This window comes from Streptomyces sp. NPDC045701 (assembly GCF_056432045.1).
On record NZ_JBWKJV010000008.1, the window covers coordinates 1 to 56,364 of the forward strand.

The window sequence follows — 56,364 nt, forward strand, 5'->3', positions numbered from 1 at the left end:
CAGTACCGGTGGTTCTCGGTGGAGGTGACGGTGCCCACCCGGCGGGAGTCCCCCTCGCCGGCGGCGACGGTCAGGCGGACGAACGCCTTGTCCGTATACGAGGAGGTGAACGGCACCGAGAGGACCGGCCGGGGCAGCGTCAGCTCGGCCTCGCCACCCGGGTCGGTGGCCAGGACGAGGTCACCGGCGCGCACGTCCTCGATCGCCTTGTGCGAGCCGTCCGACATCAGCACCGGCGTGCCGGCCGGGAAGCTGTTGCACTCGAAGACGACGTCGCCCTTGCGCGCGCCCCGGATGTCGTCCGGGACGAGCTTGCCGCCGAGCTTGAGCCAGCGCAGCACGGCCAGGGAGCCGAGACCCCGGTCGAAGCCGCTGAGGTGCTCGCCGGTCACCAGGTCCTTGCCGGTGACGGCCTCGACGATGCCCTTGCCGTCCCCGATGCCCGGCAGCAGGCCGAGCAGGACCGACATGCGGCGCTGCTGCTCCTCGCTGTCCAGGCCGGAGGAGCCGTCGCTCCAGGTCTTGCCGAGGTCGGAGAAGTCGAACTCGAAGGCGGGCACCTCGCGGAGCTTCTCGGCGGCCTTCTTGATGCCGGGGACGACCTTGTTCATGTCGTCGAGGGCCTTGTTGGCTTCGCCGACACCCTGGTTGAGCTGGTCCATGCCCTTGTTGGCCTTGGCGATGGACCTGTTCATGTCGTCGAGCGAGCGGTTGATGTCGTCGACGGCGTCGTTCATCGTGTTCAGCCCGCGGTTCATCTGCGCGAAGCCCGCGTTGATGTCGTCGAGCGCCTTGTTGATGCCGGCGAGGCTGCCCTTGACGCCGTCGACCGCCGCCTGGAACTTCGGGTCACCGACGATCTTCGCCAGCATCAGGACCAGCTGGATCAGCATCAGCGTCAGCTGGATCATGACCAGGATGGTCTCGATCGTCTCCAGGACGTCCTTGATCAGCTTGTCGATGTCGGACTGGGCGCCGGCGGCGACCGCCCGGATCTGGCCCTCGACCTTCTTGCGGTACTCGGGGTCCGCGATGGTGGTCGGGTCCTGCTTGAGGGCCTCCTTCAGTTGCTCGAGTCCGGCGATCTCCTTCTTCACCGTGCCGAAGTGCTCGACGGTGTCCTTGTGGAGGTAGTGGATGCCGTACGCGAACAGGCCGATGCCCGCGCCGACTTTCACGGCCTTGCCGGCGAAGTCGCGGTAGCAGGCGGGCTTCTCCAGGAGGGGCAGCTTGCCGCAGCCGGAGAGGGCGGCGGTTTCCCTGACCACGGAGGCGAGCCGGTCGGCGTCGAGTTCGGCCTCCGCGCGGGCGAGCTTCTTCTCCGTGGCGACGAGCTGGATGCTCTGTGCGGCGAGCGCGCTGTCCTTCCCCATGCCCAGCGTCACGAAGAGGCTGAGCAGGAGGAGGAAGGAGACGCCCCGCAGTCTCGAATAGTGGTACATGTACGTCCCGTGCCGGAGGGCGCGGCGCTCCACCGGATGGTCGGTCCGGCGCGCCCGGCGCCCTGTGTTCCCCCAGGGGGACGCGACGCGTCGTGGACGCGGTGACCCCCCGATTACCGATGAGTAGCATAAGGCCTCGGCGGACCGCTCGATCATCCGGGGACGATGCCCGGGAGCGGCCGGACGGCCGCACCGCCCCGACCACCGGTGACGGCACCCCACGGCTGTGGACGGACGGCAACGGCGGCGGCCACGCGCGGCGTTGTCCGCTGCCACGGCGGCGACCGGGCGCGGTGCTTTCCGGCCGCTACGGCGGCGGCAAGGCGTGGCGCCGTAACGGCCGCTGCGGAGGCGCCGCCCGGCCGCGCTGCTCGCCCCGCCCGTGCCGTGCCGTCGTACGGCCGCTCAGTGGCGGTCCCGGCCCCTGCGCCGCTCCAGGAGCGCCTGGATCTCGGCTCCTTCGGCGGCTCGCGCCTCCGCGCGGTGCCGCTGGAGCCGCGTGCTCGCGTCCCGCTCGACGAGTTGGCCGTCCAGGTTCTCCGTACGGGGCCCGCGGTCCCGCCGGACGAGTACGGCGGCCAGCACGGCCACCACGGCTCCCGCACCGATCAACAGCCCCACGGACACCGCCCCCTCCGTAGATCGTGGCGTCACGCTACCCGGCGGACGCCGCACGGACCAGGCCGCGCGTGGTCGTCACCGCGCCGGCCGGAGCGCCTGCGACCGCAGCGGCTTCGACCGGTTCACGGAGCACCTGGGCGCATATGCGGTGGATAGTCCTACTGGATCAGGCCATCCGTCGTACCGGATGATCACGGATGAGACACCGGAACGGGAGTACGAAGCACGCCGAGCCGGCGCGTTGCCGCGCCACCCGCGACAGATGGAGACCCCCACCCGTGATAGTTCCGCCGCTCTTCTCCCCCATACCGCCCGCCATCCATCCGCGCCATCCCGACGTCGAGGCGCGCACGACGGCGTGGGCCGAGGCACACCGGATCGGGTCCGACGAGCTGCGCCGGCGGCTCGTCCAGCACGCGATCGGCTCGTTCGCCGCGCGCGTCATGCCGACCGGACGCGAGGAAGTGGTGCAGCTGATGGCCGACTTCGTCCTGTGGTTGTTCGGTGTCGACGACGGCTGCTGCGAGGAGGCGGAACTCGGCCGGCGCCCGGGAGACCTCGCGGAAACGCTTCACCGCCTGCTGCGGGTCGCGCAGAACCCGGAGGCGCCCGTGCTGCTCGACGACCCGCTGGCCGACGGCCTGCGCGACCTGCGGGCCCGGGTCGACGAGTACGGCACGGCTGGCCAGGCCGCGCGGTGGGTGTCCCACCTGCGGGAGTACTTCTTCTCGGTGGTGTGGGAGGCGTCCCACCGCGGCGCCGGGACCGTGCCCGGCCTCTCGGACTACACCCTGATGCGGCTGTACGACGGCGCGACCACGGTGGTCTTCCCCCTGCTGGAGATGGCGCACGGGTACGAACTGCAGCCGTACGAGCGCGACCACCGGGCGGTGCGCGCCGCCGAGGAGATGGCCTCGTTCGTCATCACCTGGGACAACGACATCCTGTCCGACCACAAGGAGCGGGGCGCGGGCGGCTACTTCCTCAACGTGCTGCGGGTCCTGGAGGAGGGCGGCCTCACCCAGAGGGAGGCGATGCGTACGGCCATCGCCCAGCGCGACCGTGTCCTGCTCGCCTTCGTCCGGCTCGCCGATCACCTCTCCGCGGCGGGCAGTCCCCAGATACGGCAGTACATGGCGGGGCTGCGCGACTTCGTCCGCGGTTCGCAGGACTGGGGCATCAGCTCCGTCCGCTACACGACGCCGGACGACCCGGCGGGGCTGCCCGTCGCGTTCACGGACACCCCCACCGACGACAGCCGGGAGCCACTGCCCATCGACGCGGTCTGCTGGTGGTGGGACGTGGTGCCCCAGGGCCCGGCCCCGGCGGAGCGCCCGGTGGCGCCCCGGCCGGGCGGGGGACGGCTGGTCGGCACCGCCTGACCCGCGCGCCCCGCGCGGGCCCGGCTCCGCGCGCGCCGCGCCGTAACGCGGTCACCGGCGGGCGACCACGGTCATGGGGATGCGGTCGGCGTGCGCGACCGCCGACGCGACCTCTCGGGGCGTGTGCCCCGCCACGGGGACGAGCCGCCACTGGCGGAGAATGGTCGCGACGGCGATGGTCGCCTCGGTCCAGACGAACAGGTCGCCGATGCACTTGCGGTTCCCGGCCCCGAAGGGGATGTACGCACGGCGGCCCGGGCCCTCGGCCTGCCGTTCGGGCAGCCATCTGTCGGGGTCGAAGCGGTCGGCGTTCTCGTACAGCCCGGGATCGCGGTGCAGCGCGTACAGGCTGAACGCCACTTCGGTGCCGGCCGGCATGTCCACCCCGCCCAGGGTGACGGGCTCGGTGGTCCGCCGCATCAACAGCGTGACGCCGTGCAGCCGGACGACCTCGTCGATCACCCTGCGGATGCCCCTCAGTTCGGGGACGTGCAGCGCGGTGACCGGTCCGTCACCGACGACCCGGTGGATCTCGGCGACCAGGTCCTCCTCCACGTCGGGGCGGGCGGCCAGCTCGTGGAAGGCCCACGCGAGGGTGGCCGCCGTGGTCTCGGCGCCCGCGAACAGGATGGTGGCCAGCTCGTCCCGCACTTGGACGTCCGACATACGGGTGCCGCTCTCCTCGTCCCGGGCGGCCAGGAGCAGTGACAGCAGGTCGTCGTGGTCCGTGGCCCCGGCCGCCCGCGAGGTGGCCACCACCTCGTCGATCACCGCGCGCAGCCCGGCCGCCGCCCGGTCGAACCGGCGGTTGGCGGGGATGGGCAGCCGGTCGAGCAGCTTCGGGGAGGCGGCGCGTACGAGGAGGTTGGTCAGCAGCACCGGCAGGTTCTTGCGCACGGCGTCGACGGCCGGGAGGCCGATGTCGGTGGAGAACAGCGTGCGCGCCAGGGTCTCGACCGCGTACCCGGCCATGGCCGGTTCCAGGTCGATGACGTCTCCCGGCGCCCAGGAGTCCGCGAGGGTTCGGGCGTTGTCGCTCATGATCTCGGAGTAGCCGGCGATGCGCTCCCGGGAGAACATGGGCTGGATCATCCGGCGGTGCTTCCTGTGCAGCTCGCCGTCCGAGTTGGCGAGCCCGTTCCCGGCCAGGGGCCGCAGCCGGTCGAAGAAGCGGCCCTTCTCGAACTTCCCGGCCTGCCGGACCGTCACCTCGTGCACCAGATCGGGCGTGGTCACCACGTACATGGGCATCGTGCCCAGGTCCACGCGTATCAGGTCGCCGTACTGCCGCAGGGAGGACAGGAAGCCCAGGGGGTCGCGCCACAGCGCGAGGGCGTGACCGAGGAGCGGTACCGCTCCGGGAACGCGGGGAACGGACGCGATAGGCCGCAGCTCAGCGACGTGCGACATGCGGAATCCTCTCAGGCGGGGGTCCGGCCGCCGGACGGAGCTCCCGGCCGGCAGCCGGAGCGAGGGCGGAGCCGCGCGGGTGCGCGGCGCCATGTCCCCAAGCAAGATCATCGGTACCCAAGTCTCCACGCGCTCTACCCCACTTGGGACGGGGGCCGCCTGCTTGGCAGGTGCACGGTGACAGTAAGCTGCGGATCATTGACCTTTCGTCATCCCGGTGCGGGCGCCGTCCGAGCCGCCCGCCGCTGCCCGGAGGCCACGTGACCACCCCTCCCCATGCCCCGACCGGCTCCACCGCGGCGGCCCCCGTCGGCTGCCCGGCGCACGCCCGGGCCGCCGGCGGCCTTCGCCCGCTGTACGGCCCGGAGGCGGAGGCGCAGCCCTACGCCCTGTACGAGCAGCTCCGCGAGGAGCACGGGGCAGTGGCGCCCGTGCTGCTGTACGGGGGCGTTCCGGCCTGGCTGGTCCTGGGTCACCGGGAGAACCTGGAGGTGATGCGTTCGCCGCGCTTCTCCTCCGACTCCCGGCACTGGCACGCCATCCGCGAAGGCTCCCTGTCCGCGGACTCGCCCCTCCTGCCCATCACCGCCTGGCAGCCGCTGGTCGCCCTGACCGACGGCACGGAGCACGCCCGTCTCCGGCAGGCCGTGACGGAAAGCCTGGCCCGGGTCAACCGGCACCGGCTGCGCAGGTACATCACGCGCTACACGACCCGCCTCCTCGACGACTTCGCCGGTGCCGGACGGGCCGATCTCGTGGCCGATTTCGCGAGGAAGCTCCCGGCGCTGGTCGTCTGCCAGCAGTTCGGCATCCGGGAGGAGGACGCCCTGGCCGTGGGCGCGGCCGTGAGCGACATGGTCGCTGGCGGGGAGTCGGCCCTCCGGAGCAACCGGCTCGTCGTCGGGATGATGGACGAACTGGTGCGGGAGAAGAAGCAACGGCCCGGTGACGACCTGGCCAGCTGGCTGCTGCTGCACCCCTCCGGGCTGACCGAGGAGGAGGTCCGTGAGCACCTGCGCCTGGCGCTCGTCGCCGCGCTGGAGCCCACCGCCAACCTGATCGCCAACACGCTGCGCATGGTTCTGACCGACCAGCGCTTCCGCGGTCACCTGTCCGGCGGGCAGATGACCCTGCCCGACGCGCTGGACCACGTCCTGTGGGATCACCCGCCGCTCTCGGTGGTGCCGACCCGGTGGGCGACGGGCGACACCCAGCTGGGCGGCAAGCGCATCATGACGGGCGACATGGTGATGCTCGGCCTCGCGGCCGGCAACGTCGATCCGGGGATCCGACCGGACCTCACGGTGCCCATGCACGGCAACCGCTCCCACCTCTCCTTCGGTGCGGGACCGCATGAGTGCCCCGGTCAGGACCTCGGCCGCGCCATCGCGGAAACAGGCATCGACCTGCTGCTGGAACGGATCCCCGACCTCCGGCTGTCCGTCACGGACGACGAGTTGCAGGTGGTGGGTACGTGGATGTCGCGCCGGCTGACCGGCCTGCCCGTCACGTTCACGCCCCAGCACCGGCCGAGGGTGACGGTGGGCGTCGCGCGGCCCGACGCGGCCCCGGCGCGGCCCGACACGGCTCCGGCCCTGGCCCCGCCCGGCGCGGCCCCGGCGCGGCGGGCACCGTCCCGCGGCCGGTGGTTCCGGCCCCGGTAGCCCACCGGCGGGCGCCGGCGCCGTGGCCCCCTGCCGGGGAATCAGGACCGGGCGGTTTCGGTCCGCGGGCCGGCGGAACGGCCCGGAGCAGCTCCCCCAGGGGGCGCGGGCCGGACGCCCACGCGGGCCGGGGCGCGGCGGTCGACGACGCGGGTACGACGAGACCCGGAGGACCCAGCGGTGGGCCGCCAACCGGTCGACGGCGGCCCTCACGAGGACGACGGCCAGGAACACCGCCACGAGGCCCGGGCGGGCGGGCGTCGGCGCCCCGCCGCCTGCCTGGCCTCGGATGCCAGGTCGCCGGCCGCAGCCCCCTCGCGCGCGGGGGCTCACCGGTCGGCACCGGGTGGCCGCTCCCGCGCGCGGGGCACGTACGCACGCGTGCCGCCCGTGCGGCGGTCAGGCGCGCGAAGGGTCGACGCACCGCGCCACCGTGCTCAACCCCGTTCAGCACGGTGACGCGGTGATCGCGCCCCCGTACCCGTACGGGGGCTGTGCCACGGCGTCATGCCGCCGGGCACGGCTTCACAGGCCGTTGTTCTCCGGAACACGGTCTCCCCCTCGCGCGGCGGACTTCAGGTCGTCGGTCCGCCGCTGCTCGACTATGGCCCCGACCGGGGGGTCGGGGCCATGGGGAGAAGTACGTATGGACGGGAAGACGACGGCCCGGCTCGGCGCGCCCGTACCCCCTGCCCGGCGCGGCGAGGGCCGCCTTCAGGGGGACTGGAGGGCCAGCCGGACCGCGAAGCCGATCAGGAGCACGCCGGTGACCTGCTCGACACGGGCCCGCACCCGTGGTCTGCGCAGCACCTTGCCGAGCCGGTCGACCGTGACCACGTACAGGCTGAACCACAGCAGGTAGAGGGCGGCGAACACCAGCGAGAGCGCCATCGCGCGCGGCAGCACGTTCCCGGTCGCCGGCAGGAACTGCGGCAGGAAGGTCACGAAGAAGAGCGCGACCTTCGGGTTGAGGGCGTTGGAGAGGAAGCCGTACCGGACGTACCGGCCGACGGCGGCGTCCGGTTCCGGTGCCTCCTCGCCGGGCTCTTCCCGCAGCGTCCGGCGGGCACCGCGCAGGGTCGTGACGCCCATCCAGACGAGGTAGACCGCTCCGACGACCTTGAGCACGGTGAACGCGGTCGCCGAGGCGATCAGCACCGCCGAGATGCCGAGCACGGCGGCCCCGACGTGGACGACCAGGCCGAGGACGCCGCCCACCATGGTGAGCAGGCCCGCTGTGCGCCCGCCGGCCAGCGCGCTGCGGGTGATCAGCGCCTGGTCCGGCCCCGGAATCATGATCAGTACCAGTGAGGCGGCCGCGAAGGTCAGCACGTGGTCTCCCGCGCGGTCACCGAACCGAGCGCGCCGGCCAGCGCCCGCAGTACGGGCGCCGGCCTCTCCCACAGGTAGAAGTGGCCGCCGGGGAACCGCCGTACCGTCACCTCGGCGTCCGTCACCTCCCGCCAGGCCTCCAGCCTCTCGGCGGTGACCCGGTCCTCCGTGCCGCCCAGCACGGTGATGGGCACCGACAGGGGCTCCTGCGGGCGGTGGACGTACGTCTCCAGCGCCTGGTAGTCGGCGCGCAGAGCGCGTGCGGCGAGCACGACCAGTTCCTCACAGGCCATCACCTCCTCGGGGATGCCGCCGTGCAGCCCGGCGACGGTCTCCATCAGCTCCCGGTCCCCCAGCCGGTGCAGCCGCGATGCGGCCCGGGGCAGGTGGGGGGCGGGGTAGCCCGAGACGACGAGGTGCGCGGGGAGCGGCCGCCCGGCCGCCCGCAGCGCCCGGGTGGTCTCGAACGCGAGGAGCGAGCCGAAACTGTGGCCGAAGAAGACGAAGGGCTCCCGGAACGGTCCGGCCCCTGCGAGGAACGCCTCGACGAGCGCGTCCATCGACGTGAGCACCGGTTCGTCGATCCGCGAGCCCCGGCCGGGCGACTGCACGGCGTGGATCTCGGCGTTCGGCAGGTCCCGTGCCCAGCGCAGGTACTCGGCGGCCGAACCGCCCCCGTGCGGGAAGCAGTACAGCTGGGGGGCGGCCGGCCGGGGTGCCCCGCCGAGGGTCCAGCGGGGCGGTATGGCGTCGGTCATGGCGGGCTCACATCCCCGCGGGCGGCACAGCCGCCAGGTGTCGGCCCAGGGCGTCCGCCGTGAAGTGGTCGAGGACGTCCCGCGGGCGTACCGGAATGCCGAAGCGGGCGGCGAGTCCGGCGCACAGCACGAGCGTGGTGGCCGAATCGACCCCCAGCTCGTCGAGCGGCGTGGCCGAGTCGATCTCGTCGGGCGGGACGTCGAGGATCTCCGCGAGGAAGGCCACGACCCATCCGGTGACCGCCCCGGCGGCCGGGCGGCCCGGCGCCGCCTGCTGGTCCGTCCTGGCGAGCGGGCTCGCGGTTGACGCCGGTATCTGGTTCATCGCTTCTCCCCGGGCATGAGCTCGGACGGTCCGAGAAGCTGCTCGAGGTAGCCGTCGAGCGCCTCCACCGTCGTGTACTGGAGGACCGTGCCGACCGGCACGGTGACGTCGAACGCGGTCTGCAGGTGCGTGACGAGCCGCGCGGCGAGCAGCGAGTCGCCGCCCGCGTCGAGGAAGTCGTCGTCCAGGTCCACCTGGGTCAGCCCGAGCACCTCCCGCCAGATCTCGACGAGCTTGCGCTGCCGGTCCGTGCGTGGCGGCTTGGCCGGCCGGCCCCGTGAGACGCTCCGCGCGCCCGCCTTGGCGAGCGCGGCGCGGTCCACCTTTCCGGTGGCGGACAGCGGCAGTTCGTCCAGGGCCAGGATCCGTGCCGGGACCATGTGCCGGGGCAGACGCTCGGCGGCGAAGTCGCGCAGCGCCTCGGGCGCGAACCGGCGGCGCGTGTCCGGGGCCTGCGCGACGATGACGTCGAAGCCGACGGAGGCCGGGCCGCCCCGGGTGGTGAGCACCTCGGCGCGGTCGAAGCCGGCGGCGGCGAGTTCGGCGCGCCACTGCTCGCGGGACAGCAGGCAGTGGCGGGTGCGCAGTTCGGTGTCCTCGAAGTTGTCGAAGCCCTGCTGCAGGCCCATGACGAGGTCGAACCAGGGGTGGAAGGTGGTCTGTTCGACCATCAGCAGGATGCCGCCCGGCGCCGTCAGGGACCTCAGGTTCCTCAGCGTGGGCCGGATCCGCCGCATGTCGTGCAGCACGCTCGCCGCGATGATCAGGTCCGCCGTCCGGTCGCCGAACCCCTGGACGGCGGGCGGGAGGTCGAGGTCGAACAGGTCGTACCGCAGCGCGGGGTGGTCGGCGAACTGGCCGCGGGCCCGGTCGGTGAAGTAGCGCGAGATGTCCGTGAAGAGGTACTCGGTGCGGTCGGGCGGCAGCAGCGGCAGCAGGTGCCGGGTCAGTGACCCGTAGCCGGCGCCCACCTCCATGGCCTTCAGGGGGCGGTCGGCGGGCAGGCTGCCGGCGTACGCGGCGACGGCCCGGGCGGCCGCCGCGTACGTGGGGCCGAAGAGCCGGTCGTAGACGCCGGGCGTACGGTCCGAGGCGTACAGCTCCGCCGAGTGGACGCTCTGGGTGAGCACGCCGGCCAGGCCGTCGGCGAGGGAGAGCATCCAGTCGGTGACGTCCTGCTCGATGCCCAGCACCTCCTTCAGGACGCCGCGCGCCCGTGCCTTCAGCTCCGGCGGGAGGGCGGCGGGCAGCTCACGCGCCACGGTCGGTCCGGCGGGGCCGGGTCGCAGGTGACCGGTCTCCTCCAGGCCGGCGACGGCACGCGCCAGCCAGCGTTCGTACCGGGGGGCGACGCCGGCACCGCGCAGCGCGGCCGGGTCGAAGGCGGCGCCGGGGGTGTGCGGCAGGCCGAAGGAGCGGAAGGCCGCGGCGGTCGCGGCGGTGTACACCTCGTCGAGTACGTCCCACGCGGAGCGCAGCGCCTCGGGACCAGGGCCGTCGCCGGGCCGGTCGCCCGCCGAGCGGACGGCCCGCCAGCGTTCCCGGCTCGTCGCGGGCTCCGCCCGCTCGGACACGAACAGCGTCTCGTCGCGGGGCGAGGGCACGATGTATCCGTGCAGCCGGGCGGTGCCGGCGCCGTCGGCCGTCTTGACCACCACCGAGGCGTCCACGCCCGGGTGCTGGGACAGCGTCGCCTCGATCTCGCCGAGTTCGACCCGATGCCCGTTGATCTTGACCTGACCGTCCCTGCGGCCGAGGAACTCGATGGTCCCGTCGGCGGTGTAGCGCCCGAAGTCGCCCGTGCGGTAGAGGCGTTCGCCGGTGCGCGGGTGGCGCACGAAGCTCGCCGCGGTGCGCTCCTCGTCGCCCCAGTAGCCGCGCGCGAGGCCGGCGCCGCCGATGTACAGCTGGCCGGCGGTCCACACCGGGCACGGTTCCATCCGCTCGTCCAGCACGTGGAAGGTCTGGTTGCGCAGCGGTACTCCGTACGGCACGCTCCTGGCTCCCCGGGGCACCTCGTCCACGCGGTGGTGGATGGACCAGATGGATGCCTCCGTGGCGCCGCCGAGGCTGACGACGTCGGCGTCCGGCCACAGGTCGCGGATGCGGCGGGGCAGGTCGACCGGGATCCAGTCGCCGCTGAGCAGCACCAGCCGCAGCCGGTCCGGGACCTCCCCGCCCGCCTCCAGGTGCTCGACCAGCATCTGCATCTGCGCCGGTACGGAGTTCCAGACGGTGACGCCGTGCTGCGTCATGACCTTCGCCCAGTGGGCCGGCTCCGAGCGCATGTCCGGGTCGGGCAGGACGAGCGTGGCGCCCGCGGCGTGCGTGCCGAACACGTCGTACACGGACAGGTCGAACCCGAGGTCGGCGATGCCGAAGACCCGGTCCGCGGGCCCGACGCCGAAGCGCTCGTTGATGTCGGTGACGGTGTTGAGCACGGCGCCGTGCTCGATCATGACGCCCTTCGGGGTGCCCGTGGAGCCCGAGGTGTACAGGACGTAGGCGAGGTCGCCGGGGTGGGCGGGCCCCGAGGGACGGCTGACGCCGTCACCCGGCCGGGGCGGGTTGGCCGTCCGGTCGGCGAGGACGCGCGGTACGCCGTCGGGCCACTCCAGGGCGGCGTCCAGGGCGCTGTCGGTGACGATGCCGGCCGCCGCGCCGTCGCCGAGGATACGGGCCCGGCGCCGGGCCGGGAGGGTGGTGCCGACCGGGAGGTACGCGGCACCCGCCATCATCACGCCGTACGCCGCGGCGACCTGCTCGGGCCCCTTGTCGAGGACGATGCCGACGAGGCGGTCCCGGAGGTCGTCGCCGGCCGCGGTCGCGATCCCGTGCCGTACGGCGTCGGCGCGGGCGGCGAGTTCGCCGTAGGTGACCTCGCGGGTGGCGGTCAGCACCGCGGGCCGCTCGGGGTGGGCGGCGGCGTGGTCGAGGAACGGCTCGTGGAGCAGCCCTTGTGGGCGCGGGCCGTGCGTGGCGTTGGCCCGCTCGCGGGCCGTCAGCTGGTGCCCGGGGAGTGTGACGCCCAGTTCCTCGCCCCACGGCGTGTCCTCGCAGGCCAGCCGGGCGACCGTTCCGCAGTAGGTGGCGAACATGTCGTCGAGGAGGCCCTCGGGGAAGAGTTCCTCGACGCAGTCCCAGGTCAGGTCGAGGGACCCGGTGAAGTCGACCACCTGGTGGTCGAGCCACACCTGCGGCGTCTGGCTGACCCGGTACGAGATGTCACCGAAGTACGCCATCGCGCCCGACACGTCCGCCGCGGTGCCGAGTCCGCTGGTGAACACCACGGGCATCGTCTCGAAGCCGCTCTGCAGCCCGAGCCTGCGGCGTTCGCGGAGTGTCTGCAACGCGCTGACCTGCCGGTGCCGCAGGTCCTTCTGCAACTGGGTCTGAGTGGCCTCGGCGCGCTCGGTGAGCGAGCGTCCCGCCGCCGCGTCCATCTCCAGCAGGCATATGGAGGTGAAGTCGCCGACCATGCGGCGCAGGTGCGGGTGGACGATCCGCTTGCCCGCCGCGTTCCGCTCCAGGAGCAGCGGCAGGCGGTTGAAGAGGGTGAGGTTGAGGGTGAAGCGCCGTGTGCCGCTCCAGACGGCGAGGACCTCGGAGAAGACGGCGGCGAGGACGGCGGTCGGTGTCAGGCCGCGTTCCTCGCAGCGCTCCTGGAGCCGCTTCCAGTCGGCCTCGGGGAGGTGGTACTCGCGGTGCGTGAAGCGCGGTTTGTGCACGCTGACGGGCGACTTGGCGAGCGGCAGGTCCGGCGGCGGGGCGAGTGTCGCGGCGCGCGAGGTCCAGTAGTCGAGGGCGTTGCGGTGGCGGGGTGCCCGGGAGCCGCGTTCGAGAGCCAGCGCGTATGCGCGGAACGTCACGTCCACGGGCGGCAGTTCGAGGGCGGGGTCCTGGCACAGCGCGCTCCACTCGCTGAACAGCAGGGTGAGGCTGGCCAGGTCGACCATGAGGAGGTCCAGACTGACGTGCAGCCGGTCGTGCTCGGGGAGCCGTGAGAGACGGATGTCGAACAGCGGCCAGTCGGCGGCCGTGTAGACGTGGTGGGACATCTCGTCGCGTATAGCGGTCAGGGTCCGTTCCGCCTCGTCCGGCGGGGCCGACCGCAGGTCGGTACATCGCACCCGGAACTCCGGGACCGAGGGGAGCACGTGTTGCCGGCCGTCCTCGTCCACGACCGCGCGGAGCATGTCGTGGCGTTCGATGAGGGTCCGCCAGGAGCGTGAGAGCACGTCGGGGTCGAGTCGTCGTCCCTCGAGTTCGAAATAGGCGTGCGGCGCCACGTTGCCCAGGACGAAGTTGGAGCCCCGGCCGACCCAATAGGCGTACTGGATCTCCGTCAGCGGGAACTTCTCGAACCGGTCGTCGTCCCGGGGTGACCGGTTCGCGCGACTGTTGTCCGTCATTGTTGTCCCTCTCAGTCGAGCTCCGCCGGATCTTGGCGGAGCTCGTGCGGCCCAGATAGCGTTCGTTGAAGCCGGGAGAGTTGAAGAAGCACGTACAATTGCTCCTGCGGAAGGCGCCGGCGGCGCGACGCGGCCGCCTTCGGATCGGCACGGCCCTTCCGGTTCGATGACCCCCTCGCAGTCCCCCGTGGAGCCCCTTACGGACCGGGGGTCCGCATGGGCCCGCCAATTAGAACCACCGGGGCCCGACCGGTCCACCGTGATGATGCTCACGTTTGGACGGATCGGCCGGAACGTTTCCTTCGATTTTCCGGTGGAATACCTCTCCGCCAGAGCCTTTTCTTTCGGAGGCGAATATTCCCCGCACATGCTGGATGGCTCGAATGCGGCGGGCCACGGCGGTGGTTCGGCCCGTGGGAAAGAAAACCGCGTGCTCGTCCGCGAGGCCGGCTACGCCTTGGCGGAACCCGGGTAGTCCGGGTCCTGTTCGGCCGTGGGCAGCGCGCTGTGCCCCTCGGACCAGGCGTTCACCCAGCCGCACACCCCGCACGCGTACCGGCCGTCCAGGCCGGACACCGCCGCGCCGCACGCCCGGCACTCGGTCGTCGTGATCTCAGGCGTCTGCGCCGCGGACGCGGTCATGTCCGACTCCTGTTCCGGTGGCCACTTGCTGGTCATCACCCGAGCCTAGACCCGCCGGCCCCGGCACTGCCGACGACCAACCGCAGCCTTGACTGCAGACCCAGCCCGAACCCTGCTGCAACGCCGCCGCCCCGCACCTCTGGCAGTTCACGCCCACCTCCCGGAAACGTCCCGCGCACCCGGCCCGATCCTCGCACGGGCGTGCGGGGCCCCGTGTGGCCGCGCCACCGGCTGCACCGCGTCGCCGCGCCGCTTCGGCCGTGCCGTGCGGCCGGGGCGTTCAGCAGACCCGCCGTTGGCGGATGTCCGGGAAGTGCGTCCGCCACTCCGCTGGGCGTGGGGGGCCGCCGGCGCGGCGGCACACCTCCGTGACGGCCCGGCCGGGCTCGACGGCGGAGGTCCGGCCGGGTACGTGCTCACCCGCCGCGTACAGGGTGCCGCGTCCTTGTCGAGGGCGAGGGACAGGACGGCGTCCCCGGCGCCGGCGGGCAGTGCGGTGCCCAGCGGCAGCCGGGACGCCACGCCGGCCGGGGGCTTTCCCACGACGCCGGGGTGGGGGCCATCCGTCCGGCGCACGGGGGGGGGAGCCGGTCGGACGACCGGCCCGTAGCGTCGGTTCCGGCCGCGTCGACCGGCCGGAAGGGAGACGGGACGATGAACGGACGTTCTTCGTGTGCCTTCGGGTACGCCCGGGGGGTGCGGCGCCAGGCGCGTCAGGCCCGGCGGTCGGGCAGCCCGATGGGGTTCGGGAAGCGCAGCGCGGTCGCGCAGGACTCCGACAGCGGGGTCAGCGCCGACACCAGCCGGGCGACCTCCCGCGCGGGTACGCCCTGCCAGGGCCGGGCCGCCGCGCGGTCGGTCGCCGCCTCGGCGGACGCGTGGACCCGGCGCCCGGCCTCCGTCGCCCGCCCGGTCGCGGCGTCCAGCAGGCCGCGCCCGGCCAGCCGCGCGGCTGCGGCGGCCCATTCGGCGTCCGTCCAGCCCCGGTACGGTTGCAGCTCGGCGCGCGGCAGGTCGATGCCCGCCCGCAGGACCAGCACCTCGCAGCCGTCCAGGCCCGCCGCGACCAGGGCGGCCACGTGCCCGTCGCCCCGGTGTTCGCGCAGCACGGTCGCCGCGTGCCACAGCAGGGCGTGCGGGTCCCCGGGGGCCGGCAGCGCCGCGTTCACCGCGGTGAGCGGACGGCCGGCGCAGTCGAGGCCGTCCACGTACCGAACCAGCAGCGCCGCCGCGTGCTCCACCTCCCGCTCCCGGCCCGCCGACAGCCGGGCGAGGGCCGCCCTGGCCCCGGCGCTCCGGACGCTCAGCACCTGCTCCGGGGCGACGGTGTCCCAGACGGCCGGCAGGGCCCGCGCCACCATCCCGGGCGCGAACGAGAAGAACGCGGCCGTGACCGGTGCGGGCCCCACCGCGCCCAACGGAGCGGCCCGCCCGGCGAAGTAGCCGCGCCAGAAGCCGCGCAGCCCCGCCTCCTCGAACGCGGCGAGGCACTCGGGGGCGAAGTACGTGACCGCGTGCACCGGTTCGGCCAGCGTCCACAGAAGGCGGGCGGTGTGTTCGGGCGAAGAGGCGGCGGCGGTGTCCGTGACGGCTTCCATGCCCCGCATTCTGGGCCCCGCTCCCACTGCCGCGCCAGGCGTCAGGGGCGCTGCGGCACGGGGCCCGGACCCGGGGCCCCGGACGACGGCGCGGGTGCGGTCACCTACGCCGCACGCGACCGCACCCCGGGCGCCCCGAACCGCACCCGGCCGCACGAGGCGGCCGGCCCGCAGGTCAGGCGCGGCAGCGCAGCATCTCCAGCGGCGGGTTCGCGAGGAGGTCCGCCCAGAAGTCGCCGCCGAACTCACGGACACCGGCCGCGGACACCCGCAGCGGAACCCACTCCAGGCCGCCGAACCCGGCCGCCCGCAGACACTGCTCGTAGACCTCGCGGCGCGGGGCCGTGGCGACGATGCTGATCGGCTGCGGGTCGAGGTAGGCGGTGACCCGCACCTGCGGACCCGTCTCGCGCTCCTCGCCGGTCGGTTCGCAGCGGAACCCGTAGTCCTCCAGGGACGCGCAGTCGAACCGGTAGTCGGGCTTCTGGGCGAGCACGAAGAACTCACCACCCGGCACCAGGCTCCGGTGGATGTTGCGGCACATCCGCTCCATCGCCGCGACGTCCTCGGCGTAGGCACTGCACACCCAACGCGATGTCGAAGCGGCGGTCGAGAGGCCGCAGCTCCGTCACGTCGCCGACCTCGTAGCGCACACCCAGCGGGTCCCTCCGCTCGAACTCCCGCGCGGCGGCGATCATCTCGACGGAGATGTCGACGCCGAAGACCTCCGTGGCGCCGCGCCGCTTGAACGCCCTGCTGTAGAAGCCGGTGCCGCACGCCAGGTCGAGGACCGACTTGCCGCGTACGTCCCCGACCATGCCCAGGAAGCTCGGTACCTCCCCGTAGCGCATCAACGGCAGGGCCTTGAACCCCTCGAAGGCCTCGCCGATCTCGTCGTACTGCCGCACGCTCATGTGCCGCCCCCTTCTGTTGCCTCGTCCTGTCCGATGGCCACGCCGGCGCCCTCCGGCTCCGGAGGTCCGCCGGGGTGGCGGTCGTGGGAGGAAGTCTCCTCCGCGCCCGGGCGGCCGCCGTACCGTCGGATGACACGAAGAAGTCGGCCGGTGACCCACCCATCGCCCAACACCCCTGTCGGGGCGGGCCGCCGCAAGCGCGGGCGGGGAAGCGGTACGTCAGCCTCCGGTGACCGCACCACCGAGACGCCCCCCCACGACCGTCTCGGTCATCCGGGGCGCACGGCGATGACGGCCTTGCCGTGCACGCCGCCCCCGCGGAGGCAGCGGATGGCGTCGGGCGCCTCACCCAGCGGGTAGGTACGGCCGACGACGGGCGTCACCCTGCCGGACTCGATGAGGTCGGCCAGCACGAGCAGGTCCTCGTGGCGTTCCGCCGAGAGCAGGGCACGCAGTCGTTGGCGGGTGAAGGGGGACAACAGCACCGCCCCCAGCGAGCGGCCCATGCCTCCGGTCCACCGGCCGCCGTCCTCGCCGCCGACGAGCACCAGGGTGCCCGTGGGGGTGATTACCCGGCGCAGCCGGGACAGGGGGCGGTTGCCCGCGATGTCGAGGACGAGGTCGTAGCGGCGCGTCCCCTCCGTGATGTCCTCACGGGTGTGGTCGAGGACGTGGTCGGCACCGATGGCGCTCACCAGGCCGGTCTTGGCCGTGCCGGACACACCGGTGACCTCGGCGCCGAACGCCTTGGCCAGTTGCACCGCGTACGTCCCGACCCCGCCGGAGGCCCCGATGACGAGGACCCTGTCGCCAGGCCGCACCCGCCCCTGGTCCCGCAGGGCCTGGAGAGCGGTCAGGGCGGAGACGGGTACGGCCGCCGCCTGCTCGAAGGTGAGGCCACGCGGCTTGGGCGCCAGCTTCGCCTCCGGGGCGCAGGCGTACTCGGCCCAGGAGCCGCGTCCGATGCCGAACACCTCGTCGCCCGGCCTGAACCGGGTCACCTCGCATCCCACTGCCTCGACCCGGCCGGCGAGGTCCAGGCCCGGGACGGGCGTTCTGGGCGCCCGGAGGCCGAATCCGAGGCGCACCGGGTAGGGCAGCCCGGCCATCAGGTGCCACACCCCGGCGTCGACACCGGCCGCGTGCACCTGTATGAGCACCTCGTCGTCGCCGGGCACCGGCTTTTCGACGTCCCGGAGTTGCAGCACGTCGGCCGAACCGTACGTGTCCTGGGTGATCGCCTTCATGACCCCTCGCCTTCGCCTGCCGGATACTGGAAGACCTCGTCGAGCCGGACCTCGAAGACCCGGGCGATCTGGAAGGCCATGTCGAGGGAGGGCGAGTAGCGGCCCTTCTCGATGGCGATGACCGTCTGACGGGTCACACCGATGCGCTCGGCCAGTTCCGCCTGTGTCATCTCCCCGTGCGCGAAGCGGAGGGCGCGGATGCTGTTGGTGATCCTGGTCGGCTTCACCACGGCTGGAAGCCCCGGCGGTAGGCGACGACTCTGGCGGTGGAACCGAGCACGGCCGAGAGCACGAAGGCCAGGTAGACGGCGTTGGCGATCCAGAAGTGCCGCACCTCCGCCATCGCCATCACCAGCGCGGCGACCCCGCCGACCACGAGGAACGACTGGCCCGCGTGGTCGCCGAACCGGCCGATCTGCCGGTCGCGCTCATCGGTCCCGCGCTCGCTCCTGGGCGTGGCGCCGTCCATCACCATGTGGATCACGATGCCCGCCCCGATCGCGGCGGCGATGGCGCACGACATCACCGGCACGTACGCCACATCGGCGAGTGGCGCGTTCCCCGCCCGGCCGAGGACCACGACGACGTACGCCGCGTAGGCCGCGATCGCGACCAGCCCCATGCTCCAGGCACGTTTCTCCTCGATGGACACACCGACTCCCCCATGTAAAGAATCCTTGACACTGCGAAGGTAAGCAGGGCTTTACCTCATGTCAAGGATCCTTTACATGGGATCCTCGTGCCCGGCTCCGTCCGGCATGGCTGCCTCACGCGCCGGCGGCGGTGACACCTGCGCCGTACTGGAGTTGCGCGGAGAGTGCGCCCGGCCGAAACCGACAGCGGACCGTGCGGGCGGCGGCGGCCTTCCCGGTCGCCGTCCCGCCGCCCGTACCGCGACGTGGCGCACCGGCGGACGCGAGTCGGCGCACCGGCGGTCGGGCTTCGCGCCGCCCCGCGCGGGTGGCGGAGGCCGTCGCCCGCCCCTCCGGGCGCGGCGTCGGGCTCCTCAGCGGATGTCGTGATCGGGGTGGGCGCGGTCGTAGGCGTCCCGTGACCCGGCGATGTCGGCGCGGTGGGCGAGGGACCAGTCGGCCAGCGCCTTGACCAGGTGGGTGAGACCCGCCCCGGTCTCCGTCAGACGGTAGTCGACCTGGGCGGGGACGGTCGGGTACACGGTGCGCAGCACGAGGCCGTCGCGTTCGAGCCTCCGCACGGTGAGGGTGAGCATGCGCTGGGAGATTCCGTCGATGGCACGCTGAAGCGCGCGGAACCGGCGCGGCCCTCCCGCGAGTTCGACGATCACGAGTACCGACCACTTGTCGCCGATCCGGTCCAGGACGTCACGGATGCCGCAGTCGGGGTGATCCTCGCGTCCGCAGGGGTCGAGATCGGCGGGGGTGGTGGTTACCCCGGTGTGCGTGAGTGACATCGAACTGCCTTCTTGTGGCGGGTGGGCGCGGGTTCGAGGATCAAGCGTAGTTACGGATGAGAACCACCACCACGGAAGACGGCGATCGACATGATCTTGGTGACCGGAGCGAACGGGCGCCTCGGCTCGGCCACTCTCGCTGCGCTGCGCGCTCGCGGCGACGTCGCGACGGGCGGCAGCAGGACCCCGGGCGAGGGGATGCGGCGCCTCGACTTCGACGACGACGCGCACCTCGACCTCACCGGTGTGTCCACCCTGGTGCTGGTCTCCGCCGGTCAGGCCGAGGACGACCGGGTCGTGGGACGGCACGCGGCGGTGCTGGACGCGGCCGTCAGAGACGGCGTCCGCCACGTCGTCTACACGAGCCTGACCGGCGCCGGTGACCACCTCGGTTTCGCGCTCGCGCACCGGGCCACCGAACGCCTGGTGCGCGCGAGCGGATTGCCGTGGACGATCCTGCGCAACGGCCTGTACGCCGAACTCTTCGGCGCCCTGCTGATGTGGTCCGGCGACGGCGTGGAGTCCGCGTTCGGCGGCGGCGCCCTGGCCGCGGTCGCGCGAGAGGACCTCGCCGAGGCCGCGGCGGTCGTCGCGGCGGACCCGGCGCGGCACGGCGGACGCGTGCACGACCTCGTCGGCACACCGATCACGGCGGGGCAGGTGGCCGCCCGGCTCGGGGTCCCCCACCGCACCATCGGCCTGGGCGAGTACCGGCGCCGGCTCCTCGACGGGGCGTCGGGGTTGCTGCCGTTCCAGCCGCCGATGCTGGCCTCGATCGCCACGGGCGTCCGGCACGGCTTCCTGGACGGCACCTCGCCCGACCTCGCCGGTCTCCTCGACCGCCAGCCCCGCGACCCGCTGGCCACGGCCGTCGCGGCGGCCTCCGCCGCTCGGCGGGAAGCGGACGCCTAGGGAGGGACCGGAAAACACCGGCGTCCGCCCGACGGGCAGGCTGAGGGCCTCAAACACTGAGGCTGTGCGGACACGCCCCGGCGGCGGGCGGCGCGGGCGGGCTGCCGGCCGCCGGGGCGGTGCGCCTCAGCCCGCGTCCGCCAGCACCTCGCGGAGGGTGCGGGCGAACTCCTCCGGGGCGCCCCGCTGCCCGTACTCGCCGCCGAGGAAGCCGCCGTGGTGGCTCGGGAAGAGAGTCAGGGCGGTGCTCAGCCGCCGCGCGATCTCCGCCGCCGCCCTGGCCGGGAACTCCCCCTCCGACTCCTTGCCCGCCGCCACGACCACCCGGGTCGGTGCGGCCGTCAGCGCGGCCGTGTCGGGCCGGAAGCCCGTGCAGCCGAGCATGTTCTGCCCCAGCAGCGGGTCGTCCCGCGAGCCGTCGTCCTCGGTCGCGGCCGGCAGCCCGAAGGCCGCCGGGTCCGGGGCCGGTTCGTCGCGCCAGTCGTCGGGGAAGAGGCCCTTGCGGCCCGCGGCCACGAGGAATTTGGCCATCGCGGGCCCCATGCCCTGCCGGAGATAGGTGGCGTGGATGTCCTCGCAGACCCCGAGGACGGCCTCACGGTCGGGCAGCACCGCTGCCGCGGGCGGCTCGTGGGCGACGAGCGTCGCGACCAGCTCACCGTGCCGGGCCACCAGGGCGAGCGCGTTCACGGCACCGCCGCTGCTGGCGAACAGGTCGACCGGGCCGCGCCCGACCGCCTCGATCACCCGCCGCACGTCGTCGGCGTGCTCCTCGGGGGCCGTCCGCGCGGCGCCGTCGGTACGCGGGCTGCGGCCCGTGCCCCGCGGGTCGTAGGTCACGACGGTGCGGTCGGCGAAGTGCGCGGCGAGGGTGCCGAACCCGGTCGCGTCCATCGGCGAGCCGATCAGCAGCAGCGGACGGCCGCCGGTGTCGCCGCCACCGTCCGGGTGCCGTACGTCGTAGGTGAGCGTCGCGCCGGGCGCGTCCAGGGTGCGGGTGTCGGTCTCGGCCATGTCCGTCTCCTCACAAGGGTGAACCACTGCATCGGAAGACTCGGCTCGGCGCCGGAACTCATCGGTCGGCGACGACAGGCCGAACATGTCTGCGAACGGGACCCCGGGGCACACGAACCGTTGCACCGAGACCGTCCACCCCCTCCGTACAGAGGAGTCGTCCCATGCTGGGCACAGCCGCCGCCGTCCTGTTCTTCATCGCCTTCCTCATCAACGCCGCCGACATCGGTACGAACGACGTGTTCACCTCGGGCAACGTCATGCTGCTGGGGCTGACGCTGCTGGCACTGCACGTCGCGGGCGTCGGTACCTCCTGGCGCTCCCGCCGCCGCTGAGCCGGCGCCGGCGCGGGACGGTCCGGCGCCGGACCAGTTTCCGGGAACCCCGGCCGGCCCCCTGCGCCGCTCCTACACTGGGGGCCCGGCCCAGGGGGCAGCGGGCCGGGACACGGCGCGGCTTTGGGCGGGACCCGTGGAGCCGTGCGCGGGGGGCGTGAGCAAGGGGGCCGCTATGTCATCGGAGAACTCCTCCGCCGGTAAGAACTGGGCGACCACGATGATGGTGGTCGGTGTACTGGGGCTCGTGGTGGCGGCGTTCGGCCTCCTCCCCCCGTACTGGAGCACCTTCTTCAGCGCCCCCGGCCAGGCGGACGTGCCCGGGACCCGGCAGGACGCCGCGCCACCCGCGCCCTCGGACACGGCGCCCCGTCCGGACACCCCGGCCACGACGCCCGCACCGCCCGGTGACGACGCACCGCCCCGGTCCGCGACCCCGCGACCGGAGCCGCCGGTACGCGACGACCCGCCGGACAGCGCGGCTCCCGCCGACGAGCCCGACGACCCGGCGGATTCCGGGGCCGGCGGCCCGGAGCACTCGGGACCGCTCAACGTCTCGATCGACCTGGGCGACCGCGGTCGGGTCGGGTCCGGCAGCTACCGGCGCGGTGCCACACCGGGGGCGAACACCGAGGTCTACGACCGAACCGGGCGCATCGACACCGGCTGCTACGTCCAGTGGACCCTCACCCGTGACGGCGCGGTCGTACAGACCGACACCAGCGGCCGCTGCCGGCCCCCGAGCAGCACTCTGTTCAACTTCGGCGACAGCCTGGACGAGGTGGGCTCCTACCGCCTGACGGCCGACGTCACCACCGACTGGGGTGAGCAGGGATCCGCCTCCGCAAGCTTCACCGTCGTGGCGGGCGACTGAAGCGTCCCGTGCGCTCCGGGAGCCGGGCACCGATCGGCCGGGACGGCTCCTGTCCTGGCCGCTCATGTGCTCGTCCTGACGGGCACGCCCCGTACGCTCCGAGAGGGCGGCTCGCGCGGGTGGGGAGTTCGGGCTCAGGACGTAGGATCCCGGACGTCGTCACGATCATCCGGATCCGGGGGGAACCGCCATGTCTCGTCACTTTCTCAGCCGCCGCGGAGTGCTGACCGGCACCGCCGGCGCGGGCGCCGCCGCGCTGGTGGCCGGTTCGGCGGGTGCCTCGTCGGCCGCGACCACGCCGACGCCGAGCCCGTACCAGCTCAAGCCGCCGCACCAGATCGAGGCCGAGGCCCTGATCGACTACCTGCGGATACGTCCCTGGAGCGACGGCGCCAACCGCTACAAGACGGCCGGGCAGTTCCCGGACGAGAACTCCGCCGTCGTCTGGGGCGCGCCGGGGCGTCCGGAGCAGTTCTCCGCGTTCGCCCAGTGCTCCTCGTTCCTCACCCTGGTCCTCCAGCGCGCCTACGGCACCGGGACGGCGTACGGCTGGGCCACCAGGGAGTTCTTCAGCCAGTACTTCAGGACGGAGGCCGGGAAGTTCTACCCGACGGCCGAGAAGTTCCGCGAGGGCTTCGCGAACGCGGCGTCGATCCCGCACTTCACCGGGGTCACGAAGCCGGTCAACCTCCGGCCCGGCGACCTGGTCGCCTTCGACTACGACCCGGAGGCGACCACCGAGCCCTACACCGGGCACATCGTCATGATCCGGGAGCGCAAGGGGACGCTGGCGTCACCGGCGGACGACCAGGTCGGCGAGGGCGTCGTGCCGTACGTCTTCGAGGTCGTCGACTGCACCAGCGACCCGCACGGCAACCCGGCCGCCTCCCCGACCGCCGAGGCGACGTACCGGGGCTTCCCCGACACCCGCATCGAGGAGGCACCCGACGGCACCGCCGGCTGGGCGGAGCACAACGGCGCCGGCTACGGCCACATGGTCTTCTACGCGGACCCCACCACGAAGCTGTTCGCCGGCTACCGCTGGAGCGTGAACTCCTCGACCGCCCGCAGGGTCGCCGACCGCCCGATCGCCGCCGCCCGCGTCCACCTCGGCTGAAGCGGAACACCGTCGAGCCGGACCCGACCGGCCGAGCCGGCGGCCCCGGCCGGCGCCCCGGCGGCCGGCGGCGACCCACAGGTGCGTCGGCGCGCCGTCAGGTCACGGTTAGGACTTGAGGGGCGGAAACCTCGCCCTGGCGTAAGCGACCGCTTAGCATGATGGGCCTCCGGAACGGATGGGAGGCGCCATGCAGCACAGTTCCGCCCCGATGGAGCTGTTCCACCGAGCGTGCCGGCGTCTGCTCGAGCGGGGCACCGCGTTCACGGACACCGTCGTGGACCGGATCCGCGCCGACGTGCCGTACTACGCCGATCCCGTACTCGCTCCGCCCGACCTGCGCAGGACCGTCGGCACCGGGATCCGGCACGGGCTGGAGGCCGGTGTGGAGCCGGACAGGATCGTGGACGTCGAGCGGTACACCAGGGAGCTGGGCGTACGTCGGGCGGAGCAGGGGCGGCCCCTCGACGAGGTGCTGCACGCCTTCCGGGTGGCCGGTTCCGGCGTGTGGAACGGCATCATCGGCGTGGTGGAGCGCGACGGGCTCGGCGACGTGCGCCAGCTCGTCCACGTCGCCGACCTCGTGTGGAAGAGCAACGACCGCGACGCGGTGCTGTTCGCCGACGCCTACCGGCAGGCCGCCGAGGGGGTGGCCAGCCGGGACACCGAGCGCGTACGGCTGATCCTCGCGGCCCTGCTGGAGACCCGCGACGACCCGGCGTTCGCGCGGGACGCGGCGGCCGTCCTCGACCTGCCGCTCGACGGGCGGTACGCCGTGGCCGTGGTGGCGCCGCCCCGGTACGGCGGGGCGCCACGGAGCACCCCGGAGGTGCCCGGCATCCGGATCCTGCGGCACGCCGCCGGGGAGCTCGACGTCCTGGTCGCCCACCTGGACGGTCTGCCCCTGGACGCGCTGGCCGCCGGGCTGCGGGCCGGCCCCGGTGTCCGCATCGGGATCAGCCCCGTCGTCCAGGGGCTGGACGGCCTGGCGCGGGCCCGGGACATGGCGGCGCTGGCGCTGCGTACCTGCCGGGCCGGGGGCGAGGTCGTCCGGCTCGACGCCCGCCTGCCCGACGGTCTGCTGGTCTCCCGGCCCGACCTGGCCGCCGAACTGGCCCACCAGGTGCTGCGCCCGTTGTACGACCTCGAACCCGCCGACCGGGAAACGCTGTTGACCACCGTCGGCGTGTGGATCGAGCACGGGGGCTCCGCCGCCCAGGCCGCCCGGCGCATGTTCTGCCACCGCAACACCGTCCTCAACCGGCTGCGCCGCGTCGAGCAGATCACCGGCCTGTCGCTGACCCGCCCCCGCGACCTGCTGAGCCTGACGCTCGCGCTCGACGCCCACCGGCTGCTGGGGCCGGCCGCGGCCCTGCTCGGGAACCGGCACGGCCGGAGCCGCCCGGCGTTGTGACGTGCGCCGGCGTGGGCCGGACGCCCGGACGGGCGGGAGCGCGTCGGCTGCTACGGGGGCCGCAGCGGAGGCGGTCCGCCCCGGAGCGGCCCCGCCCGAGCCCCTCCCGCGCCAGGAGACACCATGGCCGACATCGTGCCGGGCGTCGCGCCCCCCATGTCGCCCTGCGATTCGGCGCGGCACCCGACGCGGCGGCGGCCCGCCGTACCGTACGCCACGCCCTCGGCGCCTTCCACGCCGCGACGGTCCTCATGGGGCTCGGGCGAAGTGTGCCACACCGGCCGCCCCTGCTGCGGAACGCAGGAAAGGCCCCCGGCCGCCCTCGTGGTGAGGGCGGCCGGGGGCCGGATGGTGCGGGTCGGTGGGGTCAGGTCCGGGCGGCACGGAGGCTGCGCGCGGCGATCGCCTCCAGCTTGGCGACGAAGGTGCCGGGCGGGCCGTCGATCGAGGGGGGTTGCGGGGGTCAGCAGCCGCAGGAGTTGACCCGCACGTTGTCGATGACCGGCCCGTACCGGGTGTTGGGAGTGGTGCTGGTGAAGCTGAGCGTGGTGGTGGAGTTCTTGGCCACGAACGAGACCCGCCACTCCTCGTAGCCCATGTTCCTCCGGGTCTTGCCACTGACGTCGAACCTGAAGTCCTGGATCACCTCTCCGTCGATGAGGACCCGGCCGGTCTTCACCGCAGGAGGACCGTCGGGGTTGCCCGCCAGGGAGTAGGTGACCGTGTAGGGGTCCCCGGGGATGGTGGTGAAGGTCTGGGCCACCATGCCAGGGCCTGCGACATCGGGAGGGGGGTTGAGGTCAACGCTCTGTTGCCCCTCGGCGGCCTGCCAGAACCCGTCGTCGACCACTTCGACGGCGCCGGACGTGACCTGCCACGGGCCGATGGAAGCGCCCGTGGCGAAGCGCTTGAAGTAATCCGCCGGCACGATGGGCTCCTCGAACCCGCCATTGCCGAAGTCAGGGACCGGAGCGGCCGTCGCGCCGCCGGCCGAAGCGAACACGACGGCGGCCGTGACAGCGGTGACGAAGGCACGTTTGAACATCATGGACGTCTCCTCGCGAGTGGGACCGGAGGCCGGGTGCCGGCGGCGCCGGCGAGTTCCCCGGACGCCTCGGCGACGGCGCGCAGCCAGCGCAGGTGATTCACACGGGAATGACCAGCTGTCGCCGCACGATGTCCACACCCGGACTGCGGGGCGCGTCCATCGCGCGGCGCGTGTTCACAGCCAGAGGCTCACAGGAGGCGCCACTCCTGGTACGGCCGGTCGGCGGCGCATGTCTGCTGAACCACACCGGCTCCGTTGTAGATGTTTCCTCCCCTGACCTCCAGGCACTTGCCACTGTGCCGGGCGACCAGGGCGAAGTAGCTGTTGGGGCGCTGGACGAGCTTCCACTCCTGGTTGGGTGTGTTGTAACACTCCCACTGATTGACGGTTCCCCCGTCAGCGATGCTCGCGTCCGCCACGTCCAGACACTTGTTGCTGTGCTGGGCGATCATTTTGTAGTAGCCGTTTCCCAGCGAGGTGAGGGTCCAGTTCTGGTTCGGCGTGTCGTAGCACCCCCACTGCTGGACGAATGCTCCATTGGCCGTGCTCGCGGCCGCAACATCCAGGCACTTGCCGCTGTGGTGAGTCTCCAGCTTGGTGCTGAGCGGGGCGGCGTTCGCAGGTGCGGCCGAGCCGATGACCAGCATCATCCCGCTGAGCGCGAGGGCGGACAAGCCGGCGGTGAATGCTCGCATGGATGCCTTCATGGTGATCTCCCTTGTCGAGTGGCACTTTCGGGCGAACCGAGCTGTCACCGTTGTACGGCAGAAGGGAAAAGGCATCCAGAGAGTAAGGATTGGCGATATAATCCCATTATCTCTTTATTCGACGGTTGCGCGATCCGAATAGGCCATTATCGCACACCGAATTCACCCGCCGACTGACAATAGGATTGCGCAGCGACAACACAGGCCTGCTGCGCGCGATAAACAAGGGGACGGCGGGTTCGGCTGAGCATAGTGATACGCAACCCGTGCCTCCAGGCCCCAGCTTGCCCGGCTACCCCGTTTCCCGGGTGCGCGGAGTGAAGGAGGCCGTATGCGCTTCCAACGGGTACACCGAAGAGTGATCGCATTCGATATCGGTCGAACGCTTTGGGTCCACACTCGTTCGCGGTGTCCGGGCGCCCCGCACACGGAACGGCCGGTACGGATCGGCCGAGCCGGGAGTCCGGCTCGTGGAAGGACGCCTACAGTCGCCTGCGGAACTGGGCGACTGACGGGACCTGGGAACGGGTGTTCACCGCCCTGCTGGCTCAGGCAGATGCGATGAGGACCTGAGCTGGGTGGTGTCTGTCGACTCCACGGTCGTGCGAGTGCGTCAGCACGCTGCCGGAGCCCGCAAAGGGGGCTCCTGCCAACGAGCCGACGGACCACGCCATCGGTCGCTCCCGAGGTGGCCTGACCACAAAGTCATCTTGCCGCTGACGGCGACTGCCGGCCCCTGGCCTTCGTGCTCACTGCGGGACAGGCCGGCGACGCACCCGCCTTCGCCGTCGTGATGGCACGACTGCGCGTCCGCCGCCGTCTCGGACGCCCCCGGACCCGGCCGGATGCGGTCCTGGCCGACAAGGCGTACTCCTCACGGGCCATCCGCGAACACCCGAGGCAGCGGGGATTCAAGCGGTCATCCCTGTCCCGGCCGTCCAGCGGGCCACCGGCTCCATCGAGGCAGCTACGGCGGCAGGCCACCTGCCTTCGACCGCGAGGCATACAACCAGCGCAGCACCGTCGAGCGGTGCATCAACCGCCTCAAACACTGGCGCGGCATCTCCACTCGCTACGAGAAGACCGCCACCGTCTACCTCGCCGGACTTCACGTCGCGACCAGCTTCACCTGGTCCGCAAACTGATCCATAAGAAACGGACCAGGTCGCGTCCGCGAACGCTCGCGCGGCCCGCGGCGTCCGGCTCGCCGCGCACCGCGAAGCGCTCGGCCCTCGGCGCCCCGGGGCGCCGAAGGTGTCGCGGGCCGTGCCGCCGAACGGACCGCCCGGACGACCACCGGCCTTGGAGAGGGTGCTCTCCAAGGCCGGTCGGGTGCGAAGGACGCTCACTGGGTGGTGAGCATGCCTTCGCGCAGCCGCTTCAGCGTGCGGGACAGGAGCCGGGAGACGTGCATCTGCGAGCAGCCGAGGCGCTCGCCGATCTGGGACTGGGTCAGCTCCTCGACGAACCGCATGTGGATGATCTGCCGGTCGCGGTCGTCCAGCTCGGCGATCAGCGGCGCCAGGGCGTGGAAGTCCTCCACGAGCTCCATGGCGGGGTCCTCGGCGCCGATGAAGTTCGCGAGGGCGGCTTCCCCGTCGTCGCTGTCGCTGTTGATGGTGGCGTCCAGCGAGCTGGAGTTGTAGCCGTTGGAGGCGAGGCGGGCCTCGATGACCTCTTCCTCGGTGAGGTTCATCAGGGTGGCCAGCTCCTTGACCGTGGGGGTCCGCCCCAGACGGGTACGGAGTTCCTCGGTGGCGCGGGCCAGCTCGACCCGGGCTTCCTGGAGGCGCCGGGGAACGTGCACGGCCCAGGAGGTGTCACGGAAGAACCGCTTGATCTCACCGACGATGTACGGCACGGCGAAGGTGGTGAACTCGACCTCGCGCGTCAGCTCGAAGCGGTCGATCGCCTTGATCAGGCCGATCATGCCGACCTGGACGATGTCCTCCATCTCGTCCGCGCCACGGCTCCGGAACCGGCCGGCCGCGTACCGGACGAGGGACATGTTCATCTCGATCAGCGTGTTGCGGACGTCCTGGTACTCGGCGGTGCCCTCCTCCAGGACGGCGAGCCGGTCGAAGAACGCCTTCGACAGGGCCCGGGCGTCCTTGGGCGCCACCCGCCGCGGGTGAGAGACCTCGGGCAGGGCCGCGGTACGGCCCTCGGTCGTGGCCACCTGCTGAGTCGTCGTCATCATCGTCATGCTTCCCTCCCGAACCCGTCGACCTCGCCGTTGTCCCCCGACAAGCCGATGGGCCGCGCCTACCCACGGCCCTCACACCCATGCCTACTTTTTTTCACCGAGTTCGCCCCGGCGGCCTCGGCGCGGCCCCGTTCCGCGTCCCGCGCCCGGCCGCCGCCCTGTCCCGACCCGGGCCCCGAACCGCTCGCGGCGCAGGTGGCGGCCGGTGGGACCCCTGGCCGTGGGGCCGGTCGGTGATCGGTGATGTTCTCGCCATGACCTCACGCGGTCCGGGTGTAATGCCCGCCGCTCGGGTGACACGGACGGCATCGGCGGCACCTCACGGGCCCCGCGCGGGGACGTATCTCCCGGCAGGTGCCTGACCAGGGCCGCCTGTCACCACCGATCACCACGGAAAGAGGAGTGACCGATCATGGGTCATGGCGGGAACGTCATCCAGGAACTCACCACGGATCACCGCGAGGTGGAATCGCTCTTCACCAAGATTGCTTCACTGCCCGCAGGTGACGAGCAGCGGCGGGAGCTGGCCGATGAACTGACCATGGAGCTGATCCGGCACGCCGTGGCGGAGGAGATGTACCTGTACCCGGCGGTCCGCCGGTACGTGGACGGCGGGGACGACCTGGCCGACAAGGAGATCGAGGACCACAGCGAAGTGGAGCGCATGCTCAAGGACCTCGAAGGCTGCCGACCGGGCGACGCGCGGTTCGACGCCCTCATCAACCGTCTGCAGTCGACGGTGAACGCCCACGTGGCCGACGAGGAGAAGCGGCTCTTCCCCCTCCTCGCCGAATCCTGCTCGCCCCAGGCGCTCGACGAGCTGGGGGAGAAGATCCGCACCGCGAAGAAGACCGCCCCCACCCGTCCGCACCCCGCGGCACCCGACACGCCGCCCGCGAACAAGCTCCTCGCGCCGGGCACCGGCCTGGTCGACCGCCTGCGCGACATGCTCACCGGCCGCAGCCGCGACTGACCGCCGACCGCACCGGCGCTCCTCCCCGTACGCAGCGGTCGAGCCGCCCCTCCAGCCCCGGGACTCGCGTCCCGGGGCTGGAACGTGCCGGGACGGGGACGTCCCGGTCACGGCCCACCAGGCACCGTCGCCGGCCTGAAGGGATTCACGGATCGCGGACGCGACGGCAGCTTTCGCGTTTGCCGGGGGTTGTCGTACGGGGTGCGCTTTCTGGTCGCAAGTGAAGGCATATGCAGAACCGATAAAACGCCCGACGTCCCCCGGATGGAGGGGCCCGGTCACTCGGATGCCTCGCATCCGGGCTATTCGGATAACCGTTAGCCCGGATATGACGGCAACGCCTCCGGACAGCTTCGGTCCCCATCGGGACAATGTTCCTTCCTGGGCAGATGGTTCTGTTGCCATAGGAAGCTTTCTGTACCGCCCGGCTTCCGCACGTTCGGGAGGAAGTCACATTCTCGAACGGGGCGGCAGAGCGGTCGTCCTGACCTGGTCGGCTCCGGCTCTGGAAGAGTTCGTGGCGGTCGTGGCCGGCCTGGAACGGGATTTCCTCAGCGCCTGGCAGAAGGCCGGTCTCCCGATAGCGCCTCGTGCCCGAACGGGACGTCCCGGCACCTGAGCAGCGGTGTGATCGCACGGTCCGCGCCATCACGCTCACCGAGCGATCCCGTGCGGCAGTGGGTCCACACCGACGTGTTCACTCCTCCCCCACCTTCCCCTCTTCCGCATCCCGCGCCTCCCGGACATCAGGACGGACCAGGGACAGCTTTCTTACGACTGTCGCACAAGCGATAAGCCGTATCGTTTCCTGGTTCGCAAGGGTCCGCCACCCTTCCTCCGAGCAAGGCGATGCACCAAGGTCTGTTCCTTCGAACGACTTCGGAGGCACCAATGCATGTGTCCACCGCCGCGAAGAACGCGAGAACGCGCTACGGCCTGGAGATCCGGTCCCTGGGCGCGCGCATCCGGGCGACCGGCACCGGCGCCGCGGCCAGTGTGCTGCGCGCCCTCGCGGAGGTGGTCCGGCGCCGGCGCCGGACCACCTCCCTCTGGACGGGTCCCGTGACCATAACCAGCATTACGGGGCCGTACGGCGTCCTGGTTCACGACGAGTACCGCACGGGTTTCGCCCCGCCCGCGACGCCGTCGTCCCTCGACCCCTGGAGCGAGTGCCCCTCATGCCGGACGCTCGGCCACACCGATTCCTGAGGCCTGGTGCCCGCGGCCGGCGGCGGAGGCGAAGCCCAGCCAGGTGTGGCGGTTGCCCCACCAGCACCAGCCGACCTTCGGGGCGTTGCGCCGTTCACGGCCGTCCCGCCCGGTACCGTTGCTGATCCAGATCGCCGGGGTGCGGGCGTCCGGCGCGCCGTTGGCCTTGCGCAGCCGCGAACCGATCGTCATGAAGCAGCGGCGAACCGATCGTCATGAAGCAGCGGTTGCGCTCGAGGACCGCGGGCTGCTGGAGCACCCAGTGGATGCCCTCGGTGAGCAGCAGCGGCGTGCGGTCCTGTGCGGTGAGAGCGGGCAGGGCCTCCTCCGGGCTCCAGTTGGCCATGTGGTCGCCTCGGTCCGGGCCGGTGACGAGGTAGAGCGGGGCGTCGGGCAGCTCGACGGTGTCGGGGGCGAAGTCGTCGACGTCGGGCATGTCGGTGACGACGAAGCCGGGCTTGCCGTCATGGCGGAGCAGCGGTGCGAGGGCGGAGGCCGGGACGCGGTCCGGGTGGACGGCCAGCAGGGTGCCGTCCGCCGCGTCCCCGGTGTGCTCGGCGAAGGCGCGCAGGTCACCGGCGGGTATTCGCGCGAGGTCGTGCACCCCGAGCTCGATGAGGCGCTCCGCCTGGGCGGCCAGGGGCGGGAGCGGGGTCACGGCGGCGATGGGCGGGGTCGTGGACAACGTACTCCTCGGTTCGGGTGCGGGGCCGGGGGCAACGCGGTGCCGGGCGGTGGACGCGAGGAGAACGCCGCCCCCCGCCGCGTTGTTCCCGGCGCGTCCGGGGTGGCGGTCACCACCGGCGGCGCCCCGGCCGCCGCCCCATGGGGGCGAGGCGGGAGCACAGGGCGCCCCTGCGCGAACCGCGGGCCTGGCCGCCACCCGTCCAGCCCAAGCCTCTCCCCCGCACCATAACCAGGCATATGCCATCGCGTTATGAAGTCGACTGCCGTCACGGCACTGGTGAATCGGGCCGTGACCTGCGTGGTTGTCACATTTTCCAGCGTGGGGAAGGACCTCATTGTGCACATGACCCTCTGGCTTCTGCTCGCCTGTGGATCGACATGTACGGCACTTTCCGTCTTCCTGCCGTCGCCGACCACCAGGATGCGGACGGTCGACATCGTCGAACTGCGCCGTCGCCGCCGCCTCTTCGAAATCCTCGCGGCCAACACCCGCCCGTCGTACGACCACCGTGCCGCGCCGAACTGTGCGGTGCCCCGCGCGCCGGGGGGCGCCACGACCGGCCCCTCGGGCGCGTTGGCAGTGCCCGAGGGTCCCCGGGAGGGCCGGCGCAGCCGTCGGTAGGGCCGTCCGCCGGCCCGGGTGCCGCACAGGCCGCCGGCCCGGGGCGTGCGCCCCGGCGGTGCGTGTTCCCGACCGCGCGGCCGGGTTATGCCCGGGGTATGGGCAAGGTAGCGATTGGGTGTCGAGGTGACGTGACCGCATTGCCCGGCGCCCGGTCGGCGGGTTGGACCCGGCATGTGGACTCCTCACTACGCGGTACTGGACGGCGCCTACTGGCTGGATGCCGAGGGATCCGAGTGCTCGTACTGCACACGCCTGCTCTCTCCCGACGACCCGGCGGACGAAGGGGCGGAGCCACCGTTCGCCGGCGGCCCGGCCTCCGCCGTACAGACGGTCATGATCACCTGGTGCGCGGTGACCACCGTGCTGTCGCTGGTCCTGCTGCTCTCCGTCTGACGACCGTCTCGTCCCGTCGTCGCGGGGTGCGCTACGCCGAGCTGGTGCCACCTGCGGGTGAAGCATGTGCCGAAGATCGGCGCTTTCCCGGGCGAGCCACAAGACTGGGGCGACAGGACGCCGACCCGCGACGACGTACGACCGCCCGGGAAGGCGGTACGGAACGCGCACCGGGCCCGGACGTCCGGTGTCGAGGGGGGTCTTCGCATGACATGGCGCGCTTTTCCTTCGAGGTCGCGTGTCCGGTACGGGTTCGACAACCTCATGGCCCGTGGCACGCGGGTGCTCATCGGCTGGCTCACGCTGGTGTGCCTCGCGATCGTGGTCCCGGCGAGCGTGGTACTCGTCTGGGCCGACCGGAACGCGCCGCCCACCATCTCCGGGCGGGCGGTGGCCGTCTGGGAGAGCGTCGGACGGACCCTCAAGGTGGGCGGTGAGGTCGGGCCGCCGCTGTACGTGCTGACGTCGGTCCTGCTGGCCCTCGTGGCGTTGCTGTTCGTGTCCGCGCTGGTCAGCTTGATCACCACGGGCCTCAACGAGCGGCTGATGGCTCTGCGGCTGGGCCGGTCGGTGGTCCTGGAGGAGCGCCACACGGTGTTGCTCGGCTGGTCCGACCAGGTGTTCCCGGTCCTGACGGAGCTGGTGGCGGCCAATGCCAATCAGCGCCGAGCCGCCGTCGCCGTCCTCGCCGACAAGGACAAGGTCGAGATGGAGGCCGAGATCGCCGGTCGCGTCGGCGACACCGGAAGCACCAGGATCATCTGCCGGAGCGGCCCGACCACCGACCCGGCGATCCTCACCCGGGTCAGCCCGGGCCGGGCGAAGGCGGTGCTGGTGCTGCCGTCCGGCGGGCAGGGCGGTGACGCCCATGTCGTGAAGACGCTCCTCGCCCTCGACGCGGCCGACCGGCCGGCCGGCGAACGGGTCGTCGTCGCGGCGGTACGGGACCCCCGGCACCACCTGGCCGCCACCCTGGCGGCGGGCCGGAACGGACACGTCCTCAGCATCGACGACATCGTCGCCCGGCTGCTCGTGCAGACCTCGCGCCAGCCCGGACTCTCCCTCGTGTACAGCGAGTTGCTGGACTTCGCGGGTGACGAGTTCTACGTCGTCCCCGCGACCACGCTCACCGGCCGCACGTTCGGTGAGGCGCTGGGGGCCTTCGCCACCTCCTCGGTGGTGGGCCTGGTGCGCGCCGACGGGAGCCAGGCCCTCAACCCGCCCCCGGACACCCGTGTCGAGGAGGGCGACCGGCTGATCGTCATCACCGAGGACGACGACACCGCGTCGCCCGCCGACACCGCTCCGCCCGTGGACGAGGACGCGATCCTCACCGCGCCACCGCGTACCCCGGCGCCCGAACGCATGCTGCTCCTGGGCTGGAACCGTCGCGCCCCTCTGATCATCGAGCAGCTCGACCAGTACGTACGGGCCGGGTCGCGCCTCGACGTCGTGGCCCTGGGCGACGCGGCGACGGCCAACGCGGTACGCGTCACCGGCCGGGAGCCGGACCACCTGCTGGTGAGCTTCCACAGCGGCGACATCACCGAGCAGCGGACGCTGGCCGGCCTGGACGTCCCGTCGTACGACAGCGTGATGCTCATCGGGGACGAGAGCCCGTCTGCCGAAGGGGGTGCGGAGACGGACGACCGGACGCTGGTCGCGCTGCTCCACCTGCGGGCCGTCGAGGAGTCGGCCGGCCGGGAACTGTCCGTGATCACGGAGTTGACCGACGACCGCAACCGGCTGCTGGCCCCGGTGCGGCAGGGCGCCGACTTCATCGTCAGCGGTCGCCTCATCAGCCTGCTGATGACGCAGATCTCCGAGAACCGGCACCTGGCCGGAATCTTCGGGGAGCTCTTCACCGCGGAGGGCAGCGAGATCTACCTCAAACCGGCCACCGACTACGTCACGGCCGGCCGTGAGGTCACCTTCGCCACCGTCGTGGAGTCCGCACGCCGCCGTCACGAATGCGCCATCGGCTACCGTCTGCGCGCCGAGGCGTCGGCCGCCCCCGCGCATGGCGTAAGGGTCAATCCGCACAAGGGTACGAAGGTGCGGTTCGGGGCCGGGGACCATGTGATCGTGGTGGCGGAGGGCTGAGCGGCCACCGGACGTCCCGGAGCACCGGGCCGGTGAACGGTCCGGTGCTCCGATGCCTTCGCCCATGGTGTGGATGACCGGGGCGGGGGCCCGGCTCACCGCCCCCTCCGACAGGGGCCGCACCATGCGTTTCGCCGCCCGCGGCGCGTACCACCGCCGGGGCCTGTCGCCCGGCCGGCGTCACGTCCGGAACCGGCCGTGAGCGGCCCGGCGCGGCGTACCGGAGGGAGCACGGATGGTCCCACCGCCGCCTGCTGACCGGGGCGGGCGGTAGTCGGCGGCCGAAGGACGGTTTCTCGTGGTCGGCCCGCTCGGGGAGGGCCCAGGGTCCACCCGGCGGTTCGCTGGCAACAGCCCGCCCGGACCGTCATCGACGGCTCCATGGCCGGCCCGGCCAAACGCTCCTTCCAGCTGCGCTGACCCCGACCGCGGCTCCCGATCCGGGCGGCGGCCTCCCGTTCGGACGGCACCTCGGGGCGACCGGGGGCTCGTCCTTCTCGGGCAGCGCCGGGCCCTCGCCGCCCGCGACGCCGCCGGCCCGGTGCTCAGCCGCCGGCGTCGGCCCCGTTGTCCGGCGCGCCGTCACCGACCGGCGGCAGGTCCCCGCGCCCGACCGGCGACCCGCCGGCCGGCCGCGCCGTGGGCAGTACGGCGTCGAGTTCGGCGTCACTCGCGGGGTGCGCGGCCTCGGCCGCCCGGCGCAAGGTGGCCCGGTCGACGCCCCCCGTGTCGGCGCCGAGCCGCACCACGCGCCCGTCCGTCGCGGTCGCGTACTCGTGCCGCGTACCGCTCGTGCGGTACCAGTGCGCGCCGTCCGCCACGCACTCCACGGCACCGCCCGTGGCTCCGTCGCCGGCCGCGAGCGCGGTCGTCGGGCAGCCGGCCGCGTCCATGGAGCCCCGGTCCACCGCGAGCCGTATCCAGGCGCCCGTCCGCCGGTTCACATACGTCGCCGAGAACCCGTCCGCCCCGAGCACGCCCACGGACTGCGGGGCCGGCTCATAGCCGGGGATCTCGGTGACGTAGACGTTCTCGACCGCCACCTGGGCGGCACGCGCGCGTGCTTCCAGCTCCGAGCGGTCGGCTCCGCCCGCGGCGGTTTCGGTCCCGCAGCCGGTCAGGGCCGTGGTGGCCGCGGCGGCCACGCACAGCAGGCGGCGCGACGGGCCCCCGGCGAAATTCATGAGGCCAAGGTGGTGCACGAGCTGTTCCCCGTTCTGCGCGCGGGTGCCGGCAGGGCACGCCCGGCGGGTGGGCCCCGGTGAACGCACCCGTAAGGCAAGGGCTTTGGGCCGTCCGCCCTGGGGGTACGTGCGGGAACCGGTCGTCCGTCATCCTGATCCGGGCGCGCGGCCGGCGCATGAGTACGGGTACTCAGAGGGCCACGCCCCGGCCGAGTGAGGACCGGTTTCGCCCCGCTAGTCTGCACGGCGTGATCAATTCGTTCGCGTATCCGGATGATGCCGAGGTGGCGACAGCCGCGGCCCGCGCGGGCGCGGACGTGGTGCGCGCCATGTACGGTCAGCGGCTCGCCCGCATCGACAAGGGCGCCGGGGACTTCGCCACCGCCGCCGATGTGGAGGCCGAGAGGACGATCCTCGGCGTCATCGGTGCCGCCCGGCCCGACGACTCGGTGCTCGGCGAGGAGGGCGGACAGCGGGGTGCGGCCGACGCCGGACGCCAGTGGCTGGTGGATCCCCTGTGCGGCACGCTGAACTACGCCGTCGGGAACATGCTGGTGGCCGTCAACGTGGCGCTGCGCGACGGGGCGGCGGCGGTGGCGGACCCTTTCGGCGGGGAGACCTTCTTCACCGACGGCGACGGCGCCTGGGTGCGGCACGGGGGAGTCGATACGCGGCTGACGCCCACGCCCGCCACTCGCCTGGTGGACGTCAACCTGGATCCGCCGTTCCCGAACGCTCCGCTGTTCCGGGCGGTGGACCTGCTGGCCCACCCGGAGTTCGTCGAACTGTTCCGGCCCCGGGTCGTCTCCACGACGCTGGCGTTGGCCTGGGTGGCGGCCGGCCGGCGCGCCGCGTACGTCACCGACGGCGGTGACCTGTCGGGGAGCGTGCACTTCGCCGCCGGCATCGCCCTGTGCCGAGCCGCCGGCTGCGTGGTCACCGGGATCGACGGTGCCCCGGTGGGAGACGCCGGCCGGGGACTCGTGGTGGCGGCCGACGCGGAGACCCACGGGCTGTTGATGTCGATGATCGGAGGCCGGGGCTAGGGAGTGTCCGGCACGTATCGGCGTCCGCCCGAAGGGGCGGGGGTCGCGGCGTCCGGTGCGGGCGCCGCGGGCCGGGCGAGACTTCACGGCCACGACCTGACGCGGTGGCCCGGCCGGGTCCGGCGCTTTCCGGATGACAGACGTCCGACGCGGCGCCGGCCTTCCCGACGCCACGCTCGACCGCGTGCGGGCGCGTCCTCGTTCCGGCCGTCGGCCCTCCAGTCGGACAGCGCCGTCCTGCCACACCTGCGCCACTCCGACGGTGACATCCGGACGCGCTGCCCGCCGTTGGTGATCAGTGTGTTCACGGGCGCCAGGGGATCGCCCGCCATCGCCTTGGCCAGCAGTACCGCCGCGGCCAGCGGCAGCAGCGCCGTGGCGAGTGCGGCGCCGGTGTGGGCGACGTGCCGCATGGTCACGCGGCGCGGTGCGTCAGGGTTCATGGTCCGCATTCCAGCGGCACCGGCGCGGGGCCGCATCCGTCGGCGTACTCAGCGCGGCTGGGTACCGGCGAGCACGGGGCTGGGCCTGCCCCGGGCCGGCGGGGCCTTCCACTCACGCGCCTTTGCGGAAGCGCTCGCTGACTTGTCTGCCCACCGCGGGCGTGACGTGGCCCGACGGCAGGTGGACGCCGAGCACGAGGGCGAGGTCGGCGGCGTACAGGTCGACGGTCGCCTCGGTGAGGTCCGCGAGGTTTGCCGCGGCTTCCCGGCCGCGCCGCCATCCCAGCAGCATCAGCGCGGCCCCCACGAGGGCCGCCGGCCACCACAGCACGCCCAGGCAGAGGTGGAGCACGCCCCAGCCGCTCGTCGCCGCGGCGCCGGTCATCGCCCCGCGCGCCGCGATCAGGTCGTCGCGGCAGGCTTCCGGCAGCAGCGTCCACAGACGGGTCCAGGCGAACGGGAGGTCGAGACCGTACTGGGCGTGGATCCGGGCACCCACGCCCCTCAGCCGGTCACCGATCCACGTCGGCCTGGCGGGCCGGGTGAGCGCGATGGCGTTGCGCGCGTCGGCGAGGGCGGCCCGGTCGGCGGCGGCGGCCTGCTCGGCCGCGGCGTCGGCACGCGCCCAGCGGTCGCGGCGCCGGCGGACGAACCGGCCGGTCAGCCACTCGGGCCCGGAGACCAGCCAGGCCCGCTCCACCGCGGCGCCCAGACCGCGGGCCAGGAGCCCGGCCACCGCGGCCGCCGCCAGGACGGCCACGAACAGCAGGACGGCCGGTACCGGGCGGCGGTCGTAGTGGGCGGCGAACTCCTCGACCGTACGGCCCAGCATCCGCACGTCGAGGGCGTGGCGGTGACCGAGCGCGGAGGCCGCCCCGGCGAGGGCGACGAACAGGGCACCGGGCACGACCAGCAGGCTCACCCAGCGTTCGGCGAGCTTCTTGCCCAGCTCGGCCAGGAAGGCGTTCATCCGAACGTCAACGGCTCGTCGAACACGGCGCACTCCGGCAGAGGTCCGCCGGGTTCACGGCGCTCGACCCGCGAACAGCGGCCGCCCGGGCACGTGTACGCGCCGGCCGGCGGTGGCGCGGGGTCCTGGCCGGGCACCGGCGCGTACCGCCGAAGCCGCACCGGCAGGCCCAGGCGGTCGCAGACCCGTCCCAGGACGGCCGGCACCGAAAGCGTGCCGGCGCGCAACTCCGCGATCACACCGCTCAGTTCGGCGGCCCAGCCTTCCTGTCGTGCCTGCTCGCGCAGCTCCGGAAGGTCCGCGCAGAACCACCTGAGGCCGTCCGCGTCCACGGCGGAGCTTTCCACCCGTTCCCCCTTCCCCCCGGCGTCGCACGGAATAGTCTCATTCGTCGTACCCGCCAGTCATGCATTCGCCGGCATTCCGGGCACCGTACGGGGGGCGCCGTGAGCACCGAGGATCTCACCTTCGCCATGGAGGACCGGCTCGACGCCTTCTCCTCCAGCGGCGACGTGGCGTCGCTGCGCGAACCGGAGGCCCGGCGGCTGGCCGACCGGCTGTACTACGCGGTGGACTGGCTGTCGCCCCTCGCCGGGGCGGCCGAGGGCGCGCGGGCGTTCAACGTCGCCGTGCTGCTGGGGACGTTCCACTGGTACCGCTACGAGCACGACGGCGGGCAGGCCGACGCCGAGCGCGCCGCGTTCCTCTTCCGGCTGGTGCACCCGGTGGCCCCGCACTGCGTTCCCGAGGCCCTCTCGGGGGCATACGCGGCGCTGGGGACCCCGGCGGGCGGCGGGCTGGACCCGGCGCAGATGGCCGCGTACACCGCTCTCGCCATCGGTCTGCTGAAGGAGGCGGAGGCGGGCGGGGACACGCGGCTGCTCGACGACGCCGTCGAGCTGTGTCTGCTGTCGGCGCGGGCGAACCCCCGGCAGGACGTGGTGTGCGCGGAGGCCCTGGTGACGCTCGGGAACGTCCTCACCCGACGGTACGAGTACACCGGCGACGCCGACAGCCTGGAGCGGGCCTTCACGGTGACCGTCAGGGGCGGGCAGGCGGTGCCGGAGGGCCACCCGTACCGCCTGACGTTCTGCTCGGGCCTGGGGCACACGGCCATCCGCCGGTTCGAGCGCACCGGGGACCTCGACACCCTCGACCTGGCGGTCCGGGCGCTGCGCGAGGCGGCGTACACGGCACCCGACGACCATCCGCACCGTGCCGCGTTCCTCACCAACCTCAGCTCGGCGCTCAGCCACCATCACCGGCACACCGGTCGCGCGGAGGCCGTCGACGAGGCGTTGTCGGCCCGGTTCGAGGCCGCCCGGAGCACCCCGCGCGACCATCCGGACCTGCCCAGCAGGCTGCTGAACCTCGCCGCCACGCTGGAGAGTCACCCCGGGCCGCTCCCGGCCGGCGACGACGCCGGCGCGGACAGGTACGGGCTGGTCGTCCGCCTGCTGCGGGACGCCCTCTCCCTCGTCGGCGACGGCCACCCCGACCGGCCGGGCTGCCTGCACCTGCTCGCCGGCGCGCTCCGCGAGCGGTTCGCCCGCGAGGGGGACCCGCGGGACCTGGACGACTCGGTGGAGGCGGCCCGCGCGGCGGTCGCGGCGGTCTCGGCCGGCGACTACCAGCGGCCGGGCCTCCTGCGGGGGCTCGGCCGGTCCCTGCGGCAGTACGCCGCCCACGTCGGGGCGCCCGGTGCCCTCACCGAGGCGGTCGACGCGCTGCGGGCGGCGGAGGCGCTGCTGCCCGAGAACCATCCGGAACGTGCCGTGACCCTGACCGACCTGGGCTTCGCCCTGGCGGACCGGGCGGAGGCCGCCGGCGCGCCCGGCGACCGCGGCGCGGCGCTCCGCGCCATGCGGGACGCGTCCCTGGTGTCCTCCGCCTCGGCGCGCTCCCGCGCCCGGGCCGCTGCCGCCGCCGGGCATCTCGCCGCCGGCACCGGGGACTTCACCGGGGCCCTGGACCACTTCGCGCTGGCGATCGGGCAGTTGGAGCTGACGGTGTGGCGCGGCCTGGAGCGCGACGACCGCGAGCGCCTGATCGCCGACCACCCGAGCCTGGTCACGGACGCCGCGGCCGTCGCTCTACGGGCCGGGCAACCGGAACGGGCCGTGGAGCTCCTGGAACAGGGCCGCGGCATCCTGCTCGCCCAGGCCATGGAGAGCCGCACGGATTACGCCGAGCTGCGTGCGGCGGCACCGGAACTCGCCGACCGGCTCCGCCGGGTCCTCGACGAACTCGACCGGCTGCCCGACGGCGTCCATGGCCTCCCCGGCCGCTCGGGAGCGGCCGGCGGGGACGTGCGGGAGCGCCGCCGGGCGGGCGAGCGCCGCGTTGCCCTGGCCCGGAGCCGGGAGGACGTACTGGCGGAGATCCGCGCCCTGCCCGGGCTTGCCCGCTTCCTGCGCCCCCCGGAGTTCGCCACTCTGCGCACCGCCGCCGCACGGGGCCCCGTGGTCCTCCTCGTCCCGAGCCGGTACGGGTGCTCCGCGCTGCTGCTGACCGGCGATGGCGTACGGGCGCTGCCCCTGGCGCTCGACGACCGGCAGCTCGCCGCGCGGACGGTCACCCTGACGGAGGCCCTGGGCGAGCGGCAGTCGCCGTTCAGGGCGCGCGGAACGGTCGTCGACACCTTGTCCTGGCTGTGGGAGACCGTGGCCGGGCCGGTGCTGACCGCGCTGGGCCGCACCGAGCCGCTCGGTCCGGACGCCGGGGGCCCCCGCCTGTGGTGGTGCCCGGCCGGGCTGTTCACCCTGCTGCCGCTGCACGCCGCGGGGCGCCCGCTGCCGGACGGCGACGGCGACACCGTGCCGGACCGGGTGGTCTCCTCGTACACCCCCACCCTGCGTGCCCTGCTCCACGCGCGCGGGGGGCGCCGTGCGGTGGCGGGGGCGCCCGCCCGCGGGCTCATCGTGTCCATGCCGTCCACCCCCGGCCTGCCGGAGCTCCCGGCGGCCGGGGAGGAGGCGCTGGCCCTGCGCCTGCGGCACCCGGACGCCGAGTTCCTGACCGGTACGGCCGCGACCGCGCCTGCGGTGCTGGACGCCCTGTCCCGCTGCTCCTGGGCGCACTTCGCCTGTCACGGGGAGCAGGACCTGACCCGCCCGTCGCGCGGTGCGCTCGTCCTGCACGACGGCCCGCTGGGCCTGCGGGCGATCGGCAACCTCCGTCCGGCGCGGGCCGAGTTCGCGTTCCTGTCCGCCTGCGAGACCCACCGCGGCGGCCTCGTCCTCGCCGACGAGGCGATCACCTTCGCCACCGCGCTGCAACTCGCGGGCTTCCGCGACGTCGTCGGCACCCTGTGGTCCATCGACGACGCCTTCGCGGCGGAGGTCGCCGGCCTGGTCCACGCGCACCTGGCCCGGCGGGACGCCCCCGACCCGGCGACCGCCCTCCACGCGGCGCTGCGCACCCTTCGGAAACGCCGGCCGCGTGCCGTGCTGAGCTGGGCGCCGTACGTCCACGTCGGCCCGTGAAGGCGCGGCTCACCCCTGCCGTCGCCGGGCACGACGGTCCCGGGGGTTCCGGCGGGGCTCGCTTCGCGTGCCGCGCCGGCCCGCACGGCGCGGGGACGGTCAGCCGTCGACGGGCAGGCCGCGCGGCTCCTTGACGCGTTTCATGATGATCTGGGAGTTGACCTCCGTGACGCCGGTCAGGGCGGTCAGCTTCTCGATCCACAGACGCTCGTAGGCGCGCAGGTCCGCCACCGCGATGCGCAGCAGGCAGCCGGGGCTGCCGAACAGGCGGTACGCCTCGATGACGTCCGGGATCTCCCGCAACGCCGCCTCGAACTCCTCGACCACCGCGCGGTCCCGCTTGACCTCGATCGACACCAGGACCTCGAAGCCCCGGTTCACGGCGTCCGGGTCGATCACCGCGCGGTAGCCCTGGATGACCCCGTCCTGCTCCAGCTGCCGCACGCGCCGCATGCAGGGAGAGGGGGTCAGCCCCACGCGGGCGGCCAGCTCCTGGTTGCTCAGCCGGCCGTCGTTCTGGAGCTCACGCAAGATGGCGCGGTCAATGTCGTCCATGGCGCAATTATCCACCACGTGTGACGTCAGGGGCGCAGATATTGGTCATCCGATTGCGCACGGCCTCTCCTATCATTGCGTTCGAATCATTGCGTTCGAACAGGTCGGATCGTGTCGGGGCTGCGGCGCGGGACGTGGACGGAAGAGGACAAGGGACTGTGAAGCGGATCGTCGTCATCAGCACCGGCGGGACCATAGCCAGCCGCTGGCAGGGATCCGGCTTCGCCGCCGACGCGCACGGCCAGGAGGTCATGGCGACCGCCGCCGTGCCCGAGGACGTCGCCATCGAGCTCGTCGACCTGTTCAGCGTGAACAGCCCCCGCCTCACCACGGCGCACCAGCTCACCCTGGTGCGGACCGTGCACGAGGTGCTCGCGGACCCTGACGTGGACGGCGTCGTCGTCACGCACGGCACCGACACCCTGGAGGAGTCGGCGTTCCTCGTCGACCTGTACCACGACGACCCGCGCCCCGTGGTGTTCACCGGGGCCCAGCTCCCGCTGGACGCGGAGGACGGCGACGGGCCCCGCAACCTCCACGACGCGCTGCTGACCGCGGCCCGCATCCGTGGCCTCGGGGTCCTGGTGGCGTTCGACGGCAAGGTGCACGCCGCGCGCGGCACGGTCAAGACGCACACCGTCGACGCAGACGCCTTCGCCGACCCGTCCCGCGCCCGTCTCGGCGACATCGGGTTCGGCAAGGTCTCCGTACGGCGCCGGCCGACGCGGCCGGCCGCGCTGCCCCTGCCCGGCGTACCGGAGGGCCGGGTGCGCGTCGACATGGTGATGCACCACGCCGACGGCGACCCGCTCCTGCTGAACGCCGCCGTCGAGGCGGGCGCCCAGGGTGTCGTCCTGGTCGCCACGGGCGCCGGGAACGCCACCCCGGAGGTCGTGTCGGCCGTCGCGGCGGCCACCGCCCGGGGCGTGCTCGTCGCCCTGACCACCCGTGTGCCCTCCGGGCCGGTCTCCCAGATCTACACGCACGGCGGCGGTGTCGACCTCGTCGCCGCGGGCGCCGTTCCGACCGGGCTCCTGCGCGCCGGGCAGGCCCGCATCGCCGTCCTCGCCGCCGTGCTCGCGACCACCGACGCCGGGGAGCGCGTACGCGTCCTGCGCCAGGTGCTGGGCGAGCCCGTGCCCGCCGAGCCGGTCCGGGTCTGACCCGCCGCGCGCCCGCCGCCTGCGCGTCCGTCACGCGCGCGTCCGGCACCCCGCCCTCGCGTCCGCCTCCCGCGCGTCCGGCCCGCCGCCGACCGCCCGGGCATCCGCCTCCCGCGCCCGCCGTCACCGGCCGCCACCGCCGCGAACCGCCCTCGCCCACAGCCACCGCCGCCGCCACCGCCACCGCCACAGGAAGCCGTACCGCCACCATGGCCACCACGCCCGCCCCCGCCTCCGCGTTCCGCGTCGAGCACGACCTGCTGGGCGACCGCGACGTCCCCGCCGACGCGTACTACGGCATCCACACCCTGCGGGCCGTCGAGAACTTCCCCATCACCGGCACCCCCGTCAGCGCCCACCCCGAGCTCGTCACCGCCCTCGCCTGCGTCAAGCAGGCCGCCGCCCTCGCCCATCGCGACCTCGGCCTCCTGGAGCCGCTGAAGGCGGACGCGATCGTCGCCGCCTGCGAGGAGATCCGGGCGGGGAAGCTGCACGAGGCGTTCGTCGTCGACGTCATCCAGGGCGGCGCCGGAACCTCGACCAACATGAACGCCAACGAGGTCGTCGCCAACCGGGCGCTGGAGCTCCTCGGGCACGAGCGGGGCGACTACGGGCGGCTGCACCCGCTCGAGGACGTCAACGCCGGCCAGAGCACCAACGACGTCTACCCCACGGCCGTGAAGATCGCCCTAGACCTCACCGCCCGGCGGTTGCTGGACGCCATGGAGGTGCTGCGGGCCGCGTTCGCGGCCAAGGCCGAGGAGTTCGCCGACGTCCTCAAGATGGGCCGCACCCAGCTCCAGGACGCGGTGCCGATGACACTCGGCCAGGAGTTCGCCACGTACGCGGTGATGCTGGACGAGGACCGCAAGCGGCTCGCCGAGGCGTGCGCGCTGATCCGCGAGATCAACCTCGGCGGTACCGCCATCGGCACCGGCCTCAACGCCCACCCGGAGTACGCGGCGCGCGCCTCCCGTCACCTGCGCGAGATCACCGGACTGCCGCTGACCGTCGCCGACGACCTCGTCGAGGCCACCCAGGACGCCGGCGCGTTCGTCCAACTGTCGGGCGTACTGAAGCGGATCGCCGTCAAGCTGTCCAAGACGTGCAACGACCTGCGGCTGCTGTCCTGCGGGCCGCGCGCCGGGTTCGCGGAGATCAACCTGCCGCCCGTGCAGGCCGGTTCGAGCATCATGCCCGGCAAGGTCAACCCGGTGATCCCCGAGGTCGTCAACCAGATCGCGTTCGAGGTCATCGGCAACGACATGGCGGTGACCATGGCGGCCGAGGCCGGGCAGCTCCAGTTGAACGCCTTCGAACCGCTCATCGCGCACAGCCTGCTCAAGAGCCTGACGCACCTGCGGGCGGGCTGCCTGACCCTCGCCGGGCGCTGCGTCACCGGCATCACCGCCAACCGCGAGCACCTCGCCCACCTCGTCGCCCACTCCATCGGCCTCGTGACCGCCCTCAACCCGCACATCGGCTACGAGCAGGCCACCGCCGTCGCCCAGGAGGCGCTGACCACCGGCCGCAGCGTCCAGGAACTGGTCCTGGAACGGGGCCTGCTGACGGAGGACCGGCTGCGCGCGATCCTCCACCCCGACAACATCGCCCGCCCCCACGCCCGCTGACCCACCGCGACCCGGCCCCGGCGGCCACGGCCGATCGGGTGACGGCGGCGCCCCGCACTCCCCGAGTGCCGGACGTGACCGCGCCTGACGGCGATCATGCCGTCATGACGCTCCCCCGCTTCCGGCTGCCGCGCCCGCACGGGTTCCTGGCCCTGGCCTGCCTGTGCTCCCTCGTCTCGGCGCCCCTGTGGGCCGACCGGACCGCCTCCGCCCGGTCGGCCGCCGAGGCGGTCACGTCCTTCCGCACGCCCACGCCGGGTGAGCGGGGCGCGGACGCCCGCCTCGAGGCCGTCCGCCACGATCCGCGGCTGCTGCGGCGCTTTGTCGAGCGGCTGCCCAAGGGCGGGGACCTGCACCACCACCTTTCGGGGGCGGTGGCGACCGAGTACCTCATCGAACTGGCCGCCGGGGACGGCTCATGCGTCGATACGCCGACCATGACCGCCGTCGCACCGCCGTGCGGCCCGGGCACCCGCCCCGTGTCGGACGCCCGGCGGGACCAGGCGTTCCACGAGGCCATCGTCCGCGCGTGGTCGATGCAGGACTTCCCCGCCGACGGCAACGGCCACGACCACTTCTTCGCCACCTTCGACAAGTTCCAGACGGTGGCCGAACGGCACCGCGGCAGGCTGCTGGCCCACGTCGCCGACGAGGCGGCCGCGCAGAACCAGTTCTACCTGGAGACGATGGTGACGCCGGCCGCCGAGGCCGCGAACGGCGTCGCGGCCGAGATCGGCACGGGCAGCGATCCCGCCCGGCTGCACGGCAGGCTCATCTCCGGTGGCCGGCTGGACCGGCTGGTGGCCCTCGCCCGGAGGGAGGCGGACGCCACCGAGCGGGAGTTCCGCACCGAGGCGCGCTGTGGCACCCCGGCGGCCCGCCCCGCCTGCGGTCTGCCGGTGCGCTTCGTCTCGCAGGTGTACCGGCTGGGTGCCGCGGAGCGGGTGTTCACGCAGATGGCGCTGGGGATGCGCCTGGCCGAGCGTGACCCCCGGTTCGTGGCGGTCAACCTCGTCCAGCCCGAGGACGCCCGTGCCGCGACGGCCGGCTACCGCCTGCACATGCGGATGCTGGCCCACCTGCGCGGGCTGTACCCGCGCGCTCACCTCACCCTGCACGCGGGCGAGCTGTGGCCGGGTCTGGTCGCGCCCGGGGACCTGACCTTCCACATCGGCGAGGCGGTCGGCGTGGCCCGTGCCGAACGGATCGGCCACGGGGTGGCCCTGGAGCACGAGGACGACTGGCGGCGGACCGCCCGCGCCATGGCGGCCCGGGAGATCGCCGTCGAGGTGCCCTTCACCAGCAACGCCCAGATCCTCGGCGTGAAGGGGCACGACCACCCCTTCGGCACCTACCGCCGCCACGGCGTCCCGGTGGTCCTGGCCACGGACGATCCGGGCGTCTCGCGCATCGACATCAGCCACGAGTACCAGTACGCCGCCGAGACGTACGACCTGTCCTACCGCGAGCTGAAGGATTTGGCCCGGGCGAGTCTGGAGTACGCCTTCCTCCCCGGCACCAGCCTGTGGCGGGGCAACCCCACCCGTGACGGGTACCGCCCGGCCGCTCCGTGCCGGGGCGCACGGCCCGGCGCGGGTACGCCCGGTACCGAGTGCCGCGCGCTGCTCCGCTCCAGCGCCAAGGCCGCCGTGCAGTGGCGTCAGGAGGTGGCGTTCCACGCCTTCGAACGCACCGCGCACGCCCTGCGCAGGCCGTGATCCCGGCTCGGTGCTCCGCGCCGGCGCCGAGCCCGCCGAGGACGTCCGCCGCGAGCGCCCGGCGCAGCGCGGGCGGGCCGTCCGCGGTCCGGCGGGGGCCTCGCCCCCGCGGCCTCCGCACGGGCCGCCGGTGGTGGGGCGGTGCGGTACGGGACGGCGGCAGCCCTCTGCCCCCACCCGGCCCGCTCCTCCCCGTACCAGCCGACGCGCCCGCCGACACACGGGTTCGGATAACCCTTCGATCCGCGTAGCCCGGCGCCTTACGATCATCGTTCGTGACCACCGGCATACGCCGCCTCCTCGGAGCCGGCCCCACCACGTCCGCCCGGGCCCCCGGTCCGGGCGACCCGGCCCGGCGCCGTGTCGTCGCCGCTCAGGCGGATCTCGACACCGGCCCGCTGCGGCACCTGCACCTGCCCGACCTGGACGAGCTGCGGGACCGGGGCGTGCTCGACGCCCACACCCTGCCAGACTGACGCGGGTGACGACGACGCGCCGCCCGCTGGGCCCCGGTCCCCGCCCCGACCCCGACTCCGCACCCGACTCCGCTCCCGTGCCGGACCCCGAGCCCGACGCGGGCCGTGCCCGGCGCGGCCGTACCGTCGCCGAACTCGCGGCCGAACCGCCGACCGCTACCGGCGCACCGGAACCGCGTCGGCGGCCGGCGCCCCGCCGGCACCTGGGCTCCGGTCCGAGGCCGGGCGACCCGGGCAGCCCCGGCACCCACGGCTGACCGTCACCGCACCACGGCCGGGCCGGCGGCGCGGGGCAGGCCCCCGGCCCTCGCGCGCGGCGGGCCCTGCCGAGGTCACCCCTCCAGGAGCGCGGTGTGTCGGCCGAGCCCGAGGACGGCCATGGCCTGCTCGGCCATGCGCTTTTCCCCGAGGGCGTTGGGATGGAGGGGCACGATGCCCTGCCCGAACAGCAGCGGCTCGATCCACCGGGTCCCGGATGCCTGCACGCGTCGTGGCCCTCGGACGTCTGGGAGAAATCCCCGTCAACGGCCCCGGTCTCCTCGGCGGCTCGCTGGATGACGGCGTTCGGATGCGCCTGGGTGCCGCGCGGGTGGGGCACGTCGCCGGCGGCTACCGGGAGCTCGGCGAAGCAGGACGGATCGGCGGAGACGGCGTCCGTCTGCGGGGCCAGGCCCGGGTACTGGGACTCGCCGAAGTGCTCGGTCCGGGCGGCCCCGCAGGTCACGTCCTTCAGCCGGGCGCCCGTCCGGGCGGCGATGACGTGCGGGTGGTTCGCCGTGGACCGCAGGCACAGCAGGTTCGTGGGGTCCACGGGGGAAACGCCCGAGCCTGCGCCGCAACGTCCCGCCCCGGGCCGCGGCGCACCGCACGGCGCGGTGTCGGGGCCGGTGTGGTGGCGGTGCCGGATTTCACCCCACCGGCCGCACCGCGGTGGTCGTGCCTCGGTCCGGCCACGGCCTGGCCGATACTCGGCTCGGGCGGAGCCGCGCCGGGCGTACGTCCTCTCACCTCGGCGTACTGGGCCGTGGCGGACCGGCCCCCGGAGTGACGGCCGGGCGCGGTGTCGAGGGGCCGACCCTCGCCGCCGGCCCTAGCGTGGCAGGGCAGGGGTGTCCGCAGGGCTGAGGGAGTCGGCACATGGCAAGGGAAGCGGGGCCGCTCCACGGCCGCACCGCCGTCGTCACGGGAGCGGCCCGGGGCCTCGGCGAAGGGCTGGCCGTGCGGCTGGCCGAGCGCGGCGCCAAGGTGGCTCTGCTCGGGCGGGAGGAAGCCGCCCTGGCCGCGGTCCGGAAACGGTTGCCGACCGAGTCGGCCTGCTGGGAGGTCGACGTCACGGACGATGCCCGCATGGCGGAAGTCGCCGCCGAGGTGAGGGAGCGGCTCGGACCGCCGTCGGTGGTCGTCGCCAACGCCGGCGTGGCGGAGGGCGGGCCGTTCGCCGAATCGGACCCGGCCTCGTGGCGCCGTGTCATCGAGGTGAACCTGGTGGGCAGTGCCATCACCGCGCGCGCCCACCTGGCGGCGCTGTTCGAGACCCGCGGCTACTTCCTCCAGGTCGCGTCGCTCGCGTCCATCGGGGCCGCGCCGATGATGAGCGCGTACTGCGCGTCCAAGGCCGGTGTCGAGTCGTTCGCGCACGCGCTGCGCGCCGAGGTCGCCCACCGCCGGGTGGCAGTGGGCATCGCCTACATCAACTGGACGGACACCGACATGATCCGCGACGTCGACGCGCACGCGGTCCTGCGGGAGCTGCGTGGCCACATGCCACCGCCCGCCCGCAAGGTCCATCCCGTCGCCCATGTGGCCGGACGGCTGGTCCGCGCGGTGGAGCGGCGTCGTCCCACCGTCTACGTACCGTCCTGGATGCGGGCGACGCAGCTGGTGCGGGCCGCCATGCCGCCCGTGGTCACGGCGCTGTCCCGCAGGGAACTTCCCCGGCTCGCCGCGGCCCGGCCGTTCGAGCCCACGGGTCTTCTGGGCCCCGGCGGTCTCGCCGACGCACCGGCGCCGCGCCCCTCTCCCTGACGCGCCGGCAGGCCGACGCGCCCATGGGCCGGTGGCGGGCCGCCCGGGTCACCCGTTCTCGGCCGTGGACCGCAGGTCGGGGGCGATACGCAACGCGGTGTCCAGACCGCTGAGCGTCAGGACGCGCCACAGCTTCGGGGACAGCGGACCGGCGACGACGAGACGCTGGGTGCGGTGTCCTTTGACGAGGGCGTTGAGCAACGTGGAGTCGCCGAAGGACACTTGGCTGAGGTCGACGACCGTGCGTGTCACCGCGGTGTTGTCGGCCGCCGTGGCGAGCGCCGCGTCGAGCAGGACGGAAGTGGCGACGTCGAACTCGCCGGCGCACAGGATGATCCTGGTGCCGTCCTCGTCCGGCAGTGCCTGCACGTACGCTCTCATCTGCCGCATCCCTCTTCGTCGCCGACACCGGCCGGCCGGGGTGCGGCGCGGCGTCCACCGGTAGATGGCTTCCGCGAGTAGCCCTCTCGCATGCGCTTCCTCACCCTTTGCGGCCAGGCGTGCCCGGCGGCACGCGCGGACGACTGACGGAGCGCGGCCGGCGCACCGTCCCGGTGCCTCATGGGCGGGCCGCGCGCGTGATTCCGCTACGGGAGGATCGGTTCGGCGATCGGCGAGAATCGCCGTGCCGCGAGGAACAGTGCGCCCGTCCCCGACGGCCGGACCAGAAGCCCCGTACGGAACGGGAGCGAGCCGCTGATGCAGGCGTAACGCCCTCATCACCAACCTCTCCGCGCGGGCACCATGTGACGCGCCGTTGACGGGCCCACGCCACTAATCGGATGGAATGACCGGTGCCCACCGGCGCACCCCGTGCCCGCCCGGCGCAGGGCGCGCACCGGACGTGGGCGGAACCGGGCGCCCACACCGACCACGTCCTCACGCTTCCGGAGTTGTTCGCCGACAGGGAGACGTTCCCCGAACAGCCCACCTTCGCGGACGCGGGACACCACGGGTTGCCGCGACGGCCGGCGGAGGGGCGCCTGGAGCCGGCCGTCTCGCCGGCGGCCGGTGCCCGGCTCCTGCTCGGCCGGTTCCGGGCGGCGTGGGGCGTGACTCGGCCTCTTCACGGCGCCGGCGCGTGAGGGACCGTGGCTCGCGGCGGGGGGTTGCCGGTGGGTGGTGCAGTTGCTCACAGCCGGGTGGGCGGAGGTGACGGCGGGCGCGTGGGCGCCGTCAGAGCAGGTATGAACAACGTGAACGAGATGAACGACGAGGCGATCGCCCGCGCGGTGCGCGGCATCGTCGCGATGGAGGCGGCGCGCGAGACGCTGGCCGCACGGGTCACGGCGCTGCGGACCGCCACGTCCACCGAGGAGCTGGCCGAGCGTGACCGGTGCGGGACCGCCATGGCGGAGGCCGACACCCGGATCCTGCTGGAGTCGATCGAGGTGCTCGGCCGGCTCGGCATGACGGCCGCCGCCATGGCCTGCTCGTACGTGGCCCGGGAGGAGGGCGTCCTTCCCGCGACGTGACCCCGGCACCCCCGTATGGCGTCGTACGGCGTCCGGCTCACCACACGGCGCACGGCGCCCGGACCGCTACGCGACGAGGGCGGCGGCGGGTTCGCCGAGGCGGGCGGCCGCCGTGCGCCAGGCGGCCGTCACCGCGCCGTACGCCTGAGCCGTACGCACCGCGTGGTCGCCGGTCAGGGTGAGCGGCGCCCCCACGTGGACGTGCAGCCCGGGGCGGCGGACCGGGGCCGTGACCAGGCCGGCGAGCTGCTTGGCCGTGCTCCCCGAGGTGACCCGGCGCGCCCCGGCCTGGCCGACCGGCACCACGGGCGCGCCCGTACGCTCGGCGAGCCGGGCCAGCCCGCTGCGGAAGGTGACCGGCGCGGCTTCGGCGGCGTCCTTGCGCGGCGGGATGCCGCCCTCGGCGTAGATGAGGACCGGGCGCCCCTCGTCCAGGGCGGCGGCGGCGAGGTCGAGGGCCCGCGCGGCACGCCGGTCGTGGCGGTGCACGGGGATGTGGCCCTCGCGGGAGAGCGCGTGGCCGAGGAACGGTATGCGCCACAGGCCGGCGGCGGCCATGACGACCGGCCGGACGCCGAGCCGGCGGAGCGCGGCGAGCACGACGGCCGGGTCGGCGAGCGACGTGTGGTTCGCGGCCAGGATGCTGCCCGGAGCGATGTCGGCACCGGTGTCGACGGTGACGGTGAGGCGCCCGATGGTGGGCACCAGGGCCTGGCTGAGGCGGCTGAGCATGTGGTTCTCCCCGTTCCGGCGATGTGATCCCCATCGTCGGCGGCCGGGACCCCGTTTCCCTGAGCACGCGTACTCAGCTCCCCGTCACCCGGTACCCAGGCGGCGCCCCGGGGGTACGCGGGCCGGACCGGGTCAGTCCACCCACACGCGCACCAGGCAGCGTCGTCCCGGCGGGTCGTCGGAGGCGTCGGTGAAGGCGGTTCTGCCGTGCAGGACCGCGGTGTTGTCCAGCAGCAGGAAGTCACCGGGGCGCAGCCGGATCCGCAGCGCCGTGCCGGGGTCGGCCAGGATCTCGTCGAAGGCGTCCAGGGCGGCGCGGTCGTCGCCGGACAGCGGCTCGCCGGCCTCGCGGTGGCCGCGTTCGATCCAGTACCGGTTGTAGCGGGTCAGCACCGATCCCGCACGGCGCTCGAAGACGGGGTGAACCCGGTCGAAGCCGTCCCCGCGCCCGAAGTGGAAGTCGCGGTACAGGCGCGGCAGTACGGCGGGGTGACGTGCGAGCAGCCGGTCGTGCACCGTACGGCCGTCGGCGAGCAGGGACGTGCCGCCCTGTGCGGCCTGCCGGACGCACAGCAGCCCGAGGAGACGGGGCGGTCCCGGCGGACCGGCGCGGTCGGTGTGGAAGGCGAGGTCCTGATCGTCCACGCCGTCCCGTACCGCGCCGGCCGCCGGATGCCCGGCGGGAAGCCGGGACGTGACGAGGACGTGGCCCTGCTCGGGGGCGTCCGGCGGCCTGGGTGTGCCGAGCCGCGCGGCGAACCGGTGCGCCAGGTCGAGGCACCGCGCGTCGCTCAGGCCGGTCAGCGGCCCGCCGCGTACCACCGCGAAACCGGGGCCCTCCGCCAACTGCCGGGCCAGGCGGGCGTCCAGCCCCTCCGACTCCGGCGGCGGGGCCCACGGGGGCGAGGGCTCGGCCGGCGGACGCCGGTCCGCGCGGTCGCCGGCGCGGTCGGCCCGCACCCCGTCCGCCCACGGGACCGGGAGGGTGAGGAGCCAGTCGTCCTCCCGCAGGGTGTCCCGGCTCCAGGCCCTGGGGCCGGGGGCAGCGACTCCGGCTGTCGGCATGACCGCCTCCGTGGGGCTCAATGGAGCAGGCAAGGGGCAGGCCTGCGGATCGTTCCCGTGGTCTTCGCGGCGGAAACCGGTGTCCGCGGAGAAATCCGGCGCGGGTCCGGGAGGCTGGTCACTGACGGAGGGCGGCTTCTGGGTCTCTGCCGGGTATGCCGCATACTCACAGCACATGCCCAATGCGAAGGATCGGGTGGAAACTAAACCGGTTGGTATGTATCTTCGGGCGGGAGCTGCGGGCGTGTCGCCCGTCAAGTACCTTGCATTCGAGGGGAGTCATGGCTACGAGCGCGTATCGGACGGAAGACCCTCTGAGCACCGCACCGGTCGGGGGCCGTGAAGATCCGATGCGCTGCCCGCCCGCCTTCCGCTTCCCCACCCTGACCACCACGGTGCCCAAGGAGTTCGTGCACCGGGCCGCCGTGGCCGAGGTGATGCTCACCGACTGGCGCCGCAGGAGCGACACCCGCTTCGACGTCACGGCCCAGTGGCCGCGCGGGCACAGCTTCTTCAGTCCGATACGCGGGCACCACGACCCGCTGCTCGCCGCGGAAACGATCCGCCAGGTCGGCTCGCTCCTGGCCCACGCGGAGTTCGGCGTTCCCTTCGGCCACCACTTCCTGATGTGGGACCTGGAGTACGCCGCCGAGCAGGAGCACCTCCTGGTCGGCGGCGCCCCCGCCGCGCTCGACATCGACGTCGACTGCACCGAGGTCAAGCAGCGGGGCGGCAGCCTCACCGGACTGCGCTACACGGCGGTGGTCCGGCGCGACGGCCAGGTCGCCGTGACCGGCGGCGCCTCGTACACCTGCACCTCCCCCGCCGTCTACCGGCGGCTCCGGGCGGGGCGCGGGCCGGACGACGGGCGGCCCGCGATCCCGCTGACCGCCCCCGCGTCGCCGCAGAGCGTGGGACGTACGTCCCCCATGGACGTGGTGCTCTCCCCCATCGGCGAGGAGAACCGCTGGCACCTGCGCGTCGACAGCCGCCACCACGTGCTGTTCGACCATCCCGTCGACCACGTCCCGGGCATGGTCCTGCTGGAGGCCGCGCGTCAGGCGGCAGCGTCCGTCCTGGGTGACGGCGAGATGCTCCCGGTCGCGATCACCAGCCATTTCACGCGGTTCGCGGAGCTGAACGCGCCCTGCGCGGTCGAGGCCACCCTCCTGCCCGGGGCGGGGGGCGGCCGCGAAGCGGTCCTGGTGACCGGCAGTCAGGAAGGGCGCCCGGTCTTCTCCTCGACCGTGACGGCCTCGCCCCGTCCGGTCTGATCCGGCGGGCCCCGGGGGCCGCGCCCACCCGCCCGTACGCCGGTGGCGCCAAGGGCTCCGCCGCCCCCAGGGCCTCGGGGCGCGGCCTGCGGCCCCTTCGGCACCGGCTCGTCGCTCCGGCCCCTCCCTCCCCCTCCCGACCGTCGGCCGGTCGCCCGGTCGCGGCCGGACAAGCCGGGCGGGCACGCCGGGGCCGGGGAAACCGGGGCCGTGACAGCAGCGGATTCCAGCCATTCCGGTCGCCGGGGGAAAGTGGTACCACGTTCACATACCGAGGGCAGCGGTAAGATACAGACCCAGCGGTTTGTTATTGGTGGACCGCACGTCCCGAGAGCCCGTGGAGGAGGCGAGAGTGGCGAAGCAGGACCGAGCCATCCGTACGCGCCAGACGATTCTGTCCGCGGCGGCCAAGGTGTTCGAGCAGCGGGGGTACCAGGCGGCCACGATCTCCGAGATCCTCACCGCGGCCGGAGTCACCAAGGGCGCCCTGTACTTCCACTTCGAGTCGAAGGACGATCTGGCGCAGGGAGTGCTCGCCGAGCAGGACCAGCGGCTGGTCGTACCCCGCCGTCCCTGCCGGACGCAGGAACTGGTGGACGTCGTGATGCTGCACGCCCACCGCCTCCGGACCGACCCCATGGTGCGCGCCGGGGTCCGGCTGTCGCTGGACCAGCAGGCGCAGGACCTCGACCGCTCGGGGCCGTTCCTGCGCTGGGTGCAGGTCCTGGAGCAACTCCTCGACGACGCCCGGACCCAGGGCGAACTGCTCCCCCACGTGGTCCCGACCGAGTCCGCCGAGGTACTCGTGGGCAGTTTCGCCGGCGTCCAGGCGATGTCCCAGGCCATCAGCGACTACCAGGACCTGCCCGACCGGGTGTGCGCCCTCCTTCGCCACATGCTGCCCACCGTGGTGCTGTCCTCGGTCCTCGCCTCCATCGACCTGTCGCATACCAGGGGGGCCGTCGTCCTGTCCGAGCTGGACGCCGCTTCCGCTGCGGATTCCCCCGCCGGACGGCTGGAACGTCAGCCCGTCGGCTGACCGGGCCCGGCCGTCGCCACGGCCGCCGGGGTGTTCCGCCCCCCGCTCCCGCCACCGTCCCCGCCGAAGTAGCCGGCCAGGACGGTGTCGAGCCGTCCGCCGTCCGGCGCCCAGCCGACGTACCCGTCGGGCCGTACGAGCAGCGCCTCGCACGGCAGGTCCCGCACCGGCGCGCAGCGGACCACCCGCAGACGGTGCGCCCAGGGCCGCGCGACGCCGAGATGACGTTCGCCGTCCTCGCCGAGGAGCAACAGGAGCGGCCTGCCCTCGCGCAGCAGGCCGATCACGTCCGTCGGCCCGTCGGCCGAGTCCAGGGCGACGTTCCGCAGGAAGGTGCCCTCCCAGCAGGACGACGGCGAACGCGTGGGCAGCACGGTGTCCTGGGCGCTGATCATCAGGCCGAAGTCGTCGCCGGCCCGGCCCACGTCCCCGCCCCGGATCCCGTGCCCGCCTCTGTCCCCGCCGGACGCGAGCATGCCGGCGATCAGGTCCCGCAACGGGTCCAGGGCGGGATCGGGGCGCATCAGCGCCACCTGGGCCCGGGTGTTGTCGACGACCCGCCGGGCCGCGGGGCGGCGCTCTTCGTCGTACGTGTCGAGCAGGTCGTCCCCCGCGTCGCCCGCCGCCGCGAGGGCGAGCTTCCAGCCGAGGCCGACCGCGTCGAGCAGCCCGGTGCTGAGCCCCTGGCCGCCCACCGGGAAGTGCACGTGCGCCGCGTCGCCGGCGAGGAAGACCGGGCCGGCCCGGAACGTCCGGGCCAGCCGGGTGAAGTCGCTGAACCTGCTGAGCCACCGGCCGTCGCTCATGGCGATGTCGCGCCCGGCGATGTACGAGGCTTCCCGGCTCAGTTCGGTGAGGGTGACGGGCTGTTCGCGGCCGGCCGGGGGCCGGTCGCAGTTCAGGGTGCGCAGGTGCGTGCCGCCGTCGGGGGCCTCCTTGACGACGAGCCACCCGCGCGGGGTGCGGTGCCAGCCGGGCGGGAGCAGGTGGGCGTGCTCGCCGCGCAGGCGGACCTGCCCCATGAGCGCGGTCGCGGTCGCCGGCCACGTGTCGGACTCGATGCCGGCGAGGCGGCGGACGGTGCTGCGGGCGCCGTCGGCGCCGACCGCGTACCGCCCGTGCAGGGTCACGGTTCCCCCCGGCCCCTGGGCCTCCACCCGTACGCCCTCGGGCGTCCGGTCGAGGCCCACCACCTGGTGGCCGCGCAGGACGCGGGCGCCGGCGGCCCGTGCCCGCCCTTCGAAGTGGCGCTCCAGTTCCGCCTGGGGCACCTTCAGGACGGGGTGCGGT

At 73.5% G+C, this 56,364-nt stretch carries 50 protein-coding genes and 4 pseudogenes (1 of these 54 only partly in view); 25 read left to right on the top strand and 29 right to left on the bottom strand.

What is annotated here, in order from left to right; translation table 11 throughout:
- A partial coding sequence (locus tag AC07DW_RS11815) for a pre-toxin TG domain-containing protein (RefSeq protein ID WP_478857495.1) occupies nt 1-1,442 on the bottom strand: 1,442 nt, incomplete at its 3' end.
- 405 nt (nt 1,443-1,847) lie between these two features.
- Nucleotides 1,848-2,063, bottom strand: coding sequence for a hypothetical protein (locus AC07DW_RS11820; RefSeq protein ID WP_478857496.1), 216 nt, complete (start codon nt 2,061-2,063; stop codon nt 1,848-1,850).
- Nucleotides 2,064-2,341: 278 nt separating this feature from the next.
- Here AC07DW_RS11820 and AC07DW_RS11825 point away from each other — a divergent pair, with 278 nt between their 5' ends.
- Nucleotides 2,342-3,445, top strand: a complete 1,104-nt coding sequence (locus AC07DW_RS11825; RefSeq protein WP_478857497.1) for a selina-4(15),7(11)-diene synthase — start codon at nt 2,342-2,344, stop codon at nt 3,443-3,445.
- Nucleotides 3,446-3,496: 51 nt separating this feature from the next.
- On the opposite strand, the gene AC07DW_RS11830 is transcribed toward AC07DW_RS11825, so the two are convergent.
- Nucleotides 3,497-4,855: a cytochrome P450 gene (locus tag AC07DW_RS11830; RefSeq protein ID WP_478857498.1), complete on the bottom strand. Its 1,359-nt coding sequence runs from the start codon at nt 4,853-4,855 to the stop codon at nt 3,497-3,499.
- A gap of 260 nt (nt 4,856-5,115) precedes the next feature.
- On the opposite strand from AC07DW_RS11830, the gene AC07DW_RS11835 reads away from it, so the two are divergent.
- Complete coding sequence (locus AC07DW_RS11835) at nt 5,116-6,519, top strand: cytochrome P450 (protein WP_478857499.1); 1,404 nt, start codon at nt 5,116-5,118, stop codon at nt 6,517-6,519.
- Between the two features lie 714 nt (nt 6,520-7,233).
- Here AC07DW_RS11835 and AC07DW_RS11840 read toward each other — a convergent pair.
- The 11 genes and pseudogenes from AC07DW_RS11840 to AC07DW_RS11890 form a co-directional block, all read right to left on the bottom strand.
- Nucleotides 7,234-7,851 carry a LysE family translocator gene (locus AC07DW_RS11840; protein WP_478857500.1) on the bottom strand — a complete coding sequence of 206 codons (618 nt, stop codon included), beginning with the start codon at nt 7,849-7,851 and terminating at the stop codon, nt 7,234-7,236.
- On the bottom strand, nt 7,845-8,609 hold the full coding sequence (locus AC07DW_RS11845; protein WP_478857501.1) for a thioesterase II family protein: 765 nt from the start codon (nt 8,607-8,609) through the stop codon (nt 7,845-7,847). The genes AC07DW_RS11840 and AC07DW_RS11845 overlap by 7 nt, the downstream gene beginning before the upstream one ends.
- 7 nt (nt 8,610-8,616) lie before the next feature.
- A complete protein-coding gene (locus AC07DW_RS11850) occupies nt 8,617-8,934 on the bottom strand; it encodes an acyl carrier protein (protein WP_478857502.1) in 318 nt (105 codons plus the stop codon).
- Nucleotides 8,931-13,346: a non-ribosomal peptide synthetase gene (locus AC07DW_RS11855; protein ID WP_478857503.1), complete on the bottom strand. Its 4,416-nt coding sequence runs from the start codon at nt 13,344-13,346 to the stop codon at nt 8,931-8,933. The genes AC07DW_RS11850 and AC07DW_RS11855 overlap by 4 nt, the downstream gene beginning before the upstream one ends.
- 450 nt (nt 13,347-13,796) lie before the next feature.
- Nucleotides 13,797-14,024, bottom strand: a complete 228-nt coding sequence (locus tag AC07DW_RS11860; RefSeq protein WP_478857504.1) for a hypothetical protein — start codon at nt 14,022-14,024, stop codon at nt 13,797-13,799.
- Nucleotides 14,025-14,701: 677 nt separating this feature from the next.
- Complete coding sequence (locus AC07DW_RS11865; protein ID WP_478857505.1) at nt 14,702-15,586, bottom strand: SCO6745 family protein; 885 nt, start codon at nt 15,584-15,586, stop codon at nt 14,702-14,704.
- 175 nt (nt 15,587-15,761) lie between these two features.
- Nucleotides 15,762-16,500 (bottom strand): annotated as a pseudogene (locus AC07DW_RS11870) (class I SAM-dependent methyltransferase).
- 269 nt (nt 16,501-16,769) lie between these two features.
- Nucleotides 16,770-17,747, bottom strand: a complete 978-nt coding sequence (locus AC07DW_RS11875; protein WP_478857506.1) for an NAD(P)-dependent alcohol dehydrogenase — start codon at nt 17,745-17,747, stop codon at nt 16,770-16,772.
- Nucleotides 17,744-17,977 carry a helix-turn-helix transcriptional regulator gene (locus AC07DW_RS11880; RefSeq protein WP_478857507.1) on the bottom strand — a complete coding sequence of 78 codons (234 nt, stop codon included), beginning with the start codon at nt 17,975-17,977 and terminating at the stop codon, nt 17,744-17,746. The genes AC07DW_RS11875 and AC07DW_RS11880 overlap by 4 nt, the downstream gene beginning before the upstream one ends.
- Nucleotides 17,971-18,399, bottom strand: a complete 429-nt coding sequence (locus AC07DW_RS11885; protein ID WP_478857508.1) for a hypothetical protein — start codon at nt 18,397-18,399, stop codon at nt 17,971-17,973. Before AC07DW_RS11885 ends, AC07DW_RS11880 begins: the two co-directional genes overlap by 7 nt.
- 354 nt (nt 18,400-18,753) lie before the next feature.
- Nucleotides 18,754-19,176: a winged helix-turn-helix transcriptional regulator gene (locus AC07DW_RS11890; protein ID WP_478857509.1), complete on the bottom strand. Its 423-nt coding sequence runs from the start codon at nt 19,174-19,176 to the stop codon at nt 18,754-18,756.
- Nucleotides 19,177-19,266: 90 nt separating this feature from the next.
- On the opposite strand from AC07DW_RS11890, the gene AC07DW_RS11895 reads away from it, so the two are divergent.
- Entirely contained in the window at nt 19,267-20,088 is an 822-nt protein-coding gene (locus tag AC07DW_RS11895) for an NAD(P)H-binding protein (RefSeq protein WP_478857510.1), read from the top strand.
- A gap of 126 nt (nt 20,089-20,214) precedes the next feature.
- Here AC07DW_RS11895 and AC07DW_RS11900 read toward each other — a convergent pair whose 3' ends face one another.
- Nucleotides 20,215-21,102, bottom strand: coding sequence for an alpha/beta fold hydrolase (locus AC07DW_RS11900; RefSeq protein ID WP_478857511.1), 888 nt, complete (start codon nt 21,100-21,102; stop codon nt 20,215-20,217).
- 164 nt (nt 21,103-21,266) lie between these two features.
- Between AC07DW_RS11900 and AC07DW_RS11905 the strand changes: the two genes are divergently transcribed.
- From AC07DW_RS11905 to AC07DW_RS11920, 4 genes are all read left to right on the top strand, one after another.
- The gene (locus AC07DW_RS11905; RefSeq protein WP_478857512.1) at nt 21,267-21,437 is read left to right on the top strand and encodes a hypothetical protein; all 171 of its coding nucleotides are present in this window, start codon (nt 21,267-21,269) and stop codon (nt 21,435-21,437) included.
- A 175-nt stretch (nt 21,438-21,612) separates the two neighbouring features.
- Nucleotides 21,613-22,311, top strand: a complete 699-nt coding sequence (locus tag AC07DW_RS11910; protein ID WP_478857513.1) for a hypothetical protein — start codon at nt 21,613-21,615, stop codon at nt 22,309-22,311.
- 190 nt (nt 22,312-22,501) lie between these two features.
- A complete protein-coding gene (locus AC07DW_RS11915) occupies nt 22,502-23,428 on the top strand; it encodes a hypothetical protein (RefSeq protein ID WP_478857514.1) in 927 nt (308 codons plus the stop codon).
- A gap of 190 nt (nt 23,429-23,618) precedes the next feature.
- Nucleotides 23,619-24,842: a PucR family transcriptional regulator gene (locus AC07DW_RS11920; protein ID WP_478857515.1), complete on the top strand. Its 1,224-nt coding sequence runs from the start codon at nt 23,619-23,621 to the stop codon at nt 24,840-24,842.
- A gap of 463 nt (nt 24,843-25,305) precedes the next feature.
- Here the strand turns inward: AC07DW_RS11920 and AC07DW_RS11925 are convergent, their stop codons facing one another.
- Both AC07DW_RS11925 and AC07DW_RS11930 read right to left on the bottom strand, forming a co-directional pair.
- The gene (locus tag AC07DW_RS11925) at nt 25,306-25,890 is read right to left on the bottom strand and encodes a choice-of-anchor C family protein (protein WP_478857516.1); all 585 of its coding nucleotides are present in this window, start codon (nt 25,888-25,890) and stop codon (nt 25,306-25,308) included.
- A gap of 188 nt (nt 25,891-26,078) precedes the next feature.
- The gene (locus tag AC07DW_RS11930) at nt 26,079-26,597 is read right to left on the bottom strand and encodes an RICIN domain-containing protein (RefSeq protein WP_478857517.1); all 519 of its coding nucleotides are present in this window, start codon (nt 26,595-26,597) and stop codon (nt 26,079-26,081) included.
- Nucleotides 26,598-27,342: 745 nt separating this feature from the next.
- On the opposite strand from AC07DW_RS11930, the pseudogene AC07DW_RS11935 reads away from it, so the two are divergent.
- A pseudogene (locus AC07DW_RS11935) lies at nt 27,343-27,597 on the top strand (IS5/IS1182 family transposase); the annotation flags it as partial.
- A 345-nt stretch (nt 27,598-27,942) separates the two neighbouring features.
- Here the strand turns inward: AC07DW_RS11935 and AC07DW_RS11940 are convergent.
- Nucleotides 27,943-28,794, bottom strand: coding sequence for an RNA polymerase sigma factor SigF (locus tag AC07DW_RS11940; RefSeq protein WP_478857703.1), 852 nt, complete (start codon nt 28,792-28,794; stop codon nt 27,943-27,945).
- 421 nt (nt 28,795-29,215) lie between these two features.
- Here AC07DW_RS11940 and AC07DW_RS11945 point away from each other — a divergent pair, with 421 nt between their 5' ends.
- Together AC07DW_RS11945 and AC07DW_RS11950 are read left to right on the top strand one after the other, a co-directional pair.
- Entirely contained in the window at nt 29,216-29,776 is a 561-nt protein-coding gene (locus AC07DW_RS11945) for a hemerythrin domain-containing protein (protein ID WP_478857518.1), read from the top strand.
- A gap of 891 nt (nt 29,777-30,667) precedes the next feature.
- On the top strand, nt 30,668-30,985 hold the full coding sequence (locus tag AC07DW_RS11950; RefSeq protein ID WP_478857519.1) for a hypothetical protein: 318 nt from the start codon (nt 30,668-30,670) through the stop codon (nt 30,983-30,985).
- Here the strand turns inward: AC07DW_RS11950 and AC07DW_RS11955 are convergent.
- Nucleotides 30,953-31,643: pseudogene (locus AC07DW_RS11955) on the bottom strand (DUF5701 family protein). The gene AC07DW_RS11950 and the pseudogene AC07DW_RS11955 overlap by 33 nt on opposite strands.
- Nucleotides 31,644-31,922: 279 nt before the next feature.
- Here AC07DW_RS11955 and AC07DW_RS11960 point away from each other — a divergent pair.
- The 3 genes from AC07DW_RS11960 to AC07DW_RS11970 all read left to right on the top strand — a co-directional run bounded on the left by AC07DW_RS11960 (nt 31,923) and on the right by AC07DW_RS11970 (nt 34,793).
- Nucleotides 31,923-32,294: a hypothetical protein gene (locus tag AC07DW_RS11960; RefSeq protein ID WP_478857520.1), complete on the top strand. Its 372-nt coding sequence runs from the start codon at nt 31,923-31,925 to the stop codon at nt 32,292-32,294.
- 174 nt (nt 32,295-32,468) lie between these two features.
- The gene (locus tag AC07DW_RS11965; RefSeq protein ID WP_478857521.1) at nt 32,469-32,690 is read left to right on the top strand and encodes a hypothetical protein; all 222 of its coding nucleotides are present in this window, start codon (nt 32,469-32,471) and stop codon (nt 32,688-32,690) included.
- Nucleotides 32,691-32,954: 264 nt separating this feature from the next.
- A complete protein-coding gene (locus AC07DW_RS11970) occupies nt 32,955-34,793 on the top strand; it encodes a CASTOR/POLLUX-related putative ion channel (RefSeq protein WP_478857522.1) in 1,839 nt (612 codons plus the stop codon).
- Nucleotides 34,794-35,338: 545 nt separating this feature from the next.
- Here the strand turns inward: AC07DW_RS11970 and AC07DW_RS11975 are convergent.
- Nucleotides 35,339-35,977, bottom strand: coding sequence for a hypothetical protein (locus tag AC07DW_RS11975; RefSeq protein WP_478857523.1), 639 nt, complete (start codon nt 35,975-35,977; stop codon nt 35,339-35,341).
- A gap of 248 nt (nt 35,978-36,225) precedes the next feature.
- Between AC07DW_RS11975 and AC07DW_RS11980 the strand changes: the two genes are divergently transcribed.
- The gene (locus AC07DW_RS11980) at nt 36,226-37,023 is read left to right on the top strand and encodes an inositol monophosphatase family protein (protein ID WP_478857524.1); all 798 of its coding nucleotides are present in this window, start codon (nt 36,226-36,228) and stop codon (nt 37,021-37,023) included.
- An 83-nt stretch (nt 37,024-37,106) separates the two neighbouring features.
- Here the strand turns inward: AC07DW_RS11980 and AC07DW_RS11985 are convergent, their stop codons facing one another.
- The 3 genes from AC07DW_RS11985 to AC07DW_RS11995 all read right to left on the bottom strand — a co-directional run bounded on the left by AC07DW_RS11985 (nt 37,107) and on the right by AC07DW_RS11995 (nt 38,783).
- Nucleotides 37,107-37,466 (bottom strand): hypothetical protein, encoded by a 360-nt coding sequence (locus AC07DW_RS11985; RefSeq protein WP_478857525.1) that lies wholly within the window; start codon nt 37,464-37,466, stop codon nt 37,107-37,109.
- Between the two features lie 112 nt (nt 37,467-37,578).
- On the bottom strand, nt 37,579-38,436 hold the full coding sequence (locus AC07DW_RS11990) for a hypothetical protein (protein WP_478857526.1): 858 nt from the start codon (nt 38,434-38,436) through the stop codon (nt 37,579-37,581).
- Nucleotides 38,433-38,783 carry a hypothetical protein gene (locus AC07DW_RS11995; protein WP_478857527.1) on the bottom strand — a complete coding sequence of 117 codons (351 nt, stop codon included), beginning with the start codon at nt 38,781-38,783 and terminating at the stop codon, nt 38,433-38,435. Before AC07DW_RS11995 ends, AC07DW_RS11990 begins: the two co-directional genes overlap by 4 nt.
- A gap of 99 nt (nt 38,784-38,882) precedes the next feature.
- Here AC07DW_RS11995 and AC07DW_RS12000 point away from each other — a divergent pair, with 99 nt between their 5' ends.
- Nucleotides 38,883-41,921: a CHAT domain-containing protein gene (locus tag AC07DW_RS12000; protein WP_478857528.1), complete on the top strand. Its 3,039-nt coding sequence runs from the start codon at nt 38,883-38,885 to the stop codon at nt 41,919-41,921.
- Nucleotides 41,922-42,020: 99 nt separating this feature from the next.
- Here AC07DW_RS12000 and AC07DW_RS12005 read toward each other — a convergent pair whose 3' ends face one another.
- Nucleotides 42,021-42,476, bottom strand: coding sequence for an Lrp/AsnC family transcriptional regulator (locus AC07DW_RS12005; RefSeq protein ID WP_478857529.1), 456 nt, complete (start codon nt 42,474-42,476; stop codon nt 42,021-42,023).
- Between the two features lie 158 nt (nt 42,477-42,634).
- Between AC07DW_RS12005 and AC07DW_RS12010 the strand changes: the two genes are divergently transcribed.
- The 5 genes from AC07DW_RS12010 to AC07DW_RS12030 all read left to right on the top strand — a co-directional run bounded on the left by AC07DW_RS12010 (nt 42,635) and on the right by AC07DW_RS12030 (nt 47,721).
- Nucleotides 42,635-43,639, top strand: coding sequence for an asparaginase (locus tag AC07DW_RS12010; protein WP_478857530.1), 1,005 nt, complete (start codon nt 42,635-42,637; stop codon nt 43,637-43,639).
- Between the two features lie 209 nt (nt 43,640-43,848).
- Nucleotides 43,849-45,270, top strand: a complete 1,422-nt coding sequence (gene aspA / locus AC07DW_RS12015) for an aspartate ammonia-lyase (RefSeq protein WP_478857531.1) — start codon at nt 43,849-43,851, stop codon at nt 45,268-45,270.
- 104 nt (nt 45,271-45,374) lie between these two features.
- On the top strand, nt 45,375-46,988 hold the full coding sequence (locus AC07DW_RS12020; RefSeq protein ID WP_478857532.1) for an adenosine deaminase family protein: 1,614 nt from the start codon (nt 45,375-45,377) through the stop codon (nt 46,986-46,988).
- Nucleotides 46,989-47,263: 275 nt separating this feature from the next.
- A complete protein-coding gene (locus AC07DW_RS12025; RefSeq protein WP_478857533.1) occupies nt 47,264-47,464 on the top strand; it encodes a hypothetical protein in 201 nt (66 codons plus the stop codon).
- A 5-nt stretch (nt 47,465-47,469) separates the two neighbouring features.
- Complete coding sequence (locus AC07DW_RS12030) at nt 47,470-47,721, top strand: hypothetical protein (protein ID WP_478857534.1); 252 nt, start codon at nt 47,470-47,472, stop codon at nt 47,719-47,721.
- Nucleotides 47,722-47,796: 75 nt separating this feature from the next.
- On the opposite strand, the pseudogene AC07DW_RS12035 reads toward AC07DW_RS12030, so the two are convergent.
- A pseudogene (locus tag AC07DW_RS12035) lies at nt 47,797-48,371 on the bottom strand (SGNH/GDSL hydrolase family protein).
- A gap of 230 nt (nt 48,372-48,601) precedes the next feature.
- On the opposite strand from AC07DW_RS12035, the gene AC07DW_RS12040 reads away from it, so the two are divergent.
- Entirely contained in the window at nt 48,602-49,489 is an 888-nt protein-coding gene (locus tag AC07DW_RS12040) for an SDR family oxidoreductase (protein ID WP_478857535.1), read from the top strand.
- A gap of 48 nt (nt 49,490-49,537) precedes the next feature.
- Here the strand turns inward: AC07DW_RS12040 and AC07DW_RS12045 are convergent, their stop codons facing one another.
- A complete protein-coding gene (locus AC07DW_RS12045) occupies nt 49,538-49,870 on the bottom strand; it encodes an STAS domain-containing protein (protein WP_478857536.1) in 333 nt (110 codons plus the stop codon).
- Nucleotides 49,871-50,283: 413 nt separating this feature from the next.
- Between AC07DW_RS12045 and AC07DW_RS12050 the strand changes: the two genes are divergently transcribed.
- Both AC07DW_RS12050 and AC07DW_RS12055 read left to right on the top strand, forming a co-directional pair.
- On the top strand, nt 50,284-50,574 hold the full coding sequence (locus AC07DW_RS12050) for a hypothetical protein (protein ID WP_478857537.1): 291 nt from the start codon (nt 50,284-50,286) through the stop codon (nt 50,572-50,574).
- A gap of 102 nt (nt 50,575-50,676) precedes the next feature.
- On the top strand, nt 50,677-50,964 hold the full coding sequence (locus AC07DW_RS12055) for a hypothetical protein (RefSeq protein ID WP_478857538.1): 288 nt from the start codon (nt 50,677-50,679) through the stop codon (nt 50,962-50,964).
- A 66-nt stretch (nt 50,965-51,030) separates the two neighbouring features.
- Here AC07DW_RS12055 and AC07DW_RS12060 read toward each other — a convergent pair whose 3' ends face one another.
- Both AC07DW_RS12060 and AC07DW_RS12065 read right to left on the bottom strand, forming a co-directional pair.
- On the bottom strand, nt 51,031-51,696 hold the full coding sequence (locus AC07DW_RS12060; RefSeq protein ID WP_478857539.1) for a lysophospholipid acyltransferase family protein: 666 nt from the start codon (nt 51,694-51,696) through the stop codon (nt 51,031-51,033).
- 132 nt (nt 51,697-51,828) lie between these two features.
- Nucleotides 51,829-52,761 carry a TauD/TfdA family dioxygenase gene (locus tag AC07DW_RS12065; RefSeq protein WP_478857540.1) on the bottom strand — a complete coding sequence of 311 codons (933 nt, stop codon included), beginning with the start codon at nt 52,759-52,761 and terminating at the stop codon, nt 51,829-51,831.
- 350 nt (nt 52,762-53,111) lie between these two features.
- Here AC07DW_RS12065 and AC07DW_RS12070 point away from each other — a divergent pair, with 350 nt between their 5' ends.
- Nucleotides 53,112-54,035, top strand: a complete 924-nt coding sequence (locus AC07DW_RS12070; protein WP_478857541.1) for a ScbA/BarX family gamma-butyrolactone biosynthesis protein — start codon at nt 53,112-53,114, stop codon at nt 54,033-54,035.
- A gap of 352 nt (nt 54,036-54,387) precedes the next feature.
- A complete protein-coding gene (locus AC07DW_RS12075; RefSeq protein WP_478857542.1) occupies nt 54,388-55,074 on the top strand; it encodes a ScbR family autoregulator-binding transcription factor in 687 nt (228 codons plus the stop codon).
- On the opposite strand, the gene AC07DW_RS12080 is transcribed toward AC07DW_RS12075, so the two are convergent.
- Nucleotides 55,059-56,364: the 3' portion of an FAD-dependent monooxygenase gene (locus AC07DW_RS12080; protein WP_478857543.1), read on the bottom strand. Its footprint extends 299 nt past the window's final position; the window shows 1,306 of its 1,605 coding nt (coding positions 300-1,605); its start codon lies off the right edge, out of view; it ends in the stop codon at nt 55,059-55,061. The two genes, AC07DW_RS12075 and AC07DW_RS12080, sit on opposite strands and share 16 nt — an antisense overlap.

Coding starts and splice junctions, on each gene's coding strand:
- AC07DW_RS12045 (WP_478857536.1), bottom strand. CDS start 49,870: ATGAGAGCGTACGTGCAGGCACTGCCGGACGAGGACGGCACCAGGATC.
- AC07DW_RS12070 (WP_478857541.1), top strand. CDS start 53,112: ATGCGCTGCCCGCCCGCCTTCCGCTTCCCCACCCTGACCACCACGGTG.
- AC07DW_RS11990 (WP_478857526.1), bottom strand. CDS start 38,436: ATGAACGCCTTCCTGGCCGAGCTGGGCAAGAAGCTCGCCGAACGCTGG.
- AC07DW_RS11965 (WP_478857521.1), top strand. CDS start 32,469: ATGTGGACTCCTCACTACGCGGTACTGGACGGCGCCTACTGGCTGGAT.
- AC07DW_RS11855 (WP_478857503.1), bottom strand. CDS start 13,346: ATGACGGACAACAGTCGCGCGAACCGGTCACCCCGGGACGACGACCGG.
- AC07DW_RS11865 (WP_478857505.1), bottom strand. CDS start 15,586: ATGGAAGCCGTCACGGACACCGCCGCCGCCTCTTCGCCCGAACACACC.
- AC07DW_RS11875 (WP_478857506.1), bottom strand. CDS start 17,747: ATGAAGGCGATCACCCAGGACACGTACGGTTCGGCCGACGTGCTGCAA.
- AC07DW_RS12055 (WP_478857538.1), top strand. CDS start 50,677: ATGAACAACGTGAACGAGATGAACGACGAGGCGATCGCCCGCGCGGTG.
- AC07DW_RS11860 (WP_478857504.1), bottom strand. CDS start 14,024: ATGACCAGCAAGTGGCCACCGGAACAGGAGTCGGACATGACCGCGTCC.
- AC07DW_RS11895 (WP_478857510.1), top strand. CDS start 19,267: ATGATCTTGGTGACCGGAGCGAACGGGCGCCTCGGCTCGGCCACTCTC.
- AC07DW_RS11940 (WP_478857703.1), bottom strand. CDS start 28,794: ATGACGACGACTCAGCAGGTGGCCACGACCGAGGGCCGTACCGCGGCC.
- AC07DW_RS11850 (WP_478857502.1), bottom strand. CDS start 8,934: ATGAACCAGATACCGGCGTCAACCGCGAGCCCGCTCGCCAGGACGGAC.
- AC07DW_RS11845 (WP_478857501.1), bottom strand. CDS start 8,609: ATGACCGACGCCATACCGCCCCGCTGGACCCTCGGCGGGGCACCCCGG.
- AC07DW_RS11925 (WP_478857516.1), bottom strand. CDS start 25,890: ATGATGTTCAAACGTGCCTTCGTCACCGCTGTCACGGCCGCCGTCGTG.
- AC07DW_RS11945 (WP_478857518.1), top strand. CDS start 29,216: ATGGGTCATGGCGGGAACGTCATCCAGGAACTCACCACGGATCACCGC.
- AC07DW_RS11915 (WP_478857514.1), top strand. CDS start 22,502: ATGTCTCGTCACTTTCTCAGCCGCCGCGGAGTGCTGACCGGCACCGCC.
- AC07DW_RS11890 (WP_478857509.1), bottom strand. CDS start 19,176: ATGTCACTCACGCACACCGGGGTAACCACCACCCCCGCCGATCTCGAC.
- AC07DW_RS12060 (WP_478857539.1), bottom strand. CDS start 51,696: ATGCTCAGCCGCCTCAGCCAGGCCCTGGTGCCCACCATCGGGCGCCTC.
- AC07DW_RS11910 (WP_478857513.1), top strand. CDS start 21,613: ATGTCATCGGAGAACTCCTCCGCCGGTAAGAACTGGGCGACCACGATG.
- AC07DW_RS11830 (WP_478857498.1), bottom strand. CDS start 4,855: ATGTCGCACGTCGCTGAGCTGCGGCCTATCGCGTCCGTTCCCCGCGTT.
- AC07DW_RS12020 (WP_478857532.1), top strand. CDS start 45,375: ATGACGCTCCCCCGCTTCCGGCTGCCGCGCCCGCACGGGTTCCTGGCC.
- AC07DW_RS12040 (WP_478857535.1), top strand. CDS start 48,602: ATGGCAAGGGAAGCGGGGCCGCTCCACGGCCGCACCGCCGTCGTCACG.
- AC07DW_RS11960 (WP_478857520.1), top strand. CDS start 31,923: ATGAAGTCGACTGCCGTCACGGCACTGGTGAATCGGGCCGTGACCTGC.
- AC07DW_RS11920 (WP_478857515.1), top strand. CDS start 23,619: ATGCAGCACAGTTCCGCCCCGATGGAGCTGTTCCACCGAGCGTGCCGG.
- AC07DW_RS12065 (WP_478857540.1), bottom strand. CDS start 52,761: ATGCCGACAGCCGGAGTCGCTGCCCCCGGCCCCAGGGCCTGGAGCCGG.
- AC07DW_RS11970 (WP_478857522.1), top strand. CDS start 32,955: ATGGCCCGTGGCACGCGGGTGCTCATCGGCTGGCTCACGCTGGTGTGC.
- aspA (WP_478857531.1), top strand. CDS start 43,849: ATGGCCACCACGCCCGCCCCCGCCTCCGCGTTCCGCGTCGAGCACGAC.
- AC07DW_RS12005 (WP_478857529.1), bottom strand. CDS start 42,476: ATGGACGACATTGACCGCGCCATCTTGCGTGAGCTCCAGAACGACGGC.
- AC07DW_RS11930 (WP_478857517.1), bottom strand. CDS start 26,597: ATGAAGGCATCCATGCGAGCATTCACCGCCGGCTTGTCCGCCCTCGCG.
- AC07DW_RS11975 (WP_478857523.1), bottom strand. CDS start 35,977: ATGAATTTCGCCGGGGGCCCGTCGCGCCGCCTGCTGTGCGTGGCCGCC.
- AC07DW_RS11985 (WP_478857525.1), bottom strand. CDS start 37,466: ATGAACCCTGACGCACCGCGCCGCGTGACCATGCGGCACGTCGCCCAC.
- AC07DW_RS11905 (WP_478857512.1), top strand. CDS start 21,267: ATGCTGGGCACAGCCGCCGCCGTCCTGTTCTTCATCGCCTTCCTCATC.
- AC07DW_RS11950 (WP_478857519.1), top strand. CDS start 30,668: ATGCATGTGTCCACCGCCGCGAAGAACGCGAGAACGCGCTACGGCCTG.
- AC07DW_RS11900 (WP_478857511.1), bottom strand. CDS start 21,102: ATGGCCGAGACCGACACCCGCACCCTGGACGCGCCCGGCGCGACGCTC.